Here is a 48,654-nt window from a genome sequence, read left to right on the forward strand (position 1 = left end):
TGCCACTTCAAAAGGCAAAGCACCATTACTGCCATTTTATTTTTTATTCGATGCAGAGAGAGCAAGGTTTGAGAAAAATTATCGTAAGTCGATATTAGATTCTGCTACTGCAGTTGAAGTATGCTTTTCATTTCTAATCAGTCAATTATTACCTTTTAATGAAGACCTGAATAAATACGTTGCATCAAAACATAATTCCCTGCGATTGAAAAGAGATTTATTAAAAGTTTTAAAAGTGTCAATACCAGTAAGAGAAAAAGAATACATAGAGGACCTGGATATAGTTAGAAATAAAGTTATACATGCAGGACATATTCCAACTGTCCATGAAGCATACACTGCTTATAAAATAGCGAAAGAAACATTGTATGCTTTATTACCAAAGAAGTATGAAATATAAGGATCTAAAAAATTACAGAAAGAATGACTGCCTCTAAAACTGTGTTTATTCAATGCTGGCTGAAGAATATGATTTAAACTGAATAATTAAACAAAAGAGCAAAGGCGGAACGGTGGCAACCTAGACGTCTGCCACTTTGTAAAGCCTATAAAATGTTATACACAACTTTAATGAAACTACTTCAACTTCCACCGACTATAAGAACAGCTAGGCCCGATGAGGTTCCAAAGCGACCAGAATTCTTAGATAAAATAACAGCAAGTAAAGCAGCTAATATCGTCGAAGGGTACGTCTTTCACTATAATGAATCCCATGACCTTCCTTTTCGGTTCTTTGCTGAAATAAATGTGGATAATAAAAATTTGTGGACTTTGTTTAAGACTCTGTTTCTTCAACTACCTGAAGAAATTTGTCTTGTTTATAATTATAAAGATGATGAACCCACTTATAGTGGCTATACTAATAAATATGAAGTGCTAAATAAACTGGAACAATTCAATGTTGAAATAACACAGGATGGATTTTTGGAAATCGGAGCTTTGTTCAACGATGAAAACTTTATGGAAGAAGTTTTTATACGCAGCCCTAAATACTTGCAATACTGGGGAGTCGACGAAGAGCGTTTTCGTAAAACAATGACAGAATTTGAGCTATACGAAGTGCCGGCTCTAAATTTTATAGACGAATACCCACTCGTAACAGAGGCTCTACGTCTATATAATTCTGATGTTAGAGAAACAAATGAGGTGCTGGAGCAACTTGGTACAATTATTCTCATGGAAGAATAATGTTGTGTAAAACAACCATATTTGTGAAATGGCTGTTCCTGAGCTAACTTCAACTTTAACCATTAATCAACTGTATAAGTACTATGAAGCTTTAGAAGCACGGACTTCAGCTGCTTCATAAATATCCAAAAACAGTTGCCTGCAATTACCAGAACTTTATGAGACAGACTTTGATAACAATTCTGATAATCCTTTATTCTGTGGTTTCACCACAGTTGTTCGCACAAACTCATTGGAGAACTTTTGATCATAAGAATGGCTATACTATCCAACTGCCATCATATTTTTCAACAGGTTTACTTGTAGCTGGAGGAACACTTCAATGGTATGATAATACCAAGGACAAAGAAATTGAAATAACAGTCGAGACTTTTGGTAACAGCTCACTAGGTAATTTAATGGGTGAATTTGATAGTGAACAATCAACCTTTACAAAGGTATCCTACAGGGTTCTAAAGCCATCATGGTATGTTATTAGTGGTGAAAGCGAACAAGGCATTAGCTACATGAAGACTATTTTAAAGAATGGAGTTTTGTATCACCTGCGCATTACCTATCCGCCTACACAAAAATTACTAATGGACACATGGATACCTAAAATTGCAGCTTCATTCAAATAATGGAATAGCAGCCGAATATCATGTTGTCACCATGCAGACATTTGTCTGTATTGATGACCATGCCTTAATTGAATCACTTTAGGAATAATTGTTGATTGTGCTTTTTTCTAATAATTCAAAAACCGGAGGTTACAATGGTCACCAAAGCATTACTCGTTCGGTTAGAAGTAAAGCATGGTAAAGATGATGACGTAGAATCATTTCTCTCATCCGCACTTCCGCTAGTTCAACAGGAAGTTGGCACCATTGCTTGGTTTGCGATTCGTTTTGGCCGCTCGGAATACGGCATCTTCGATGTGTTTCCGGATGAAGCAAGCCGCGATGCACATCTGAACGGAGCTGTTGCAAAAGCTTTGATTCAAAAAGCTGATGAGTTATTGGCAATGCCTCTGGATATCCAGAAACTGGATGTGCTTGCAAGCAAGCTTCCTGCTCAACCTCTTTCGGAGCCAAATACAAAAGGGATACTGCTCACATTTAAAGCCAAAACAGGTCATGAACAGGAAGCCGTTCAATTTTTAAAAGATGCTCAACCTCTGGCTATGGAAGAAGAACAGACAACGGCCTGGTTTGCTATTGCCCTGCCAGGTGGTGAATACGGCATCTTTGATGTGTTTCCTGATAATGGAGCCCGTTTAAAACACCTGACAGGTCATATCCCCAGGGAACTTACCAAGCATGCGTTTAGTTTATTAGGGAGCTTCCCTGAAATGGATTTGCTGAAGATTACAGCTGAAAATTTTAATACGAACTCCTAAACAAATATTTCCCTTTGGACATTTTTCTGCAACAAGCAATCAACGAAGCCAAAAAAGGCCAGGAAGAAGGTGGCATTCCTATTGGTTCCGTGATTGTATATGATGGTAATGTGTTAGGAACAGGCCATAACAAAAGGGTTCAGAAAGGAAGTGTGGTACTGCACGCCGAAATGGACGCATTGGAAAACGCAGGTAGACAGCCTGCTTTTGTTTATAAGAACTGCATTTTATATACTACATTGTCTCCTTGTCCCATGTGCACAGGCGCAATATTGCTTTATGGCATCCCAAAAGTTGTGATTGGAGAAAACAAAACCTACCTGGGCTCAGAAAAGCTCCTGGTTGAAAATGGGGTGGATGTAATTGTTGTTAACGATAGCGAGTGTATTCAAATGATGGAAGATTTTATTAAAAACAATAGTGAGTTGTGGAATGAAGATATCGGCGTTTAGTAATTTAGTAGCACCGCTTATTCATTCCCTGGCTCAACTGGCATACCTGCTCGCCTTTTTCGCAAATTACCCTTTCAGATATGTCAATTACTTCCTGGTTCCTTTACATACTCACTGGCAATGGGAAAAAGTAGCACCTAATTATAAGTTTGTATTAATTCTCATATGATGCTTACGGAAATGTTTAACTTTATTATAAGTTCATCTATTCGTTCCCTTATGTAATTCCATTCAACTACAAATCAATGCCCTGAAAACGATGTAGATCACCGTTAAATGAACAAATACTTTATATTTTTCATGGCCTTAGTGCTAATCCTGTTAGCCATTCGTCCTGCCTGGTCACAGGAAATATTCTTCAGCCCTGTGCTGCCGCCTGAAGGCAAAGTATTCAGGCATGTAACCGGCATCGTCCAGGATAAAGAGGGATACATGTGGTTTGCAAGTAAAAAAGGACTGTTCCGCTATGACGGGTATGAGATGACAACATACACCAATAATCCCTTTAATAAAAATTCATTGGCATCCGATGCCTTGGAAGCGATATGTGTCGATTCTTCAGGTATCTTATGGATAGCGATTTTCGGTAAGGGACTGGATCGGTTCGATCCGGTTACTGGTATATTTAAACATTATCATCATGATCCTAAGGATCCGGGAAGTATTAGTGGCGAATGGGTGAACGCATTGTATGTAGACCATGAAGGCACACTTTGGGTGGGTACAGGTGATGGTCTGGACCGCTTGGATCCAAAAACAGGAAAGTTTATCCATTACCGAAACCAGCCTGGCGATCCGGTTAGTATCAGCAATAATGAAGTAGTTGCAATTTATGAAGACCGGCAATGTGTGCTTTGGATTGGTACGGGCAGTGTTTATTCAGGTAAGGATAGTGAGGGAGGGTTGAACCGGATGGACAAAAAGACGGGTAAGTTTTCCAGGTACTTCCATGATCCCAAGAATCCACACAGCCTGGTCAATAACAAGGTGAGGGCTATTTATGAAGACCGCAAAGGCAATTTTTGGGTGGGGACTTCAGGCGATGGCCTACACACGATGAATAGGCAAAATGGTAGTTTTCAACGGTATCCCTACGATCCTGAACACCCTGAAAAATTAAGCCGTCCTCCTTTCAAAAAGAAGCCATTCCTTGACTTCATCACTTTTATTACGGAAGATATTACAGGGGGAATTTGGATCGGCACTTCTGAATCGGGACTGAATTATTATAATCCCCTTACAGGGAAAACGAGACACTACGAGCATGAAAAGGATACTGCCGGAGCATTTACGGATGGCAATACCTGGTGGACTTATACATCAAAGGAAGGTGTCCTCTGGATCAGCACTTTGTATGGTAATCTTTACCGGGTCAATCCTTTGCGCCGGGATATACCTTTTTATGAATCATTTACTGGTAGTGTAAATGCGTTTTATGAAGCCCCGGATGGATCATTTTGGACAGGAACAGAAAGGGGGCTGGTGATCAAAAACTATAAAGGCAAAGGGGAAACAAAGATGTTTGTCCACGAGCCTGGAAATCCATATTCTTTGAGCAACAGTTCTGTATTATCAATAACACCTGACAGCTATGGAAAAATTTGGGTAGGCACTTTCGAAGGTTTGAATGTATGGGATGAACATAAAAATGGTTTTATTCATTACCGCCATAATCCTAAAAAATCAAATACACTGACCCATGATTTTATTTTGTCTGTTTTAGAAGACAGGAAATCTGATCTATGGATTGGAACTGTAAAAGGATTGAACCGGATGGATAGAAAGTCAGGCTCGATCACCCGTTATGTTTTTCATCCTGAAGATACAACTACTTTTGGGTCAAATTTTGTCGCCTCTGTTCTGCAAAGCCGGCAGGGAGAAATATGGGTTGCCTGTTGGATGGTTCCAGGAGATGTGCATAAACTAAATTCGGCCAATGGTAAATACGAGACCTACCGGATCGGAGGGATGGTGTCCTGTCTTTTCGAAGATGATCATGGAGTGCTCTGGGCTGGGGGAGAGGAAGGACTCTTTCAATTCAACCGCCGTAAAAATTCGTTTGAACCATTTGTCGACTCAAATGCTTATACAAAATTTATTAATGTACGATCTATAATTGAAGATGATAAAAAAAACCTTTGGATAGTTGCCAAAAATGGAATTTTAAGATTAGATCCGAAGCGGGGAGTAACCCGCATTTATGGAAGAAATGACGGTATCAATGGCAATACTTTAAGTTTTCGCCCCGCTTATAAAGCAAGCAACGGCAAATTATACTTCGGCTCCTACTCAGGTTATTTTGTTCTCTCTCCTGGTCAGTTGATTAAAAGTTCAACACCTCCGCAAATTGTTATATCTAATTTCCAGTTGTCTAATATTAAGCTGCCGGAAGAGGATCGAAATCTAGTATTGACTGCTCCTCTTCATCAATTAAAAGATTTACAATTACGATACAACCAAAATGCATTCACCTTCAGTTTTACTGCTATTGATTATGCTTATCCGGAAGACAATCGTCACTTCTTCATGCTGGAAAATTATAATGACAACTGGATTCAGGCTGGTTCAGATCGAAAGGCTATTTACTTTAATGTTCCTCCTGGAAAGTATGTTTTCCGCGTAAAAGCAGCCAATAGTGAAGGAATATGGGCTGAAAAAAGCATCAATATCGTTATTACGCCTCCATGGTGGGGCACTTGGTGGTTTAGGATAGCTGCAGTGATAGTAATATTGGCCATGTTGTATGGAGCCATGCGTTGGCGCATGCATCAAAAGTTTCGCCTCCAACTGGAACGGTTTGAAAAAGAACGACAATTAGCCCAGTTGCAACGCAAAACCTCAGAACTGGAAATGCAGGCACTTAGGGCCCAGATGAATCCCCATTTCATTTTTAATTCCCTGAATTCCATCAATCGTTTTATACTTCAAAATGATAAATTTCAGGCTTCAGAGTACCTGACCAAGTTTTCAAGGTTAGTGAGAGCGATTCTGCAAAACTCTCAGGCTTCTTTGATCTCTTTGGAAAGTGAACTGGAGTCTTTGAAACTCTATTTGGAGCTGGAGGCTTTACGATTTAATCACCAATTTGAGTATAAGATTGTTGTGGATAATGAACTCGACATTTCTTCATTAAAAGTGCCGCCATTGATCATTCAGCCTTATGCAGAAAATGCCATATGGCATGGGTTAATGCAGAAAGGAGATAAGGGCCACCTGGATATTGAATTGTTTCAGCGGGATACTTCTTTATTCTGTAAAATCACAGATGACGGCGTGGGCAGAAAGAAAGCTGCAGACCTGAAAAGTAAATCAGCAGCAACCCATAAATCAATGGGCATGCGTATCACAGCCGATAGAATAGCCATGCTACAACAAAAAAATGATGTGGACACTTTAATTACAATTACCGACCTTGTACTGCCTGATGGCAGCCCCGGTGGTACTGAGGTATTGATCAAAATCCCAATGATTTATGATTAGAGCAGTGATGATAGACGATGAATTACATTGCCTGGATACATTGAGCATTCTGCTGAAAGAATATTGCCCGGATGTACAGTTATTGGAAAAATGCCAATCTGCTGCAAAAGGGATTGAAGCAATCAATAAATTAAAGCCTGACCTTGTTTTCCTCGATATAGAAATGCCTGTCATGAATGGCTTCGAAATATTAGAGCAGTTTCCTGAAATTTCTTTTGCTATTATTTTCACTACCAGTTACGACCAATATGCAATTAAGGCCATCCGCTTTAGTGCGTTGGATTATTTGTTGAAGCCAATTGATCCTAATGAGCTGGTGAGCGCAGTGAAAAAAGTAAGAGAACAGCGGCAATTACCGGTAGCAGAACAGTTTCAAATGCTGTTGAGCCAAATCCAGGAAAAGAATCATCATTTCAAAAAAGTAGCTGTTCCAACATCAGAAGGTTTCGAATTGGTGCCGGCCGATCAGGTGATACGTTGTGAAGCAGATGATAATTACACACACCTCTTTCTGAAAAATAACTCAAAAATTACAGCCTGCCGCACCTTGAAAGAAATAGAAGAACAGCTGCAGGACTTCAAATCGTTTTTACGTGTACACCACTCTTATATTGTAAACCTCAACGAAGTAAGCAAATATATACGGGGAGAGGGTGGTTACCTGGTCATGAGTGATGGTTCAACCGTAAATGTTTCCAGAAGTCGCAAAGATGCATTAATGCGATTCTTTTAGGAATACAAATCCTCTTTATTACCCCATTTACTTTTCCAATCTGGCAATTACCCGTTAACGCTTACCAACTACTCAATGCTACTAGATATAGGCTGGTTGTGATGATAATTTTGATATTGTCAATGCAACATATTCCATAATCATACAAATTTTTTAATTATGAAACCTAGATTCTTCCTTTCATTGAGTGCCTTATTTTTCTCATCAGTATTTGCAGGCGGCTGCCTTGCTCAGGAAACTAGTTTGGTAAAATTACCCGGCGTTGCTGTTGCAGTAAACAATACAGATATGAATGATGGCATTGCTAGTGCCAGTCCCAATGTAGTGAAAGTATTTGATAGCTATTTCAAAAATGCAAGTGACTTAAGATGGGCTAAAGTGGACAAAAACTATTTTGTAAGCTTTAGGATGAATGGGCAGCAAAATACTGCATTATTTAAGAAAAATGGTTACCTGATCAATCACGTTTGTTACAGCAATGAACAAAATTTGCCTGCAGATATAAGAAAGATGATAAAAACACATCCGGATTATTTGGATTACAAGATTACACACGTATGGAACATCAAACAGGATAAAAGAGATGTTTGGGCAGCATATCTTGAAAGCAACAATGATTTTGTCTTAGTGAGTTTAGAAAGCGGCATGCTCGAAGAAGTAAAACGTATGAATAAACAAAAATAGAAAATTTGCTAAATAATAAAGAAGCCGGTGGAACCACCGGCTTCTTTATTATTTAAATGATCCTGTTTTATTCAAAATCCGTTACGCCACCACTAATTGCAAACTTCATCGCATCTGTAGAATTGATATTGGTAATTGGCTTCACCCGGTTGGCAGGTAATAAGTAAACATTGCCAGCAATAGAGTAGGAGGCTGGAATGTATACGGCCACATATTCAGAAAAACCAAAGTCTGCCATATCACCCTGTGTAATAAAGCCCACCCTCCATACATCATTATCGTCAATATTGGCTAAAACAGGTTTGTCAAACTTCTTTTTCTCCCCGGCAAAGGCTGAAAAGAAGTCTTTCACAGTAGTATAAATAAAGCGTACGCCTGGGGTCTTTTCAAGGAAGCGGTCAAACAAGCTGAACAACTTAAGCTGTAGAAAGAAAGAGCTTAAATATCCAATCAGGCAAATGACTGCGATTACTAACAGAAACCCTAAACCGTAATTCTGCACGTATACTTTCCCGTCAGGGCCCTTTTCAGTGAAAAGCGGCACCAGGTTATCAATTGTGGAAACGACCCAGTAAATAGCATAAGCCGTTACTGTAACCGGCGCAAGTACCAGCAAGCCCTGCAGAAAATATTGAATCAGTTTGCTAAAGCGGAATCCTTCAGGTTTCGTGGACGTCTTTTCGTTCATAACACAAAAGTAAGTAGGAAGAATGAAGTGAAAGGTACTAGTGTAGAGATTCAAATCCGGGTTGAAAAGTCGTATTATTTTAAGATGAGTACCATAGAGTTCACATAAATGGTACACTTATAATTTGTTATGCTCAAGTCTGAAATATATATGTACTAAGGTATCCTTTTTGGTAATTTATTTAGTATGTTTACTAAAATATTTAGCTATTTTATATGGCTAAATGAATTCTTTGACCTCCTGTGTATTGAAATATGTCTGTAATCTATTTTTTTAACCTTTCATAATAATTTAATGTAGGAAACTTTGGTTACAAAAAAAGTTTCCATAGTTTTGCCCTCTTTATGGATGCCAAGGAACGCATACTAATAAAATCTCACGAGCTATTCAACCGCTATGGTTTACGCTCAGTTTCTATGGGTGATATTGCTGCCCAGTTGGGTATATCTAAAAAAACGGTTTACCAATATTATACGGATAAAGATGACCTGGTAAGTGCAGTGTTTACAGCCGTGATGGAAGAGAACCGTACTTGTTGCTGTCAGGACAGGGAAAAGGCAGACAATGCCATTCAGGAAGTGTTCCTTGCTTTCGATAGGATGATCGATATGTTTACCAACATGAACCCTTCAGTGTTGTTCGACATGGAAAAATACCATCCTTCGGTTTTTAAAAAATACCAGGATTTTAAGAACCAGTTCCTCTACGGTATGATCAGGAGCAACTTGGAAAAAGGAATTTCAGAGGGACTTTATCGCACTGATATCGATATCGATATTCTTACCCGCTTCCGTATCCACAGTATTATGCTATCATTCAATAAAGATGTTTTTCCTGGCAATCGCAACCAGGTAATGCAAATAGAAATGCAACTGGTAGAGCATTTCCTATATGGGTTAGCTACTTGCAAAGGCAAGGAGCTCATTGAGGAGTACAAACAGCAGAGAAAAACAAGATTAGAACAGCGTAACGTATAAGTCTTAATTCCGGACTCTATCAACCACAATCAACTACAAAACTATAAGTAATGGAGAACAAGCATTTAAAGCTCTTGTCCGTGCTATGCTTTTTGCTTTTTACAACTTTGGCAAATGCGCAGCAGAAGTATGAGCTTACTGTAGAGGAAGCCATTGAACTGGCTTTCAAGAATGTCATGCAATTGAAAAATGCACAGGCTGACTACCGAATCCAGGAGGCCAAAAATAAAGAGATCTTTGGGCAGGCTCTACCCCAGGTAACTGGCGATGCTACGGCTCAACATTATTTAAAAGTGCCGCAGTTCCTTTTCCCCAATGCCACCGATAACCGCATCTATACTATCCTGAAGGAGGAGGGCGTTAGTGGCAGCGGTGGGCCAATCACCAAAGTGCCCGAGGTGACTTATGCGCAGGTAAGCTTTCAACAGCCATGGAATTTAACTTTAGGCGCTACCGTTACCCAATTACTGTTTCAGCCAGATGTTTTTGTAGGGCTCCAGGCAAGGGAAACTGCCTTGAACTTCTCTGCGGCGCAAATTGAACAGGTAAAGGTAGATATCAAAGACTCCGCTTATAAAAGGTATTATGCCATTATCATCGCTGAAAAGCAACTCCACTTTTTAAACGAAGGCGTAAAACGGCTGGAAAAACTGTACAATGATGATTCTATAATGTACAAAAATGGCTTTGCTGAAAAACTGGACTTGGATAAGGTGCAGGTGCAGCTGACCAATCTGAAAACGCAGCAAAACTGGACGGCAACAGCTATCCGCATGGCATATGCATCTTTAAAGTTTGTCCTGGGGGTAAGCCAGAAGGACACACTGGTATTGAAAAATGACCTGACGTTAGCCAATGTGAAAGAGGGGATTCTGGATGAAAGCTTTAAGTATGAGGATCGTCCCGAGATCCAGACTTTAAACTATGCAAAACGCCTTCAGGAGTTGGATCTGAAACGATACCGCCTGCGATATTTCCCAACAGTAACACTATTGGGTAATTATGGTGTGACAGGCATGGGGCCAAAGTTTTATACCGACCCAAGCACAATCTGGTTAAAAAGTTCTTATGTCGGCCTGAATGTAAATCTTCCCATTTTTGATGGTACACAACGCAGGTATAGGATCCAGCAATCACAGTTAAATGTTGAAAAGGCAGAGAACACGATCAACAGTGTAAAGCAAGCGATCGATTTTGAACAGGTATTCACCAAAGAAAGTATGAAGAATGCTTTGGTCAACCTCGACCTGCAGGAACACAACATGCAACTGGCTGAACGGGTATACAATGCAACGAAAATTAAATTCGAACAGGGCGTCGGCAGCAGCTTCGAAGTACTGCAGGCCGATACTGACTATCAAACAGCGCAGTCTAACTTTTTTACCGCTTTATATAATGCCACCCTTGCTAGAATTAGCTACCTGAAATCACTGGGAAAATTGTAAACGGATAAACCAACAAACCTCTAAAACGTAAAATTCCAAAACATGCAAAAGATATTTTATTTATTGCTGATAGCTACGGTTATGGCTTCCTGTGGCAATACACAAAAAGATGCTAAGGGCGAGCTGAATGATAAAAAAGCGCAGCTTGAAAAATTAAAAGGACAACAGGAAGGCATCGCAAAGGAAATTGCTAAACTCGAAGAGGAAATTGCTAAAGCCGATCCGGAGGCTGCAAAAGTGCAAAAGGCTAAACTGGTGGCAATTGCTACACTGCAGCCAGCTGACTTTTCTCACTTTATTGAATTACAGGGAACGGTTGATGCCGAGAATATTGCTTATGTCGCTCCTCGTGGTGCAGGCGGACAAGTAAAGGCTATCTATGTAAAACAGGGACAGCCAGTACGCAAAGGACAACTGCTGATGAGGCTTGAAAATTCGATTGCCAATACACAGGTAGATCAGATACGCTCACAGCTGGCCTATGCCAAAGACCTTTACCAGCGTCAGCAAAACCTCTGGCAGCAGGGTATTGGTACGGAAGTACAGTTGCTCACAGCTAAGAATAATGTAGTGAATCTGGAGAAACAACTGACTATGGCTCAAGAGCAGCTGGGTTTTTCAAACGTTTATGCTGAAATGAATGGCATTGCCGACCAGGTGAATATCAAAGTGGGAGAGATGTTCTCTCCTCAATCCGCTTCAATGGCAGGCATCCGTATTGTCAACACTAGTGACCTAAAAATTGTTACACAGGTGCCGGAAAGATATTTAGGCCGTGTAAGTGTGGGCAGTACGCTGGAAGTAACATTACCGGAAACAAATCAAACGGTTACTTCTAAAGTAACCGTTGCTGGAAAGGTGATCGATCCATCCAGCCGCACATTCTATATCGAAGCTAAGATGCCTGCCGGCAGCAATATCAAACCGAACCAGATCGCCTTGGTGAAGATAAAAGACTACGCCGATGCCAGTGCTATTACCGTTCCTGTAAACACTTTACAGAATGATCAAAACGGTAAGTATGTAATGGTGGCAACCAAAGAGAACGGAAAGCTTATTGCCCGCAAGCGTCAGGTAACTATTGGTGAATTATACAATGACCAGTTGGAAGTGAAAAGTGGTTTACAGGCCGGAGATACCATCATCACAGATGGCTTCCAGGGTTTGTATGATGGTCAGCTGATTACTACTGCATAAGCAATATTGCCCCTTTATTGAAATGATCAGCCACTGAACTTTTAGGTGGTTAAAAGAATAAACTATGCGCTTTAAAGAATATTTACAGGAAAACTTCAAGCATTTCCGCCCGACTACTTGGAGTATCAAAAACAAAACAACCATCTATTTATTGATGGTCTTTGTCACCTTGGCCGGCGTCTTTCAATTTATGACCCTGCCTAAGGAGCAGTTCCCGGATATTGTGATCCCTACCATTTACGTGCAAACCGTATATGTTGGGAACTCACCCAAGGATATTGAAAACCTGGTGACCCAACCGATCGAAAAACAGATCAAGAGCATTACTGGCGCCAAGATCAATAAGACCACAAGTACTTCGGTTAAGGATTTTTCGGCCATCGTCGTAGAGTTTGGTACTGATGTGGAAACAGATGTGGCCCTGCAAAAAGTAAAAGATGCTGTGGACAAGGCAAAGTCCGACCTACCTACCGACCTCACGCAGGAACCTATTGTTCAGGAAGTTGGCTTCTCTGAATTCCCGATCATGTACGTCAATATCAGCGGTGATATGGACCTGATGCAAATGAAGGAATATGCAGAAGAAGCACAGGATCACCTGGAAGAATTACCTCAGATTACTCGTGTTGATATTGTGGGTGCGCCTGAACGTGAGTTCCAGATCAATGTGGACAATAACCGCATGCAGGCAAGCGGAATTACTTACGATGATATTGAGTCTGCTGTTGCCCGCGAAAACCTGGATATCTCCGGTGGTTTGCTGGATGTGGGCAATATGCAGCGTTCATTGCAGTTAAAAGGTCAGCTGAAAACTACTTTCGACCTGGAAAAAATTGTGGTACGCAATTCTTCCGGCCAGCCCATTTACTTGAAAGACATCGCGCAGATAAAGGATACGGTGAAGGAAACTGAGAGCTATGCCCGCCTGAATGGAAAGAAAGTAATTACCCTCAACATCATCAAACGGGCTGGAGAAAACCTCATCGAAACTTCAGATAAGGTAAAGAAAATAATGGATGAATTGCAGGTGACTACATTCCCAAAAAACCTTGATGTGGTGATCACGGGCGATCTGAGTAAGAACACCCGTACCTCATTCAACGATCTGGTGAATACGATCATCATTGGCTTCATCCTGGTGCTCCTCATCCTAATGTTCTTTATGGGTGTAACCAATGCCTTCTTTGTGGCCTTATCAGTACCACTGAGCATGTTCGTGGCATTTATGTTTCTACCGGCAGCCGATCTCATAGTAGGCTCGCATGTTACGCTCAACTTCATTGTATTGTTTGCGCTCTTATTTGGTTTAGGGATCATCGTGGACGACGCTATTGTTGTGATCGAGAATACGCACCGGATCTTTGCACAGGCAAGAGGGGCCTTGCGTTCTGATAAAGCCGCAATGATTGCAGCTGGCGAAGTATTCGTACCGGTGCTTGCTGGTACACTGACCACCCTGGCGCCTTTCTTCCCGTTGCTGTTCTGGCCTGGTATCGTGGGTAAGTTCATGATCTACCTGCCTACAATGCTCATTTTTACCCTGACAGCTTCGCTGATTGTAGCTTTTATCATGAACCCCGTATTTGCTGTGGACTTCATGACGCACGAAGAGGGAGTAAGAGAACCAAAATCCGCTATATTCCGGAAACCTGGGTTCTGGATCGCCGCAGCTGCGGGCATCCTTTTGGATCTGTCGGGCTTTAGATTCTTTGGTAATTTAATATTGTTCCTCCTGCTGTTGGGTATTCTTCATAGGTATATCCTGGAAGATATTATCCTTGGCTTCCAGCATCGTGTGTTACCATGGATCATGCGGCATTATGAAACGGCTCTGCGCTGGGCCTTGAGGGGTTGGCGGCCTGTGCACCTGCTCATTGCTACATTTGTTCTGCTCATTTTCTCCTTCATGTTTTTCGGAATGCGCAAGGTGCCGGTTGTATTCTTCCCCAGTGGAGATCCTAACCAGATCTATGTTTACCTGAAACTGCCCGTTGGTACTCGTGTTGAATATACCGACTCTATTACAAGGACTTTGGAACAAAAGGTATATAAGGTATTGGATATGGAAGGTGGTAAATCGAACCCTGTTGTGGAGAGTGTGATCAGCAACGTGGCCGTAGGCGCCGGCGACCCAATGAGTGGTGACAGAAGTACTCGTTCTGAGCTAGGTCGCATACAGGTTTCCTTTGTGGAGTTTGAAAAACGCCACGGTGTACCAACTGCTCCTTACCTCGATGCCATCCGGAAGGAACTAAAAGGTATCCCCGGGGCCGAAATTTCGGTTTCACAACAACAGAATGGTCCGCCAACAGAACCTCCTGTGAATATCGAAGTGGCATCCGAAGATTTCGACGAACTGACGAAAACAGCAGTAGCACTGAAAAATTACTTGGATTCTATCCAGGTACCTGGTGTGGAAGAATTGAAGATGGACGTAGACCTTCTCAATCCTGAGATCAGTTTGAGTGTGGATAGGGAAAGGGCCTTGATAGAGGGCGTTTCTTCTGCCCAGATTGGTATGGCTATTCGTACTGGTTTATTTGGTAGAGAGATCTCAAAAATAAAAGAGGGTGAAGATGAATATAAGATCCAGTTGCGCAACGAAGAAATTCAGCGCAGCAACCTCGTAGATCTCCTGAATATGAACATCCGTTATCGCGATATGGCAACAGGTGCCTTGAGAAGCGTTCCGATCAGTTCTTTAGTGAAGGTGGATTATACAAGCACACTGGGTAGCGTAAAGCGTAAAAACCAGAAGAGGGTGATTACAATTCGTTCCAATGTGTTGGTAACCCAGGGTTATACACCTACTGCTGTCAACCAGGAATTGACACGTCATATTGCCAACTTTAAACAAAAGCCCGCCGATGTGACCATCAAACAAACTGGTGAGGGCGAGCAGCAGGCTGAGACCGGAGCTTTCTTATTAAAAGCATTGATGATTGCATTGATGCTGATCCTCTTGATCCTGGTGCTCCAGTTCAACTCGATTAGTAAGCCTGTGATCATCCTGACGGAAATTGTGTTCAGTGTCATTGGTGTGTTGCTTGGCTTTGCCATAACGCGGGATACCATTTCCGTAGTTATGACCGGTATTGGTATTGTCGGCTTAGCGGGTATTGTGGTGAAGAATGGTATCCTTGTGATTGAATTTGCAGACGAGCTAAGGAGCCATGGCATGAAAACTAGAGAGGCGGTGATCCAGGCTGGTAAAACAAGGATCATCCCGGTATTGTTGACAGCCATTGCTGCTATTTTGGGATTGATACCGCTGGCAGTTGGCTTGAATATCAACTTCATTTCAATGTTCGCCGACCTGAATCCACATATCTTCTTCGGAGGAGATAATACGGTGTTCTGGGCGCCACTCTCATGGACCATCATTTATGGTTTGAGCTTCGCCTTCTTTATGACACTGCTGATCGTGCCTTCCATGTACCTGATCGCTGAACGCTTAAGGCGTCCAATGCGCAACATGTATGGTGGTAAGTGGATTTCCATGCTTGGCATTCCGCCTTTAACACTGTTGTTTATTCCATTGATGATCATCACCATGATCCGTCATTATATGGATGTTGCCCGCAGGAAAAGAAAGCTGGCTAATGATGATAACGCAAATGAAGCAAACATAGGAAGCTGGCTGTAACCACAGATTTCAGCATACAGGTCGATAAACTGATCCAACTTCGGCCTAAAGAAAAGACCTGTAAGGCTTTTAAGCCTTACAGGTCTTTTCTTTAAATATGATTTGATACGCTTAAAAGTATACCAAACATTATCCGGGAGCATTTTTAGGCTTCAAATACTTTATTCAATTCTTCTTTGAATGGCTTTTCTATTGAATGACTTTTCTATTTGATATTCTGTTTATCGGTAATATATTTTGCGCTTCAGTCATTTCCTAAATCTTTTCCCTCACTTTTCATTTTCAAATAAAAGACAATAAAGAAGAGAATAAACAAAAACAACGGCACCAATAAAATAACTGGTAGCATACCCTGTAATTTAACCAATATTGTTAAAATCTAGCCTCAAGGTTTTGGTAATTCTTTACTGTTCTCATTCAAATTAAACCTTTCCTTTAAAATCCCCAATACCACTAAGATCCCAAATCCCGCCCCCATGCGATTCCACCTCGTCTATTCTGATCAGAATGACCGCTTTTGACCCTATTTGTCCGCTTTTGTCCACTCAATCCCAATCCATCCTTCGTACCTTAAGTATACCTGAAGCATACCATCAGTATACCTACAGTAGGGCAAGGGTATGCCAACAGTACCCATCCATTCTCTCTACTTACTCCCTACTTACTCCATAGCTAAGCCGTACCATAGGCGTACTTTAGGTATACATCAGCCGTACTTAAGGCTATGCTACTTCGATCATCCTTCGACTATCCTTCGACTATCCTTCGATCTGAATGGAGCAAATGCTCCTAAATTAGGGGAAAACAACCTACAGGCAGAACGCCTTCAATGCCCTGAACGGAGTTAGGTGGAGCTGTGCCTAAAGATACAAAACCAACCCCCACCCTCCAAGTTTTGCCCCCCTCTCTTGCCCTTACTCCCATTCGTCATTCCCACCATCCCCAGGACCGTCCATAACTAGGATCCTGTGCGTGGATGCCCCCTTTCTCACGAAAAATCCTATGAATCCTTCCTGCCCGGACAGTTCCGCGGTCCAAATTCCCTTATTTTTGCCTCCCTAATCAATAACTACGTGGCACTTATAAAGAGCATTTCTGGAATCAGAGGTACCATCGGCGGCAAGCCAGGCGAATCCCTTACACCAATAGATGTCGTAAAATTTACTTCTGCTTTCGGCGCCATCCTTTCCGAAAACAGGGCAGATAAATCAGTAAATACTAAAATAGTCGTTGGTCGCGATGGCCGCATCAGCGGCGAAATGGTCAGTCAATTAGTGATCAATGCGCTCATCGGACTCGGTATTGACGTTGTTGACCTCGGGTATTCTACCACGCCCACAGTTGAAATCGCAACCAAACTGGAAGAAGCTACCGGCGGCATCATCATTACTGCTAGCCATAATCCCAAAGAATGGAATGCATTGAAACTTTTAAACGGCGAAGGAGAGTTCATTGATGCCCAGGTAGGCGCTGAAGTACTCCGTAGGGCAGAAGAAGCTGATCTCAGTTTTGCCCCCGTGGAAAAGCTCGGTACTGTAACCAAGAACGATACTTACTTGCAGAAGCATATCGATATGGTGCTGGGATATCCTTTGATCAACAAGGAGGCTATTGCAGCTAAAAAGTACAAAGTAGTGGTGGATTGTATCAATTCTACTGGTGCTTTGATTGTACCCCAGTTACTGAATGCTCTGGGCGTTGAGGATGTTACTGTGCTCAATGGCGAGGTGACCGGCCGCTTTGCCCACAATCCTGAACCGCTGCCGCACCACCTGAGTGCTTTAAGCAAAGAAGTGGTAAAGCAAAATGCCGACCTGGGGATTGCTGTAGATCCGGACGTTGATCGTCTCTGTTTCGTGTGTGAGGACGGTTCTATGTTTGGTGAGGAATATACGCTGGTAGCAGTTGCTGATTATATATTGTCTAAAGTAAAGGGCAATACGGTAAGCAACATGAGCAGTACAAAGGCTCTAAAGGAGATTACAATAAAAAATGGTGGCGAGTATTTCCCTTCAGCGGTTGGAGAGGTGAATGTGGTAAAAAAGATGAAGGATGCGAATGCTGTCATCGGCGGTGAGGGAAATGGAGGTATTATCGTTCCAGATTTTCACTATGGTCGGGATGCATTGATAGGTATTGCGCTTTTCCTTTCCCACTTTGCTGATCACAAAAAAAGTTTGAAGTCTTTCCGCGGCAAATACCCTGACTATTTTATTTCTAAGAATAAAATAGAACTGGAAGGCAGCCTGGATGTAAACAAGATCTTCGAAAAGATCAAGAAGAAATACAAGAACAATCCGATCAATACGGAAGATGGCTTGAAGATAGAGTTCGATACCGATTGGGTACACCTGCGTACTTCCAACACCGAGCCGATCATCCGCATTTATGCTGAAAGTAACTTTGAAACAACTGCCAATAATATAGCCAACAGGCTGATGCAAGATATCAGGGAGAGCATTTAACTAATGAAGCCCTCAACTTTTCAAAGTTGAGGGCTTCATTTTAATAGATATTTTATAGTCAAGGCCTTTTAGCGCTGACGCTCCCCTTTAGGGGTTGGGGGTGCAGCTAACAAAAATCATCTCCTCCCTAAAAAGATATGGTTGTAGTTTTGCGGTTCGTAAAACGACGAAAATTCAACAAATAGTGGACGCGAACATGCTAATGAAACAACCTATTCAACCTGAAATAGAACAAAATATTTCCAATAACACGCTGCACAAAGCATCTTCTGTTATGGGCGTGATCAGCAATGATAAGCCGGTAGATACCCGTATCTACTTTGACAATGCTGCAACTACATCTTTGGCTCCTGAAGTATTGGAAGCCATGTTGCCTTACTTGTCCACTCATTTTGGTAATCCCTCCTCCATTTACTCTTACGGTCGCGAAACAAGACTGGCCGTTGAAAATGCACGGAAAACCGTAGCTAAAATATTACATGCTAAACCGGGTGAGATCTTTTTCACTTCTTGTGGCACCGAAAGCAATAATACAGCTATAACTGCCTCTATTCGCGATCTTGGCTGTACTCATATTATTACTTCTCCCATTGAGCATCATGCCGTCCTGCATACAGTTGAGTACTACAGCATGCAAAACGCTGTTTCTCTGGGCTTTGTAAAATTGAAGGAAGACGGTCATGTTGACTATAACGACCTGGAAGCGCAATTGCAACAAAAAAGCAGCGAAGGCGTAAAATGCCTGGTAACCTTAATGCATGCAAACAATGAAATTGGTACCCTGCTCAGCATTAAGAAAGTAGGCGAATTGTGTCAAAAGTATGGTGCTATTTTTCATTCTGACTGTGTGCAGACCGTTGGTCACTATCCTATAGATTTGAGCAATTTACACGTTCACTTCATCTCGGCTTCAGGCCATAAATTTCATGGACCCAAAGGCACTGGTATTTTATATGTCAACGAAAATATATCTATAAAGCCTTTTATTCATGGTGGTGGACAGGAGCGCAATATGAGGGCCGGTACTGAAAATGTATACGGAATCGTAGGCTTTGCCAAAGCTTTGGAAATGGCAACGGCTCATTACGAAGAGGACAGTGCCTATATAAAAGACATGAAGTCTTACATGGCCCAACAACTCAAATCTAATATACCTGGAATTGATATCAATGGAGATGAAATCGGTGGTCTTTATACTGTTTTGAGTGTTTGTTTCCCTAAAACGGAAAAGGCAGAATTCCTCCTGATGAATCTGGATATCAACAACATTTGTGTGTCTGGCGGCAGTGCCTGCAGCAGTGGTGCCGATATTGGGTCTCATGTAATGAAAGCCCTCAACAAAACCGATAAATGGATAACAATCCGTTTCTCCTTCAGTAAATACAACACCAAATCTGAAGTAGACAGGGTATTGACAAAGTTGAAGGTACTATTATAAAGGTACTATTATAAATACCTGAGAGGGTTACGCCTGGCTGCAAACACATAACGTTTTATATTCATAAAGAATGCAGCTATCATATATAAGATGATGGGAGATCCCAATGTGAGAAAAGAAATGTAAATGAACCACATTCTTATGCGGGATGTAGCAATTCCTAGTTTTTCGCCTATGGCTGAACATACACCAAATGCCTGCCATTCAATGAAATTTTTGAGATGCTTCATAACGCTAAATTACTTCTTGGATAGCTAATTTTTCTTAAATCAAGCCTAAAATCTTTCTTCCTTTTAATAACGAGCTGATGCATTAAATATTATCTTTATAGCAGAGCTTTAAAGTTGTTTATTGGCTTAAATTCTCGGGATTTCATATAAAGTTTCTGAATAATTATAAATTCATTTAAAAATTATTACGTCAGCTGCAATTCTTTACGTATAAAAAAGATATTCATGTATTAGATTGCTGTCCAAAGTTTTCAATAAACCGTTTTTAAGTACATTTGCACCGCATTTTTTACGATACGGCACTTACATCAGTGTGCTTGTGTCTTTTACTTATTCCTAAAACGGTTTATCATGCTTTTTGACCTGGATCTAATTAAACGAGTTTACGCTGAACTTCCTACAAAGGTTGAGACAGCTAGAAGACTGCTCAACAGGCCATTAACAATGGCTGAAAAGATTTTGTACGCCCATACTTACCGTCCTGCAACTCAGACTTATGAAAGAGGAAAGGATTATGTAGATTTTGCTCCGGACCGCGTGGCTATGCAGGATGCAACTGCACAAATGGCATTGCTCCAGTTCGATACCTGTGGTCGCGACAGAGTTGCCGTTCCTTCTAGCGTACATTGCGATCACCTGATCCAGGCAAAAGTTGGTGCTACTGAGGATTTAAATAACGCCATTGAAACGAACCGTGAGGTTTACGACTTCCTTTCTTCTATTTCTAATAAATATGGTATCGGGTTTTGGAAACCTGGTGCTGGTATCATCCATCAGGTAGTTCTGGAAAACTATGCTTTTCCTGGTGGTATGATGATCGGTACAGACTCCCACACTCCAAATGCCGGTGGCTTGGGTATGATCGCCATTGGTGTAGGTGGTGCTGATGCTGTGGATGTAATGGCTGGTTTACCTTGGGAGCTCAAAATGCCAAAATTGATTGGTGTGAAGCTTACCGGTAAAATGAGCGGATGGACTTCAGCAAAAGATATTATCCTGAAAGTGGCTGGCATCCTGACTGTAAAAGGCGGTACCGGTGCTATTGTGGAATATTTTGGTGAAGGTGCTGATAGCCTGAGCTGTACAGGTAAAGCAACCATTTGTAACATGGGCGCTGAAATTGGTGCTACTTGTTCCTTGTTCGCTTATGACGATAAAATGGCTGGCTACCTGAAAGTAACAGGCCGCGAGGATGTTGCTGAACTGGCTGATGGCGTTCGCGCACACCTGCGTCCTGATGCAGAGGTATATGCTAATCCTGAGAAATATTTTGATCAATTGATCGAAATCAACCTGAGCGAACTGGAACCACATGTAAATGGTCCTTTCACTCCGGACTTAGCTACCCCTATTTCTAAAATGGCCGAAGCTGTTGCTGCCAATGGCTGGCCTGATGCCGTGGAAGTTGCCCTGATTGGTTCGTGCACGAACTCTTCTTATGAAGATATCAGCCGTTCCGCATCTGTTGCTGCACAGGCAAAAACTAAGGGATTGAAGGTAAGAAGTGAATTCACGGTTACTCCTGGTTCTGAATTGGTTCGCTTTACCATTGAAAAAGATGGTTATCTGGGAACTTTTGACCAGATCGGCGGTGTAGTTTTGGCTAACGCCTGCGGTCCCTGTATTGGTCAATGGGCTCGTCATATAGACGATCCTACTCGTAAGAATACCATTGTAACTTCTTTCAATAGAAACTTTGCGAAACGTAATGATGGACTTGCTTCAACGCACGCTTTCGTGGCTTCTCCTGAAATCGTAACAGCTTACGCCATTGCCGGAAGATTGTCTTTCAATCCTTTGCGTGACAAACTGATTAATGAAGCTGGTGAAGAAGTAATGCTGGATGAACCCCAGGGTTATGAATTGCCTCCAAAAGGTTTCTCGGTTGACGATCCTGGCTATCAGGCTCCTGCAGAGAGTGGTAGTGAGGTTGATGTAGTAGTGAATCCGGATTCTCAGCGTCTGCAATTGTTACAGCCGTTCCCAGCCTGGGAAGGCATGGACCTCCGTGGTTTGCGCCTGTTGATCAAGGCTAAAGGTAAATGTACTACCGACCACATTTCTATGGCTGGTCCCTGGTTGAAATACCGTGGGCACCTGGATAATATTTCCAACAACATGCTGATTGGTGCTGTTAACTACTTTAACAACCAAACAGACAGTGTAAAGAATCAGTTAACTGGAGAGTATGGTCCTGTTCCTGCAACTCAACGTGCATACAAAGCAAGCAGCATTGGAACAGTAGTTGTTGGTGATGAAAACTATGGTGAAGGATCTTCTCGCGAACATGCAGCAATGGAACCACGCCACCTGGGTGTAAGAGCTATCGTGGTGAAGAGCTTTGCTCGTATCCATGAGACCAACCTGAAAAAACAGGGTATGCTGGCTCTGACTTTTGCAAATAAGGAAGATTATGAAAAAGTTCAGGAGGATGATACCTTTGAAATCAAAGGTTTGACCGAGTTTGCCCCTGGCCATCAGTTAACAATGGTGCTGCAACATGCCGATGGTACAAAGGATGAAATCAAGTTGAATCACACTTACAACCAGCAGCAGATCGAATGGTTTAAAGCCGGAAGCGCATTGAACCTGATCCGCAAGCAGTTTGGAAAGGTATAAATGAAACACATCAGGTTTTAATAAAAGCGAGGCAGCAATGTCTCGCTTTTTATTTCTAATTACCGCTATCAAATTATTTACCCTTATTTCAAAAAATCTTACTTTCCTAACCTGATCCCACATTCCCGTGGCTTGATTCCATGAAACGAATATTTACCAATTTAACCTTTTGGGTGTTAACCGCCATAACCGCCGGTGCTTTGTTAGGCCATTTTGCACCTGAAATAGCAGTAAAGATGCAGGTTTTGGGTAAGGGTTTTATAGAAGTGGTTAAAGTCTTTATTTACCCGATTATCTTTCTGACCATAACACTTGGCATTAGTGGTATGAGTCAATTAAAAACAGTGGGCAAAGTAGGTGGTAAAGCAATTTTATACTTTGAAGTGGTTACGACTATTGCCCTGGTGATTGGTGTTATAGTAGCAAATATCATCCGGCCGGGAAGTGGTGTTCATGCAACACAAGTGGATAGTGCCGACATTTCAAAATATGCAGGTCAGGCATCTGAATTTACATGGTGGCAGTTTTTCAAAGGCAACCATACGATCCTGGTTTTGTTAGTGGCTATTATTTGCGGTATTGTATTAAGTAAATGGAAGAATAGGGAAGTGGTGATTCAACCCCTAACGCTCTTATCAAAATATGTTTTTAAGGCCCTGCGTTGGGTAATGCTTTTTGCACCTTTGGGTGCTTTTGGTGGAATGGCATATACTATAGGCAAATATGGGTTGCATACATTATTGCCATTGGGAAAACTGATGCTTACTGTTTATACTACCATGGCGTTGTTCATCTTCATTGTGCTTAAATTATTGTTGCAATACTATCGAGTCAGACTTTGGGATTTTCTAAAATATATCCGTGAAGAACTTCTGATCGTACTAGGCACTTCTTCATCAGAAGCCGCGCTGCCTTCCCTTATGGAAAAGCTGGAGCGGATGGGTTGCTCCAAACCTGTAGTAGGTTTGGTTGTACCGGCTGGTTATTCTTTCAACCTTGACGGCACTACTATTTACCTTTCAATGACTACTATTTTCTTAGCCCAGGTTTATCATGTGCATTTGAGTCTTGAACAAATATTGACTGTAATTGCGGTGTTGATGGTTACTTCTAAAGGGGCTGCAGGCGTAACCGGTAGCGGTTTTGTTGTTTTGGCTTCAACTCTTAGCGCCATCAAAGTAATTCCACTGGAAGGCCTGGCCCTTTTGCTGGGTGTTGACAGGTTCATGTCCGAGGCTAGGGCTTTAACCAATTTTATTGGTAATGGAGTGGCTACTATATTCTTAGCCAATAATGAGAAAGAGTTCGACCGTAAGAAAATGGCTTATGCTTTTAAACACTTGGAAGAAACTGAAAACGTAGGAACAGACAATGTGCAATATAAATCACAGGAAAAAGTGTAAGGTGAAATAACCTTATCCCATAAAGTCAATAAATGCAGCACGGAAAAAGTCCACGCTGCATTTATTGATTGTAGTATCAGGTGATGTTATTTGATCTTAAACCTCACGCCTCCATAGAACATTCTTCCACTTACCGGCCCCCATACTAAGGATGCATCAAAATAAGGGCTGAAAGGTTGATCAGCAGCTATGATGGCATCCTTTTGGAAAAAGTTGGTCAGGTTTTCTCCGCCCACATAAAGGTCCACTGGAAACTTTTTTCCAACAGTTTTGCTGATCTGTGCATTCATGACTGTGTAATCAGGTGAGTAGCTGTCTCTCTGGTAAGCAATAGGATTTTGTTGGGTAGAAGGTATTCTTTTTTTGCTATTATAGCTTACGGTATAATCAAATTTCCATCCTTTTACTTCATAACCTAAATTAGCAAAGGCACGGTGTTGCGCTGTTAAAGGCTTTTGTAATAACTGGTTACCGAAGGTCGATTTAACATCGAAGAAGCGGTATGCCAGCTTTGCGGTTAATGCTTTAAAAGGCTCGGCAGAAACCTCGGTTTGAAAGCTATTTGAGAAGGATTTTCCTTCAAGATTGTAAAACTTGACTTCCCTTGGATTTTCTAAATCAACTACAACCTGGTTTTGGAAGTCGTTACGGAAAAAGTCAAAGCTCAGATTTGCATTACGGTTAAACAGGTGTAGTTTCTGGTCAATGCTAATGCCTTTGTTCCATGCAACTTCAGGGTCCAAACCATATGCCTTTGCACTGGAAGCTGGCAATACAATATTTCGTGAGCTTACCAGCACACTGTTGTTTTCTGCAAAGATGTTGGCTGTTCTTTGACCTCTGCCTGCACTGGCCCGGATCGTAGTTCCGCTTACCGGCTCATAACGTACATTTAGCCTTGGAGTTACGAATGCACCGTACAAACTATTATGGTCGCCTCGAACGCCCGCTACAATGTCCAGTTTTTCAGAAGGGGAGTAGGTATATTCAAAGAATGCACCCGGTACTACTTCCTTGCGCCGGAAGTTTTGTGTGTTGAAATCTTCATTGTAATCGTCCATTACAAAGCTTAATCCGGTTTTGAACTTATGATCTGAGTTGCCTATGATTGATTGATATATAAGGTTAGAGTAAAAATTCTTTTGGCGTCCATTATAAGTAGTCAGTCCAAAATATGAATCCTGTTGATGGTCGAAAGCAGAAAGCTGCAAACCTATACTTTGGAACTTTTTCTGAGGGAAAACATAGCCGATCTTGGCAAAAGCTTCTTTGCGGTCAATGTTATATTGAAGTCCATAGTTGTTCATGGTCAGTTTGTCTTTCGCAGGGTTAAAGTCCACTTCCCCGCCAGTCTTCTCATCATTCAACACCTTAACTCCAAACTGCATCATGAAGCCTTTTTCGTTGTCGTAGTTCCATCGATTGATCCCGCTGAATAAGTTGCCGGTAGGCAGATCCCGAAAACCATCCTTGTTAAAATCCATTTTTTTATTGCCAAAGGCATCGTGTAGCAGTAGCGCAGTGCTCCATTGTTTACCTATCTTTTTTGCAAGGTTCAGGTTCAGGTCTGTTTTGCCAAAATCATTTGTATACACATTAGCATACAATTGTTCCATTGTCGCAGGCTTTTTCAATTCTACGTTGATCTGCCCTGAAATACTTTCGAAACCATTGATCACGGATCCTGTGCCTTTAATCAACTGAATGGATTCCACCCAGGTTCCTGGTATAGAATTCAAACCCATAGGAGTTGCTAACCCTCTTGGGCCGGGCAGATTTTCAACCGTAAGCTGGCTATAGTTACCTGACAGGCCTAAAAGCTGTATTTGCTTTGAACCAGTTACTGCATCATTAAAAGATACATCCACTGAAGGATTGGTTTCAAAGCTTTCGCTCAGGTTGCAGCAGGCTGCTTTCAGCAATTCTTTTTGTGTCATTACAGCTTTGCGAAAAGGATCATAGGCATTGATGTAAGTAGACATTTTGGTAGAAGTCACCCTAACCTCATTCAATTGCTTATTGCTTGCCAATACAATTCTCATCCGTTGCGGACTGGTAATGATAATTGTATCCGGCTTATATCCGGTATAACTCACTACTAGTTTGGTCGAGTTCTGATCTAGTGCAATTGCAAAAAAACCCGATGAGTCGGTTGTTGTTCCTGTATTAGTACCGAGCCAAATGATGCTGGCGCCAATTAAGGGTTTAAAAGAACCCTTTCTGTCATCTTCCACCACCAATCCATTTACTTTATGAGCGCCGTAACTGTTTGTATGTTGTGGAGATGACACAATTGAATTGCTTTTAACTTCTGCTTTTTCAGCGTTTGTGTCTTTGGAAGGAACTTCTGTTGGTTCGTCTTCCTCCAACCCACGGTAACGGCAGCAGGAGTGCAGAGTCTTATATACAGCATCATCTGCCTTTTTTAAATAGTTATCATGACCCGCTTCTGCTATGCGATCGGCAACCTTTTCTATTGTGGTGAGGGTAGGATCGAAGGTAAGGGTAAGCATTTGGGATTTTGCGCTCCAGTCTGCATTGCTCACACCTTTGCCTTTTGCGGCTTTTTTAATACGATCCCTGCATAAGCCGCATACTCCTGAAACTTTAAATGAAACGGTGGTATCCTGTTTTTCTTGAGCTGATGAATGAGTATAGGTTATCAGTAGTAAACTGCTAAATAGTAGAGTAATTATATAAGATTTCATTTTCAGAATTATGATTGTTGTAATATTCCCAAAGAGTCATTATTGCGTTTCCCCTATTGCAGGGAGGCAAATAGCAGTATAATGCCGAGTGATTACAGTATTATGTACTGTATATCTATTGACATTACATCAATAAAATCAAATTCTGAAAACGCGATTCTTAATAAAAAGTGGGAGTGAGGATGTTATTAGTGGCGGACCTGTAGCCAATTCATTCACCGGTTGGTGTTGTGGCTGCCAAAAGCAAGCAGTAACTGTTGCTAAGGACGGTGTAGCCAATTGCTTATAAGCTTGAACCCATTTGGCAGATGGTTCTTGGTCAGCTTTTAGTTTAAACTCCAGGTGCTTATCATCACAGCAGCGCTTTTTGGAAAGTGAAACTTGGTCCTTGGCGCAGCTTTTTTCGTTTGGTGTTGAAAAAGAAATACCATCCAGTTTGCCACAGCAAAAGTGGAGGTTAATAGACGTTCCAGTGGAGGAAAGCCCATAAACCAACATGAGTAAGATGATGAATAACTTTTTCATTCTGTTACAAAGATAAATAGAGCAGGTAATCTTAAGTGTTCAAAAATGCATATTGTCCAATTTGAGTGGTATTTTGAAATCTTTTAACAATTGAAATAGAAGCCAGAAGCATAATCATTAAATAGAATGAAATCATAGAGTTGATTTTATGTTGTGGAAGAGGTGATATTAATCAACAGAAAAGGTGTGATTCCTTATATCCTGAATTCAGCAATTATTTCTGGTTCTATTGAAAAATTCTAATCTCTGTAAGGGTTATCCTGATTCATGATTGCTGGTATCGTTATCGGCAACGATTGCATAAAAAAATATACTAAATCCACTTGAAGGTACGGTGGAACTTGTTAGACTTGTATGCCAAATTAGGCGAAAGAACTAATTTCTGCCTCTAGTTGGGTGGCAAATTAAGGCATCGCCTCATATTTAAATTACTATTGATGTTAGGTCTATGAAAAAAATTTTGTTTTGCTTGTCTGTGGTTATTGCAGGTGTTACTCTTCATGCGCAGATCAAAAAATTACCTGTAGTAACGGCTCCTACATTCAGAAAAGATACAGTTAACATTGTAAAATTTGGTGCGAAAGGCGATGGCGTAACTCTGAACACGAAAAGTATCAATGACGCAATCACAGCCATTAATAATAAGGGTGGTGGAGTTGTTGTTATACCTACTGGCATGTGGGTTACCGGGCCTGTAGAGCTCAAAAGCAACGTAAACCTGCACCTTCAGAAAAATGCAGTACTCCAGTTTACTGAAGATAAAAGTCAGTATGACTTGGTAGCTGGCAATTGGGAAGGCATACCTCAAATGCGTAATCAATCACCTATTTGGGCTACTAAGGCTATTAATATTGCTATAACTGGCAATGGCATTATAGATGGTGCCGGTGATGTATGGCGCATGTTGAAAAAAGATAAGCAAACTGAGACTCAATGGAAAAAGCTAATAGCGTCAGGCGGTGTGCTGAGTGAGGATCAAAAAAGCTGGTATCCTTCAGAAGTATTCAGAAAAGCTTCTCAAATGAAGAATCCTGGAGCGATCACTCCAGATAAGACCCCTGAATTTTATAAAGGGATCAAAGATTTCCTGCGTCCTAATCTGGTGGTGCTTACGCAGTGTAAAAACATTTTGTTGGAAGGAGTAACTTTCCAGAACTCTCCGGCTTGGTGTCTGCATCCATTGATGAGCGAAAACATTACCATCCGTAATGTATATGCAAAAAATCCATGGTATGCACAGAACGGTGATGGTATTGACCTGGAAAGTTGTAAAAATGTTTTGATTGAAAGCAGCACATTCGATGTGGGTGATGATGGTATTTGTATTAAATCCGGTCGTGATGAAGCCGGTCGTCAAAGAGGCATGCCTACAGAAAATGTAATTGTACGCAACTGCATTGTGTATCATGCACATGGTGGATTTGTGATTGGCTCAGAGATGAGTGGTGGTGCGAAGAACATTTGGGTAGATGATTGTACCTTTATTGGTACAGACATTGGCCTTCGCTTTAAAACAACCCGTGGCCGGGGTGGTGTGGTTGAGAATATCTATATCAATAATATAACAATGAAAGATATTCCTGGTGAAGCTATCCTCTTTGATATGTATTATGCTGCTCAGGATCCTATTGTTCTGGCAGGCGAAAGAAGAGAACCTCCAAAAGTTGAAACCTTGCCCGTTACAGAAGGTACACCTCAATTCAGAAATATTTATGTGAATAATGTTGTGGCTAATGGAGCCGCTAAAGCCATCTTTGTAAGAGGCCTGCCTGAAATGAATGTGAAGAACATCGTTATGGAAAACATGATTTTACAGGCTGAAGAGGGGCTAGATATGACTGAAGGCTCTGGTATTTCCTTGCGAAATGTGAAATTGATCACAAAACAAACAAATCCTGTATTGAATATACATAACAGTAAAGACATTACCCTTGATAAAATTACATATAACGAAGGGGCTGAGTTGTTGCTGAATGTAAGTGGCGAGAAAAGTGGCGGAATTGTATTGAATGGTACAGATGTAAACAAAGCAAAAAAAGGGACAGAGTTTACATTTGGTGCAAAAGAAAATGCACTAAAAATGAAATAAAACTGATCGATTTCTAATTAGTCAATCCTCTACCCACAAAATGAAGAATAATAAACTAACAATGATGAAAAAAATAGGATTTCTGCTTTTAACGATTGCTGCGGGTTCTATGGCTATGGCTCAGACAATGGCCAAATCAATTAATGTGAAGCCAAAGTCTTATGCAGCTGAAATGGCAAAGACTGTAATGACGATCTGGAAGGACTCTATGTCTATGGCACCAGGCAGACCAGTGCGCTGGTCTTATGATCAGGGTGTTGTGTTGAAAGGCATTGAGGGCCTTTGGAAGAATACAGGTGATGTGACTTATTTTAATTACATCCAAAAAAGCATGGATCACTTTGTTCAGGAAGATGGAACGATTAGAACGTATAAGCCTGATGAATATAATATAGACCACGTGCTGTGCGGTCGTAATGTTTTGACACTGTATAAAGTAACCGGCAAGCAAAAATATCTGAAAGCAGTAAACCTGTTGCGTAGCCAGTTACGTTCTCATCCGCGCACAAATGAAGGTGGCTTCTGGCATAAAGAAGTTTATCCATACCAAATGTGGCTGGACGGTTTGTATATGGGTCAGCCATTTTATGCTGAATATGCTGCGACTTTCCATGAGGATACCGCTTTCAATGATATTACTAAGCAATTTGTTTTGATGGAGCGCAACAGCCGCGATCCTAAAACTGGTTTGTTGTATCATGGCTACGATGAGTCTAGACAGCAGCAATGGGCTGATAAAACAACAGGACGTTCTCCACATGTATGGGCACGTGCTTTAGGTTGGTATGGGATGGCAATGGTAGATGCACTTGAATGGTTCCCGGTCAATCATCCTGGTAGGGATTCAATTATTGCAATTTTGAACCGTTTTGCTGCAGCTATTACAAAGGTTCAGGATAAGAATGGCTTATGGTGGGATATTGTTGATCTTCCTGGAAAAGAAAAGAATTATTATGAAGCTTCTGCTTCCAGTATGTTGGTGTATACTTTAGCTAAAGGAGTACGCAATGGTTGGTTGCCACAGAAATATGCCGCAAATGCTCAAAAAGGATATGATGGCATCATCCGCCAGTTTATCAAAGTTGAAAATGGCCAGATGAACCTACATGGAACAGTAAGTGTATCCGGTTTAGGTGGCAAGCCATACCGTGACGGCAGCTTTGAATATTACATGAGTGAAAAAGTGATTGTAAACGATCCTAAAGGTGTTGGGGCTTTCTTAAAAGCAAGCAATGAGATTGAAATGATGCCAACAATGAAACTGGGGGCTGGTAAGACTGTATTGCTGGATCATTATTTCAATGGAGAAACTCAGAAAGATGCTTTTGGTAACAATGTTCCCTTCCATTACATATGGGAGGAAATGGACAACAATGGATATTCATTGTTCGGGCATGTATTTAATAAGTTTGGAGCAAAGACGAAGACACTTTATGAAGCTCCGACTGCTCAAAATCTGAAAGGTGCGGATCTTTTCATTATCGTTGATCCTGATACTAAAAAAGAAAAACCTGATCCAAAATTCATCCAGGAAAAAGATGCAGATGCTTTATACAACTGGGTGAAAGCCGGAGGCGTGTTGGCTTTGTTTGCAAATGATTCAAGTAATACAGAATTGGATCATTTCAACATCTTGGCTAAGAAGTTTGGCTTCCAGTTTAATAAAGATTTTCGTAATAAGGTGATCAATAACGATTATCCGATGGGAACATTTGATGTGCCTGCAGGACATTCCATTTTCAAAACTGCTAAGAATGTACACTTGAAAGAGATTTGCACCATTAATGCAAAAGCTCCTGTACAAGCCGTATTTACTGATAAGGGTGATGTGATCATGGCTGTTTCCAAAGTGGGTAAGGGAACCGTATTTGCGGTTGGTGATCCTTGGTTGTATAATGAATACACAGACGGTAGGAAACTTCCTGCTAAATATGAAAACTATAAAGCCATGGAAGATTTAGTACAATGGCTGTTGAAGCAATCTAAAAAATAAGAATCAGGAAGTGAGCTTGACAAACAACATGAAGTTTATACTTGCTGCAGGAATGACACTTTTCATTTCTGCAGCACTTTTTGCGCAAGATCCAATTGCCGACAATATGCTTGTATACCAACGTGTTATAGGTGGTTGGCCAAAACACATCAACGAAGTAAAGGTTGATTATACAAAGCAGTTGTCTGACCAGGAAAGGACTGCCATTACAGCGGATTCTCTAAGAAAGGATGCGACTTTAGATAATGGGGCAACAACAAAAGAAATACGTTATCTGTTGAAAGCCTTTAGTGAAACTGGTAATCAACTATACCTGGTTGCTGCCGAAAAGGGCATCTGTTATTTGCTGTCGATGCAACACAAGAATGGCGGATGGCCACAGTTTTATCCTGATTCCAGTTTATACAGAAGCCAGATCACATACAATGATAACGCCATGATCAATGCTATGAATGTTTTGTGGGATGTGGTGAACCGCACTAAAAATTTTGAGGCTGTTAGTTCTTCATTAATAGAACCTTCAGAAAAAGCTATTGCAAATGGTATTGACTGTATATTAAAAACGCAAATCAGGGTAGGTGGTAAACTAACAGCATGGTGTACACAATATGATAAGACAACCATGCAACCAGCTAAAGCAAGAGCCTTCGAACTGCCGTCTATCAGCAGTATGGAAAGCGGAATGATCCTTTCCTTTTTAATGAAGGTAAAAAATCCATCTCCGGAAATTAGGAATGCTATTACTAGTGCAATTCAATGGCTGGATGGTTCTAAGATAGAAGGCTACAATTCTGTCATTATTGAAGATACCAATCAGCCAAAAGGAAAAGACAGGATTTTAGTTTCGGAAACCGGGTCAATAGTTTGGGCCCGTTTTTATGATATTGATACCAACAAACCTATGTTCGTAGGAAGGGATGGGATCAAGAGATGGAACCTGGCTGAAATTGAAAATGAACGTCGTGTTGGCTATGGTTGGTATGGCACATGGCCAAAGGACTTATTGAAAAATGAATATCCTAAATGGCGTGCAGCTAATATGAATTAAAGCTTTTAAAAGCTTAGATACAATTGGCTTGACTTAAAGAGAAATTATTATGACATTGTCTTCATACAATATTAAAAATATTATACCTGGTACTATTACAGTGCCTGATGAAGATATTTTTGAACTGCCGGAAAAAGTTTTACAATTCGGCACTGGTGTGTTTATGCGCGGAATGCCTGATTACATCATAGATAAGGCAAATCGGCAAGGTGTGTTTAATGGACGAATTGTAGTTGTAAAATCTACAAAGCAGGGCACTACCACAGATTTTAATAAACAAGATGGATTATATACGGTTTGTGTTCGTGGCATGTTAAATGGAGAGCTGATTGAAGAAAATGTTGTCAATTCATCTATCAGCCGTGTGTTGACTGCTTCCAAAGAATGGCCACAAATATTGGAATGTGCACACAATCAGGCTTTGCAGGTAGTTATATCCAATACAACGGAAGTCGGTATCCAATTGGTGCAGGAAGATATCCGTCAGCAGCCGCCGGTTTCATTTCCTGGAAAGTTGCTGGCATTTTTATATGAAAGATACCATGCCTTTAATGGAAGCGAGCGTAGTGGATTAGTAATCGTTCCTACGGAATTGATTTCCGATAATGGTAAAAAGTTAGAGTCGATTGTGCTGGAGCTTGCACATCTGAATGGTCTTGAAGATGATTTTATTGAGTGGTTAGAAACTTCTAATCGCTTTTGTAATTCACTGGTTGATTGTATGGTTCCTGGTAAACCTGATGCGGCTACACAAACAGCTATTGAAGAGGAGCTTGGATGTAAAGACCAGTTGATGGTTTTAGCTGAGGCATACAGATTATGGGCAATAGAAGGGGATGATTATGTACGTTCTGTACTTTCCTTTGCGAAAGCTGATGAAGGCGTGATTATTGAACCTGATATTGAGCTATATCGTGAGTTAAAATTGCGCCTGTTGAATGGTGCTCATACTCTTGGATGTGCCCCTGCTTTGCTGGCGGGTTACGAAACTGTAAATGAAGCAATGGCAGATGAAACATTTTCAGCTTTGATTTCTAATCTGTTACATACAGAACTGGTGCCAGCAATTCAGGATAATGTTAATAATGAAACAGCAAAAGCATTTGCAGCAAGCGTATTAGACCGCTTTCGTAATCCGTATATTCACTTCAATTGGAGTAAAGTAGCTTTGCAGTTTAGTACTAAGATGAAAGTTCGCTGTATGCCTGTACTACTACAACATTATAAGGTTCAAGAAGCTGTTCCAGAAGCTTTTTCACTTTGCTTAGCTGCCTATATCCAGTTTTTGAGAGGGATCAGGAAGAGTGATCATAAATATTATGCTAAATGGAATGGAAATGAATTTCTTTTTGAAGATGATATGGCTGCGGGGATTTATAAAAAATGCCAGGAGTTGAAACCGACAGAATTGGTGGAAAGTATTTTAGGTAACAATGGATTTTGGAGTGAGGACCTGAATTTATTACCAGGTTTCTATGCTTCAGTTTTAAATCATCTAAACTCTATTGAGCAATACGGTGTTAAAGAAGTCGTAAGGGCCTTGGTGGCTAAAAGAGAACTTGTGTAAATAAACTTAACCATAAAATATTAAACCCTTTAACATGAGTCACAAAATAGCTAAAGTTCATCCTGATGATAATGTACTTGTTGCATTAACTAACCTTGAAGAAGGAGAAACTGTAAGTTTTAATGGCAGCTCTTATACTCTTCCTGGTCGTGTTCCCGCAAAGCACAAGTTTGTAATTGATGAACTTCAACCAGGCGACAAGATTACCATGTATGGTGTTTTAGTAGGTAAAGCACAAACCGTGATTCCAAAAGGAGGGGTTATTACCACTTCGAATGTCAAGCATGCTGCTAACAGTTTTGAAGTCGGTGAAAGACATCTTTCCTGGAATATTCCAGATGTTTCCCGTTTCCAGGATAAGACTTTCCTGGGCTTTCACCGCGCTGATGGGAAGGTGGGCACTGCTAACTATTGGCTGGTTGTTCCAATGGTTTTTTGCGAGAATCATAACCTTGATGTATTGAAAGATGCATTGATGGAAGAACTTGGATACGCTAAACCACAGCAATACAAGGAATTTGCTAAGCAAGTTATACAAGCTTATAAAGAAGGAAAGGATATCGAGACCATTGAGTTTGCGCAACTGCAATCTGCACAGCATAAATCTAATGGAAAACCTTTTCCTAATGTGGATGGCATTAAGTTCTTATTACATGCTGGCGGCTGTGGAGGTACTCGCCAGGATGCTCAGGCATTATGTGGACTATTGGCTGGATATATCACGCATTCCAATGTAGCAGGCGCTACTGTTTTGAGCTTAGGTTGCCAGAATGCGCAGGTGCAGATGTTACAAGAAGAAATTCAGAAAAGAGACGGCAATTTCAGCAAACCACTTTATATTTTAGAACAACAAAAGATAGGAACAGAAGCCGAGATGATGTCATTGGCCATCAAACAAACAGTTGCTGGTTTGGCATATGCTAATACCTTTGAACGCAAACCTGCTCCTTTAAGCAAACTGACTATTGGTCTCGAATGCGGTGGATCTGATGGTTTTTCCGGAATTTCTGCAAATCCTGCTATTGGTTATTCTTCAGACTTGCTGGTATCTCTAGGTGGCACTGTTATCCTTTCTGAGTTTCCAGAGTTGTGTGGAGTAGAGCAAAACCTGAGCGACAGGTGTGTGAGTGTTGAAGTGGCCAATCGTTTTGGTCATTTGATGAGAGTATACAGCCAAAGAGCTGTTGAAGCGGGTTCTGGTTTTGATATGAATCCCTCTCCTGGCAATATCAAAGATGGCTTGATCACTGATGCCATCAAGTCAGCGGGCGCTGCTAAAAAAGGCGGCACTTCTCCGGTTATTGATGTATTGGATTATCCTGAATTGGTTACAAAACCTGGGTTGAATCTATTGTGTACTCCTGGTAATGATGTGGAAAGTACAACTGCAGAAGTAGGTTCAGGTGCCAATATTGTTTTGTTCACTACAGGTTTGGGAACACCGACCGGCAATCCAATTGCTCCTGTGTTGAAACTATCCAGTAATACTAATTTATTCAATAAGATGAACGATATCATCGATATCAATACTGGAACTATTATAGAAGGCAAAGAGACGATCGAAGAGGCCGGCGCACGCATTCTGGAACATGTAATTAAAGTGGCTAGTGGCGAAATCCAGGCAAAATCAGTAGCCAATGGCCAGGATGATTTTATTCCATGGAAGCGTGGTGTCTCATTATAGAATTGATAAATAAACGAAGTTCTTAAACAGTTGATTTAACAACAGCTTCGTCCCACGAAAAAGAATATTTCTTTGGGTACGAAGAAAAATAAAATCCTGCTCATCCGGGTTAACAGCGTTGTTTCCGCTCCTTAGGTGTCAGGTGTCTAAATTGCATTTTATGAAAAAATTTCTTGACGAAAATTTCCTGCTGCAAACAGCAACTGCTCAAAGACTCTATCATGAGTATGCTAAGCAAATGCCAATTATCGATTATCACTGTCATCTTCCTCCTGATCAAATTGCAGAAGATAAGACCTTCGAAAACCTGACACAGATCTGGTTGTATGGAGATCACTATAAATGGCGTGCAATGCGTACCAATGGTGTTGATGAAAGCTATTGCACCGGTAACAAGCCTGATTTTGAAAAATTCCAAAAATGGGCAGCTACCGTTCCTTATACTTTGCGTAATCCTTTATACCACTGGACACACTTAGAGTTACAGCGTTATTTTGATGTACACGATATCCTGAATGCAGATTCTGCAAAAAAGATTTACGATGAGTGTACTGCTAAATTGAAAACACCTGAATATTCTGTACGTGGTCTGCTGCGTAAAATGAATGTGAAAGTTGTTTGTACAACTGATGATCCAATTGATTCATTAGAGTACCACCAGAAAATAAAAGAGGATGGTTTTGAAACAAAGATACTTCCTGCATACCGTCCTGATAAAGCGATGAATGTTGATGATGCTGCTGGCTTTAACAGTTATGTTGCTAAGCTGGAAGCTGTAAGCAATACAAATATTGCATCTTTCAGTGATTACCTGGATGCATTGAAGCAACGTCATGATTTCTTTGCTTCTATGGGATGCTCGGTATCTGACCATGGGTTAGAGCAGATCTACGCAGAAGATTATACTGATGCAGAAATTGAAGCTGCTTTCAATAAGATCCGTTCTGGCAAAGAACTGACAAGAGAAGAGAATCTGAAGTTCAAATCTGCCATGTTGCAAATTTTTGCTGTATGGGATTGGGAAAAAGGCTGGGTACAACAATATCACTTGGGTGCATTACGCAACAATAACTCCCGTATGACGAGGCAACTGGGCCCTGATACAGGTTGGGATTCCATTGGCGATTTCTCTCAGGGTAGAGCAATTGCTAAATTCCTGGATAAGCTGGATACTAATAACCAATTGGCTAAAACAATATTGTATAACCTGAACCCAGCTGATAATGAATTGATGGCTACCATGATAGGTAACTTCAACGATGGTTCAGCTCCTGGCAAAATCCAGTATGGTTCCGGTTGGTGGTTCCTGGATCAGAAAGATGGTATGATCAAACAAATGAACGCTCTTTCTAACATGGGACTTTTAAGCCGGTTTGTAGGTATGCTTACTGATAGCCGCAGCTTCCTTTCTTATCCACGTCATGAGTATTTCCGTCGCATTTTGTGCAATCTTTTGGGAAGTGAAGTTGAAAATGGCGAATTGCCAAACGATATTGAGTGGATTGGTCAGGTGGTCAAGGATATCTGCTACAATAACGCCAGCAATTACTTCAACTGGAAGGATGTAGCTCAGCCAGCTAAGCTGCAGACGGTATAAGATAATGTTCTAAGGTTGGTAGTTTGTGGTTTGCCGGACAGCAAACCACAAACTTCAAACTAGAAGTTATCTTTGCCGCTATTTAATTTTTTATCTATTATGAAATTTATTAATGAACTGGCGGAGATCTTCGTAACAGAAGATGTGATACCAGAAAAGTACAGACTAGACGAAGTACACCAACGAGAGTACCTGTCTAATGGAGAAATGGTGGAGTGGACTGGCAAAGTTCACGAAGTTTATTCCCCTGTTTGCATCCGCACTGAAAACGGGCTGCAAAGAAAGTTGATTGGTACTTACCCGGTTTGTACAGAAAAGGAAGCATTGGCTGCACTGGATGCTGCCGTCGCAGCATATGATAATGGTCGCGGACAGTGGCCCACTATGTCTGTTGCTGATAGGATCAAGTGTGTAGAAGAGTTCACGCATAAAATGATCCAGCAAAAAGACATTGTAGTGAAACTGCTGATGTGGGAGATTGGAAAGTCGTATGCTGATTCAGTGAAGGAATTCGATCGCACAGTGGAATACATTTATGATACCATTGATGCGTTAAAAGATATAGACCGTCAATCTTCAGGATTTGAACAGGAGGGCGGAATTATAGCCCAAATTAGACGTTCACCTTTGGGTGTAGTGCTTTGTATGGGACCGTTCAACTACCCGTTGAATGAAACCTTTACTACGCTGATCCCTGCGATCATTATGGGCAATACCCTGCTCTTCAAACCTCCTAAGCATGGTACTTTATTACACTACCCATTGCTCAGAGCCTTCCAGGAATCTTTTCCTAAGGGAGTAGTAAACACTATCTATGGAAGGGGACACTCTATTGTGCCTGCGCTGATGCAATCAGGAAAGATTAATGTACTGACGCTAATTGGTTCCTCTAAAGTGGCAAATGAACTAAAAAAGCTGCATCCTAAAGTAAACCGTTTGCGTGCCATTTTAGGATTGGATGCTAAAAATGCAGCTATTATTACTCCTAGTGCAGATTTGAAGCTGGCGGTGCAGGAAACTGTTCTGGGGTCACTTTCTTTCAATGGGCAACGTTGTACCGCGCTTAAGATCATTTTTGTTCATAAAAGCATCGCAGAACAATTTATAGGGCAGCTTTCGGAAGCAATTTCTAAATTGAAGTATGGTATGCCATGGAATGAAGGCGTCATGCTGACTCCATTGCCGGAACCGCACAAGCCTGATTATTTGAAGGAGATCATTGAGGATGCCAAAGCACATGGTGCAAAAGTGATGAATGAGAATGGAGGTACTACTGTAGCTTCTTTTGTTTTTCCGGCTGTCATGTACCCGGTAAATAACAAGATGAAGCTATATCGTGAGGAGCAGTTCGGACCTGTGATTCCGGTAGTTCCTTATGAATCTTTAGAAGAACCGATTGAATATATTATCGATTCTACACACGGTCAGCAGGTTAGCATTTTTAGCAACGATGTGGAAGAGCTTTCTTCTTCAATCGATCCACTGGTAAACCAGGTAAGTCGTGTGAATATTAATAGTCAGTGTCAACGGGGACCCGATATTTTCCCTTTTACCGGTAGAAAAGATAGTGCAGAAGGAACGCTGTCGGTAGTGGATGCATTACGTGCTTTTTCTATCCGCTCACTGGTTGCAACTAAATTGAATGAAACGAACAAACAACTGATAAACGAAATTGTACATGGACATCATTCCAATTTTTTAAGCACCAAGTATATCTTCTAAACGTGGCGTACAAAGGATTTTAGAGTAATGAGTGATCAATAATGAGTATTACTATTCCTCACTCATTACTCATTTACTGCCAGTTTTCAGACGGATACTGCAAATAGCTCTAAGTGAAAAAAGTATTTTGTTTCGGAGAATTATTGTTTCGTATATCGCCTGCTGCAAATGAAGACATCGCAGACAACCCAATGATGTTGTATGTTGGTGGGGCAGAGGCAAATGTGGCAACAGCCTTGGCAGGGTGGAGTGTGCCAGTGAAGTATTGTACGGTTTTGCCAGACAACTTTATGTCAAGGCATATTCTGCACTATCTGGAATACAAGGGCATTTACACTTCTTCAATTCTATTCGCGGGTGATCGTGTTGGCGTTTATTACCTGGAACGTGGGGCTGATTTGAAAGGCAAGATGGCATATGATCGCGAGGGCTCCTCTTTCTCTCAAATAAAGAGAGGAATGATTGACTGGGATAAAGTACTGCAGGATGTTTGCTGGTTTGACTTTTCCGCTATCAGTCCTGCATTAAATGAAAATGTTGCAGATGTTTGTTTAGAAGCAGTGGAAGCTGCTGCCAAAAAAGGCATCACTATTTCCGTTGACCTGAATTATCGTTCACGTCTATGGAAATATGGAAAACAGCCAACAGACATTATGCCCCAGTTGGTGCAGCATTGCGATGTGGTGATGGGAAACATTTGGGCCGCTAATACCATGCTGGGGACTTCAATAGATGAGGATATCCACATCAATAAGGACAAGGAAAGATTCCTGGAACATGCAAAGAAAACATCCCTGGAAATCATTGACCATTTTCCAAAATGTAAAGTAGTTGCAAATACATTCCGCTTCGATAGTAATGCAAACGACATCTTGTACTATACCAGCTTGTTCATGAATGGACAACAATACAACTCAAAAGAGTTTAGTTGTCATGGTGTGATTGATCGATCAGGTAGTGGTGATTGCTTTATGGCCGGTTTAATCTATGGTTTGTATAATAATAAAGAGCCGCAGGAAATCATTGACTATGCTACTACTGCAGCATTTGGTAAACTGCAGGAGCAAGGCGATGCTACCGTTCAGGATGTGTTTACAATTTCCAGGAAAAGTAAAGCAAATAGTTAATCCTTTCAATCCAATAAACATAGCCCATTGGGCAGTAAAAAGAGAAATATGCAATTAAGTAAAAAAACGTATTCAGGATATCAGGAATATCCGGAAAAGGTACTTCAGTTTGGAGAGGGAAACTTCCTTCGCTGCTTTGTCGACTGGATGTTTCATGAATTGAACAAGAAAAATGGTTTTAATGGTTCTGTTGTTGTCGTTCAGCCAATCGATAAAGGCATGGTCAACATGTTGAATGAGCAGGATGGATTATATACTCTTTACCTGCGTGGTTTGAAAAACGGAAAAGCAGAAAGCTCACACGAAACCATTGATGTGATTAGCCGGGGTATTAATCCTTATGAAGATTTTCAGGCTTACCTGAAAACGTCTGAAAATCCTGAAATGCGTTATGTCATTTCTAATACAACTGAAGCAGGTATTAGTTATAATGAAAATGACAAACCTACTGATGCTCCGCCTGTTTCTTTCCCTGCTAAATTGGCTGTTTGGTTGCACAACAGGTATACAACTTTCAATGGAGATGCCTCTAAAGGTGTTCACATTATTCCGTGTGAGTTGATTGAAAAGAATGCCGACAATCTGAAAAAAGTTATTCTTCAATTAGCTGAGAAATGGGGTTATGAAGCAGGCTTTGTAAATTGGTTGAATTCTGCCTGTACTTTCAGTAATACTTTAGTTGACCGTATTGTTCCTGGCTATCCCAGAGAGCGTATTGCAGAGATCACTCAGGAATTAGGTTACGAGGACAAACAAGTGGTAGAAGGTGAACCTTTCCACCTGTGGGTAATAGAAGCTCCTGAACAATTGCAAAAAGAACTTCCTTTCCCATCAATCGGGCTGGATGTTTTATATGTGAAAGATGTAACACCTTACCGTACACGTAAAGTCCGCATTCTGAATGGAGCGCATACAACATTAGTTCCCGTTGCATATCTGTATGGTATCGATACAGTAAGAGAGTCAGTTGAACATCCTGTAGTAGGTAAATATCTCAAAGATGCTATTTTCGAAGAGATCATTCCTACACTGGACCTTCCAAAAGAAGAACTGGAGCAATTTGCCAATGAGGTTATCGATCGTTTCCGGAATCCATATATCAAGCATTTGCTGATGAGCATTTCGCTAAACTCCTGGTCTAAGTTTGAGACCCGCGTATTGCCTTCAATCCTGGAATACAAAAAGAGAAAAGGTTCAATACCCCAACATTTGGCATTCTCTCTGGCAGCTACTATTGCCTTCTATAAAGGAAAACGTGGTGAAGAAGCTATTGCTCTGAACGATGATGCAGCTGCTATGGAATTATTAAAGAGCGCATGGGCATCATCTGATGGCAGCGAGAAAGCTTTGAATGAGGTTGTGACGAAGGTTTTAGGTTATGAAAAAAATTGGAAAATGAACCTGAACGAAGTAGAAGGATTGAACGAAGCTGTAACCAAACACCTCGTGAATATTGAGGAATATGGCATGAAGAAGGCCATAGAAATGATTTAAGAAAATTTTGCATAAAGAAAAGGCTGTCTTAACGATTGTTTTATAATTGTCTGTAAAACATTTAATATCTTTCCGATAAGAAATTCACGCATACGTTTACAGGTTAAGACAGCCTTTTAAAATCAAATACAAACAGATTTCATGAAAGAATTGATAAAGATCCACTCCCGAGATAACGTGGTTATTGCTTTAAAACCTTTCAGTAAAGGAGATGTGATTGAAGTGGATGGAGCCAGCATTGAGTTGTTGGATGATATTGAGCGTGGTCATAAAATTGCGCTGACAGATATCCAGGAGGGAGCTGATATTCTAAAGTATGGCTATCCAATCGGGAAAGCTATTGCTTCTATTAAAACTGGCCAGCATGTTCACGTGCATAACGTAAAAACAAAGCTGGGTGAGGTTTTCGATTATAATTACAATCCTTCTTTTACAGAATTAACCCATCCAAAGCGTAATCTCACATTCCAGGGTTATCGTCGTAAGGATGGTCAGGTGGGTATTCGTAATGAAATCTGGATTGTACCAACAGTAGGTTGTGTGAATGGTATTGCCGAGCAAATCATTCGTGAATTCAAAGCTGAGGTTAATCCAACAGATATTGAAGGCATGGAAGTATTTAAGCACAATTATGGTTGTTCTCAATTGGGTGATGACCATGAGAATACCCGTAAAATGCTTTCTAACATCGCAAGCCATCCAAACGCAGGTGGAGTGTTAGTTTTAGGCTTAGGTTGTGAGAACAATAAGATTGATGAGTTTGAAGCAGGTTTAGGTGATTATGATAAGAGCAGGATCAAATTTCTGGCCAGTCAAAAGGCTAAGAATGAAGTTGAAGAAGCTGTTGCATTGTTGAAAGATATTTATGAAGAAGTTCGTAAAGACAAACGTGAGCCTGTACCCCTTTCTGAACTTAAAGTAGGTTTGAAATGTGGCGGCTCGGATGGTTTGTCAGGAATTACAGCCAACCCGTTGGTAGGTTATTTCTCTGACTTCTTAATAAGCCAGGGCGGGACAACTACATTGACAGAAGTTCCTGAAATGTTTGGTGCCGAAACTATCCTGATGGATCGTTGCATTTCTGAAGATGTTTTCCATAAAACAGTTAGCCTGATAAATGATTTCAAACAATACTTCATTGATCTGAAACAGCCAATTTATGAGAATCCTTCTCCGGGTAATAAGGCTGGTGGTATCACTACCCTGGAAGATAAATCACTGGGCTGCACTCAGAAGGGTGGAAATGCTGCGGTGATGGACGTATTGAAATACGGTGATCGTCTGAAAGTAAAGGGTTTGAATTTGTTGAGTGCTCCTGGTAATGACCTGGTATCTACAACAGCTTTGGGTGCCGCCGGTAGCCACATCGTATTGTTTACTACCGGGCGTGGTACTCCATTTGGTAGCTTTATCCCTACACTGAAGATATCTACCAATTCTGAGCTGGCTAAAAACAAGCCACACTGGATTGACTACAATGCAGGTCCTCTTGCTGAAGATAAAACATTTGATGAAGCTCTGGAAGAAATGATCGATAAGATCATTCGTGTTGCCAGCGGTGAAAAAGCAGGCCATGAAAAAGCTGGCTTCCGTGAGATCGCCATCTTCAAGAGTGGTGTGACGTTATAAGAATGAGCAATTATTAATAAGTATAAAAAAACCGAAGGCATCAACCTTCGGTTTTTTTATTGTGGTGAGATCTCATTAAGTGATCACTCATCACTCATATCTTCACTTTCACAACCAGCTTTTTGATCACACCTTCACCGATCATTGGCGCATGCACATCTTCGGGATAGAAAATTACAAATTGCCCGTCAGTCAATTGGAAGTACATGTCTGGCTGATCGTTGTAGAAAATCACATCTTTCTCTGTATTGAATTCGCCTTTGGGATCAACACATTTAGCACGAGGTTTCCAACCCATACCTTCTTTACCGCTGATGCAAACCTGGATGTCGATGTAGCTGTTGTGTGCTTCGAATTTAGCGTCTTCAGACTTTACGCCTTCTTTGGCAGATACCGAAGCATGAAGGTCTTTACCATCAATTTCATATTTACCAGACTCAATCGTGTTCAGGTCAATGCTTTTCAGATATTCAAACGCTTTGGCGAAGCGTGGATGCAGGCTTGTGTATTTGCCAGCATTTTCTAAAGTATCAATGATCATTTTATAAGTGTTTAATTTTTGAAGTAAGACTTTAGTTAAAAAGAAATCCGTCACAGCCAGTAGCCGGACGGATTTAATATTGCTTTCCCTTACTCCCCAAAGGGGATTGGGGTGTTATCTCTGAACACGTCCGGAAGCATCGCCTTTCATCAGGTCTTTAACCTCTGATAAAGTAGCGTGGTTCAAGTCGCCAGGAATGGTATGCTTTAATGCAGAAGCAGCTACGCCAAATTCTGCAGCATCGCCCATGCTCATATCTGTAGCAAGACCGAAGATGAAGCCGCTAGCGAAAGAGTCGCCGCTACCTACGCGGTCAACGATACGAACTTCATATTTTTTAGTTTGGTAGAACTCTTTGCCATCGTATACCAATGCACTCCAGCCATTATCAGATGCACTGTGGCTTTCGCGTAAAGTGGAAGCGATGTATTTGAAACCGAACTTCTCTTTCATTTGTTTGAAGACGCTTTTGTAACCATCAAGGTTCAATTCGCCTTTAGTGATGTCGGTGCCTTCTGATTTGAAGCCTAAGGTCGTTTCAGCATCTTCTTCATTACCGATACATACGTCAACGTATTGGCAAAGTTTAGTCATTACTTCTCTTGCTTTTTCCTTGCTCCACAATTTTTTGCGGTAGTTCAGATCAATTGAAGTAGTAATGCCTTTTGCTTTAGCGGCTTTCAATGCAGCTTCAGTAAGAGCAGCAGCTTTGTCGCTTAATGCAGGAGTGATACCTGTGGTATGGAACCATGAAGCACCTTCGAAGATTTTATCCCAATCAAATTCAGCAGCATCAACATCTGCAATAGAAGCACCAGCACGGTCATAGACAACCTGAGATGCACGCATAGAAGCTCCGGTTTCGAGGAAGTAAATACCGAGCCTGTCACCGCCACGAGCAACAAACTGAGTGTCTACACCATAACGGCGGAGGTGGTTGATAGCTGCCTGACCAATTGCATTGGTAGGAACCTTAGAAACGAATACACCGTTCAATCCGTAATTGGTAACGGCTACGGCAACGTTGGCTTCACCGCCACCGTAAGTAACATCAAAGCTGTCGCTTTGTACGAAACGTTCAAAACCTGGAGTAGATAAGCGTAACATAATCTCTCCAAGTGTAACAACTTTCTTAGACATAGTGCAGTACTGAAATTTGATTAATAATGATAACGTTCCGAAGGAACTTTATCAGCTGTTAAGTAATAATGTGGGCAAATATCAATAATAAATGATTAGCGGACACTGATTATAAGCTATTTTACATAAAAAAGTTACGGTAACGATTGCGTAATAAATCATTGCTGGGTCTGGAGTTGCCTGGTTTTAAATTGAGAGTTGGGTACAGTAGTGGCTGTGTAAAGCTGCCGATAACGTCTGATGTAAATAAAGACGAAATGCTACTGAATTACTGGTTCGAATTGACCATAAGGAAGGGGCAAATGGTTTCGTATAGCAAAAAAATAAGACTAGTAGGTGTTATTGTACTGGAAACACATTGGCTGAAGTTCGCATCCGGTAACGATTGCGTAAAAAAAATGTGAATGTAGGTTTTATGTCAATGTTCAACATTAGTAAGGTTTGTATCTTCATCGGCCTAAAACCTTAAAACTTTTTATATTTCATTATTAAACATTTAAACTGATATGAGTTTGACAACTACAAATGTGACAGATAAGAAGTCGGAAATTTTACAGTTAACGATCCAACAAGGTGTTCTTCCTTTATATTTTAATAAGGATGAAGAAGTAAGTATTAGTGTTTTGAGAGCTCTGTATGAAGCTGGAATCAGAACTGTAGAATACACCAACCGTGGTGAAGCAGCTTTGAATAACTTTAAGGCTATGCGTAAGGTTTGTGACACTGAATTGAAAGGCATGTACTTGGGTATTGGTACTATTAAAAACCGTGAACAAGCACAGGCATTTGTTGATGCAGGAGCGGATTACCTGATTAGCCCGGGCCTTGTTGAAGATGCTGCAGAAGTAGCTGATAAAAACAATTTGCTGTGGGTACCGGGTTGTATGACTCCCACAGAAATTATCAAAGCTGAAAATATGGGTGCAAAGCTGATTAAAATCTTCCCTGGAAATATTGTTGGCCCTGGCTTTGTAAGTGCTATTAAAGAATTATTCAGTGGATTGAAGTTCATTATCACTGGTGGAGTGGAACCTGAAGAAACTAATTTGAGAGGTTGGTTCAATGCAGGTGCAGCAGCCGTAGGTATGGGTAGCAAGTTGATTACGAAACAGATTTTAGAAAATAAAGAGTATTCTAAGATTACTGCTCTTACACAAGAGTCTTTGAAGCTTATTGACCAGGTAAGAAAATAATTGCTTGCCCCTATTGCAGGCCATAAATTAAAATTCAATGCAAACACAATTAAAAGAGCCGAAGGTTGCCTCTTTCGGATCATCTACGGAAAAAATCAGTAAATTCAGATGGTCTATCTGTGGCTTACTGTTTTTTGCTACTACTATCAACTATCTGGACAGGCAGGTGCTTTCTCTAACCTGGAAGGATTTCCTTGTGCCGGAGTTCCATTGGACAGATAGTGATTATGGAACAATCACTGCTTTGTTTTCTATTTTTTATGCTATATCCATGTTATTCGCTGGTCGTTTTGTTGACTGGATGGATACAAAAAAAGGATTTCTGTGGGCAATTGGCGTATGGAGTATAGGTGCCATTATACATGCATTCTGTGGAATTGCAACATCAGGCATTCTTACCGGGAACTGGTTTGTAGGTTTTGCGGGAGCCAAAGAATCAATCCATGCAATAGATAATACAACCCTTGTTATTTCAACAAGTGTAAGTCTTTTTATTTTTGCCCGCTTTGTATTGGCACTTGGTGAAGCCGGAAACTTTCCTGCGGCCATTAAAGCTACTGCTGAATACTTTCCCAAAAAGGACAGGGCGCTTTCTACGAGTATTTTTAATGCAGGTGCAACTGTTGGAGCACTAGCGGCTCCTGTAACCATTCCATTCATTGCTGCAGCGTGGGGGTGGGAAATGGCATTTATCCTTATTGGCGCACTTGGTTTTATTTGGATGGCCTTTTGGGTCTTTATGTATCGCAAACCAGAAACTCATCCAAGAGTTAATAAGGCCGAACTGGAGTATATTCAACAAGATATTGTGACACATGAACAGGTATCTGAGCCTGTAATAGCAACGTCTGCCAAGAAAATTTCTTTCGGTCAGTGCTTCAAATACAAGCAAACCTGGGCTTTTGCATTTGGCAAGTTCATGACTGATGGCGTATGGTGGTTCTATCTTTTCTGGACACCTGCTTATCTGAAGGATATATACAAGATGGATGCAACACAAAGTGCATTGCCTTTATTTGTACTGTATATGATCACTTTATTATCGATCATTGGGGGATGGCTTCCATCTTACTTTGTAGATAAGAAAGGCATGAATCCATATGAAGGAAGAATGAAAGCAATGTTGATCTTTGCGTTCTTCCCGCTATTAGCCTTACTTGCACAGCCTTTAGGCCAATTTAGTTATTGGATGCCAGTATTGATCATCGGTATTGCTGGTGCTGCTCACCAGGCATGGTCAGCAAATATTTTCTCTACTATTGGAGATATGTTTCCGAAAAGTGCAATTGCAACAGTTACTGGTATTGGAGGAATGGCAGGTGGTGTAGGTTCCTTTTTGATCAATAAAGGATCGGGTGTATTGTTTACTCATGCCGGTGAAACACAGATGCAGTTTATGGGTTTCCAAGGTAAAGAAGCCGGATATTTCATAATCTTTTCTATTTGTGCGGTGGGTTATTTGATTGGATGGGTTGTAATGAAATCACTTGTACCGAAATATAAGCCAATTACTGACCTCTAAGCACAAGCAAAAGCTATTCACTTTTTAAAATAAAAAGCCGGAACTAAGCACTTTGCTTTATATCCGGCTTTTTTGTGATTACAAACTTTCAATGATGAATAAGTTTATATGGATAACTCTTTGCATAATCGCCATTGAATTTATTCATCATTTGTAATTACATTCGCAACTTGCAAATTAAAAACCTACTCTAATTATTCATCAAACAACTACAACTGCTATATGAATTCTCTGAACATAGCTGACTACCTTGTCTTTATTGTTTATTTTGTTATTGTAGCTTCTTATGGCTACTGGGTGTACAACAAAAAGAAAAAAGCCGTTACCGACACCCACGACTTCTTTTTGGCCGAGGGTTCGCTGACCTGGTGGGCCATCGGGGCCTCCATGATCGCCTCCAACATCTCGGCCGAACAGTTCATCGGCATGAGTGGCGATGGCTTCTTTGTGGGTACCGCCGTGGCGGCCTATGAGTGGATCGCTGCCCTGGCCCTGATCATCATCGCCATCTGGTTCATGCCCATCTACCTCAAGAACAAGATCATGACCATGCCCCAGTTCCTCACCAACCGCTACAACTCTGCGGTGGCACTGATCATGGCCATCTTTTGGTTGTTCCTCTATGTCTTTGTCAACCTCACCTCCATTTTGTACCTGGGGGCGGTGGCCATCAACGGACTGCTGGGGGGTGAGTACCTGCACACCATCATGATCTTTTTGTCCATTGTGGCCCTCATCATCACCCTGGGGGGCATGAAGGTGATCGGCTATACGGATGTGATCCAGGTCGCCGTGCTCATCATCGGGGGGCTGGCCACCACCTATATGGCCCTTTCCATTGTGGGGGAAAAGTTAGGGATGGGCGCCTCGGCCCTGGCCGGTTTCCAGGCCCTGATGAAGGACTCCCCCGAGCACTTCAAGATGATTTTGGAAAAGCCCCATGCCGGTTCTTCGAACCTGGACATCCAAAAATATGTGGTGCTGCCCGGCATTGCCATGTACTTTGCCGGCCAGTGGATTGTGAATCTGAACTACTGGGGCTGTAACCAGTA

The 48,654-nt window shown here is 41.2% G+C and carries 35 protein-coding genes (1 of these 35 cut by a window edge); 29 read left to right on the top strand and 6 right to left on the bottom strand.

Annotation, left to right across the window (positions count from 1 at the left end; all coding sequences use genetic code 11):
- From OCK74_RS06435 to OCK74_RS06470, 8 genes are all read left to right on the top strand, one after another.
- Positions 1-400, top strand: the end of a protein-coding gene (locus OCK74_RS06435; RefSeq protein WP_279296189.1) for a hypothetical protein. The gene continues 560 nt to the left of window position 1, outside the view; only the last 400 of its 960 coding nucleotides appear in the window; the start codon falls outside the window, past its left edge; its stop codon occupies positions 398-400.
- Positions 401-552: 152 nt separating this feature from the next.
- Positions 553-1,188 (top strand): hypothetical protein, encoded by a 636-nt coding sequence (locus OCK74_RS06440; protein ID WP_279296190.1) that lies wholly within the window; start codon positions 553-555, stop codon positions 1,186-1,188.
- A gap of 158 nt (positions 1,189-1,346) precedes the next feature.
- Positions 1,347-1,808: a hypothetical protein gene (locus OCK74_RS06445; RefSeq protein WP_279296191.1), complete on the top strand. Its 462-nt coding sequence runs from the start codon at positions 1,347-1,349 to the stop codon at positions 1,806-1,808.
- Between the two features lie 134 nt (positions 1,809-1,942).
- A complete protein-coding gene (locus OCK74_RS28080) occupies positions 1,943-2,566 on the top strand; it encodes a putative quinol monooxygenase (protein WP_279296192.1) in 624 nt (207 codons plus the stop codon).
- 14 nt (positions 2,567-2,580) lie between these two features.
- The gene (locus OCK74_RS06455) at positions 2,581-3,018 is read left to right on the top strand and encodes a nucleoside deaminase (protein WP_279296193.1); all 438 of its coding nucleotides are present in this window, start codon (positions 2,581-2,583) and stop codon (positions 3,016-3,018) included.
- A 300-nt stretch (positions 3,019-3,318) separates the two neighbouring features.
- Positions 3,319-6,498 (top strand): two-component regulator propeller domain-containing protein, encoded by a 3,180-nt coding sequence (locus OCK74_RS06460; RefSeq protein ID WP_279296194.1) that lies wholly within the window; start codon positions 3,319-3,321, stop codon positions 6,496-6,498.
- Positions 6,491-7,231: a LytR/AlgR family response regulator transcription factor gene (locus OCK74_RS06465; protein ID WP_279296195.1), complete on the top strand. Its 741-nt coding sequence runs from the start codon at positions 6,491-6,493 to the stop codon at positions 7,229-7,231. Before OCK74_RS06460 ends, OCK74_RS06465 begins: the two co-directional genes overlap by 8 nt.
- Positions 7,232-7,390: 159 nt before the next feature.
- Positions 7,391-7,915 (top strand): hypothetical protein, encoded by a 525-nt coding sequence (locus OCK74_RS06470; protein ID WP_279296196.1) that lies wholly within the window; start codon positions 7,391-7,393, stop codon positions 7,913-7,915.
- Between the two features lie 67 nt (positions 7,916-7,982).
- Here OCK74_RS06470 and OCK74_RS06475 read toward each other — a convergent pair whose 3' ends face one another.
- The gene (locus OCK74_RS06475) at positions 7,983-8,603 is read right to left on the bottom strand and encodes a DUF502 domain-containing protein (protein WP_279296197.1); all 621 of its coding nucleotides are present in this window, start codon (positions 8,601-8,603) and stop codon (positions 7,983-7,985) included.
- A 344-nt stretch (positions 8,604-8,947) separates the two neighbouring features.
- On the opposite strand from OCK74_RS06475, the gene OCK74_RS06480 reads away from it, so the two are divergent.
- The 6 genes from OCK74_RS06480 to OCK74_RS06505 all read left to right on the top strand — a co-directional run bounded on the left by OCK74_RS06480 (position 8,948) and on the right by OCK74_RS06505 (position 19,771).
- The gene (locus tag OCK74_RS06480) at positions 8,948-9,580 is read left to right on the top strand and encodes a TetR/AcrR family transcriptional regulator (RefSeq protein ID WP_279296198.1); all 633 of its coding nucleotides are present in this window, start codon (positions 8,948-8,950) and stop codon (positions 9,578-9,580) included.
- A gap of 50 nt (positions 9,581-9,630) precedes the next feature.
- The gene (locus tag OCK74_RS06485; RefSeq protein ID WP_279296199.1) at positions 9,631-11,025 is read left to right on the top strand and encodes a TolC family protein; all 1,395 of its coding nucleotides are present in this window, start codon (positions 9,631-9,633) and stop codon (positions 11,023-11,025) included.
- Between the two features lie 42 nt (positions 11,026-11,067).
- Positions 11,068-12,222 carry an efflux RND transporter periplasmic adaptor subunit gene (locus OCK74_RS06490; RefSeq protein ID WP_279296200.1) on the top strand — a complete coding sequence of 385 codons (1,155 nt, stop codon included), beginning with the start codon at positions 11,068-11,070 and terminating at the stop codon, positions 12,220-12,222.
- Between the two features lie 64 nt (positions 12,223-12,286).
- The gene (locus OCK74_RS06495) at positions 12,287-15,868 is read left to right on the top strand and encodes an efflux RND transporter permease subunit (RefSeq protein ID WP_279296201.1); all 3,582 of its coding nucleotides are present in this window, start codon (positions 12,287-12,289) and stop codon (positions 15,866-15,868) included.
- Positions 15,869-16,941: 1,073 nt separating this feature from the next.
- Positions 16,942-18,333 carry a phosphoglucosamine mutase gene (gene glmM / locus OCK74_RS06500; protein WP_279296202.1) on the top strand — a complete coding sequence of 464 codons (1,392 nt, stop codon included), beginning with the start codon at positions 16,942-16,944 and terminating at the stop codon, positions 18,331-18,333.
- A gap of 202 nt (positions 18,334-18,535) precedes the next feature.
- A complete protein-coding gene (locus OCK74_RS06505) occupies positions 18,536-19,771 on the top strand; it encodes a cysteine desulfurase family protein (RefSeq protein WP_341483177.1) in 1,236 nt (411 codons plus the stop codon).
- A gap of 8 nt (positions 19,772-19,779) precedes the next feature.
- Here OCK74_RS06505 and OCK74_RS06510 read toward each other — a convergent pair whose 3' ends face one another.
- On the bottom strand, positions 19,780-20,001 hold the full coding sequence (locus OCK74_RS06510) for a PspC domain-containing protein (protein WP_279296203.1): 222 nt from the start codon (positions 19,999-20,001) through the stop codon (positions 19,780-19,782).
- Positions 20,002-20,352: 351 nt separating this feature from the next.
- Between OCK74_RS06510 and OCK74_RS06515 the strand changes: the two genes are divergently transcribed.
- Positions 20,353-22,620 (top strand): aconitate hydratase, encoded by a 2,268-nt coding sequence (locus tag OCK74_RS06515; RefSeq protein WP_279296204.1) that lies wholly within the window; start codon positions 20,353-20,355, stop codon positions 22,618-22,620.
- Between the two features lie 140 nt (positions 22,621-22,760).
- Positions 22,761-24,023 carry a cation:dicarboxylate symporter family transporter gene (locus tag OCK74_RS06520; RefSeq protein WP_279296205.1) on the top strand — a complete coding sequence of 421 codons (1,263 nt, stop codon included), beginning with the start codon at positions 22,761-22,763 and terminating at the stop codon, positions 24,021-24,023.
- A gap of 86 nt (positions 24,024-24,109) precedes the next feature.
- Here OCK74_RS06520 and OCK74_RS06525 read toward each other — a convergent pair whose 3' ends face one another.
- Both OCK74_RS06525 and OCK74_RS06530 read right to left on the bottom strand, forming a co-directional pair.
- The gene (locus OCK74_RS06525; RefSeq protein WP_279296206.1) at positions 24,110-26,731 is read right to left on the bottom strand and encodes a TonB-dependent receptor domain-containing protein; all 2,622 of its coding nucleotides are present in this window, start codon (positions 26,729-26,731) and stop codon (positions 24,110-24,112) included.
- A 138-nt stretch (positions 26,732-26,869) separates the two neighbouring features.
- The gene (locus OCK74_RS06530; protein WP_279296207.1) at positions 26,870-27,256 is read right to left on the bottom strand and encodes an HYC_CC_PP family protein; all 387 of its coding nucleotides are present in this window, start codon (positions 27,254-27,256) and stop codon (positions 26,870-26,872) included.
- Positions 27,257-27,704: 448 nt separating this feature from the next.
- Between OCK74_RS06530 and OCK74_RS06535 the strand changes: the two genes are divergently transcribed.
- From OCK74_RS06535 to OCK74_RS06580, 10 genes are all read left to right on the top strand, one after another.
- Positions 27,705-29,345, top strand: coding sequence for a glycoside hydrolase family 28 protein (locus OCK74_RS06535; RefSeq protein WP_279296208.1), 1,641 nt, complete (start codon positions 27,705-27,707; stop codon positions 29,343-29,345).
- A gap of 61 nt (positions 29,346-29,406) precedes the next feature.
- Positions 29,407-31,338, top strand: coding sequence for a glycoside hydrolase family 88/105 protein (locus OCK74_RS06540; RefSeq protein ID WP_279296209.1), 1,932 nt, complete (start codon positions 29,407-29,409; stop codon positions 31,336-31,338).
- Positions 31,339-31,366: 28 nt separating this feature from the next.
- Positions 31,367-32,386, top strand: a complete 1,020-nt coding sequence (gene pelA / locus OCK74_RS06545) for a pectate lyase (protein ID WP_279296210.1) — start codon at positions 31,367-31,369, stop codon at positions 32,384-32,386.
- Between the two features lie 49 nt (positions 32,387-32,435).
- A complete protein-coding gene (locus OCK74_RS06550) occupies positions 32,436-33,953 on the top strand; it encodes a tagaturonate reductase (protein ID WP_279296211.1) in 1,518 nt (505 codons plus the stop codon).
- A gap of 34 nt (positions 33,954-33,987) precedes the next feature.
- Positions 33,988-35,637 (top strand): UxaA family hydrolase, encoded by a 1,650-nt coding sequence (locus tag OCK74_RS06555; protein WP_279296212.1) that lies wholly within the window; start codon positions 33,988-33,990, stop codon positions 35,635-35,637.
- Positions 35,638-35,797: 160 nt separating this feature from the next.
- Positions 35,798-37,234 carry a glucuronate isomerase gene (gene uxaC / locus OCK74_RS06560; protein WP_279296213.1) on the top strand — a complete coding sequence of 479 codons (1,437 nt, stop codon included), beginning with the start codon at positions 35,798-35,800 and terminating at the stop codon, positions 37,232-37,234.
- A gap of 99 nt (positions 37,235-37,333) precedes the next feature.
- The gene (locus OCK74_RS06565) at positions 37,334-38,956 is read left to right on the top strand and encodes an NADP-dependent glyceraldehyde-3-phosphate dehydrogenase (RefSeq protein WP_279296214.1); all 1,623 of its coding nucleotides are present in this window, start codon (positions 37,334-37,336) and stop codon (positions 38,954-38,956) included.
- A gap of 113 nt (positions 38,957-39,069) precedes the next feature.
- The gene (locus OCK74_RS06570) at positions 39,070-40,083 is read left to right on the top strand and encodes a sugar kinase (protein WP_279296215.1); all 1,014 of its coding nucleotides are present in this window, start codon (positions 39,070-39,072) and stop codon (positions 40,081-40,083) included.
- A gap of 48 nt (positions 40,084-40,131) precedes the next feature.
- On the top strand, positions 40,132-41,577 hold the full coding sequence (locus tag OCK74_RS06575) for a tagaturonate reductase (protein ID WP_279296216.1): 1,446 nt from the start codon (positions 40,132-40,134) through the stop codon (positions 41,575-41,577).
- 141 nt (positions 41,578-41,718) lie between these two features.
- Complete coding sequence (locus OCK74_RS06580) at positions 41,719-43,206, top strand: UxaA family hydrolase (RefSeq protein ID WP_279296217.1); 1,488 nt, start codon at positions 41,719-41,721, stop codon at positions 43,204-43,206.
- A gap of 94 nt (positions 43,207-43,300) precedes the next feature.
- On the opposite strand, the gene OCK74_RS06585 is transcribed toward OCK74_RS06580, so the two are convergent.
- Complete coding sequence (locus OCK74_RS06585; protein ID WP_279296218.1) at positions 43,301-43,747, bottom strand: NanQ anomerase/TabA/YiaL family protein; 447 nt, start codon at positions 43,745-43,747, stop codon at positions 43,301-43,303.
- A 114-nt stretch (positions 43,748-43,861) separates the two neighbouring features.
- Positions 43,862-44,887 carry a PfkB family carbohydrate kinase gene (locus tag OCK74_RS06590; RefSeq protein ID WP_279296219.1) on the bottom strand — a complete coding sequence of 342 codons (1,026 nt, stop codon included), beginning with the start codon at positions 44,885-44,887 and terminating at the stop codon, positions 43,862-43,864.
- A gap of 506 nt (positions 44,888-45,393) precedes the next feature.
- Between OCK74_RS06590 and OCK74_RS06595 the strand changes: the two genes are divergently transcribed.
- The 3 genes from OCK74_RS06595 to OCK74_RS06605 form a co-directional block, all read left to right on the top strand.
- On the top strand, positions 45,394-46,080 hold the full coding sequence (locus OCK74_RS06595; RefSeq protein ID WP_279296220.1) for a bifunctional 4-hydroxy-2-oxoglutarate aldolase/2-dehydro-3-deoxy-phosphogluconate aldolase: 687 nt from the start codon (positions 45,394-45,396) through the stop codon (positions 46,078-46,080).
- Between the two features lie 37 nt (positions 46,081-46,117).
- A complete protein-coding gene (locus tag OCK74_RS06600; protein WP_279296221.1) occupies positions 46,118-47,602 on the top strand; it encodes an MFS transporter in 1,485 nt (494 codons plus the stop codon).
- Positions 47,603-47,824: 222 nt separating this feature from the next.
- The coding region (locus tag OCK74_RS06605; RefSeq protein ID WP_423803136.1) for a sodium:solute symporter family transporter at positions 47,825-48,654 on the top strand (830 nt) is incomplete at its 3' end.

This window comes from Paraflavisolibacter caeni, assembly GCF_025628885.1.
Taxonomy (GTDB): Bacteria; Bacteroidota; Bacteroidia; order Chitinophagales; family Chitinophagaceae; genus Flavisolibacter; species Flavisolibacter caeni.

What these genes read in the sequence shown, in the direction of transcription:
- OCK74_RS06440 (WP_279296190.1), top strand. Translation starts at nt 553, where the DNA reads ATGTTATACACAACTTTAATGAAACTACTTCAACTTCCACCGACTATA.
- OCK74_RS06445 (WP_279296191.1), top strand. Translation starts at nt 1,347, where the DNA reads ATGAGACAGACTTTGATAACAATTCTGATAATCCTTTATTCTGTGGTT.
- OCK74_RS28080 (WP_279296192.1), top strand. Translation starts at nt 1,943, where the DNA reads ATGGTCACCAAAGCATTACTCGTTCGGTTAGAAGTAAAGCATGGTAAA.
- OCK74_RS06460 (WP_279296194.1), top strand. Translation starts at nt 3,319, where the DNA reads ATGGCCTTAGTGCTAATCCTGTTAGCCATTCGTCCTGCCTGGTCACAG.
- OCK74_RS06465 (WP_279296195.1), top strand. Translation starts at nt 6,491, where the DNA reads ATGATTAGAGCAGTGATGATAGACGATGAATTACATTGCCTGGATACA.
- OCK74_RS06470 (WP_279296196.1), top strand. Translation starts at nt 7,391, where the DNA reads ATGAAACCTAGATTCTTCCTTTCATTGAGTGCCTTATTTTTCTCATCA.
- OCK74_RS06475 (WP_279296197.1), bottom strand. Translation starts at nt 8,603, where the DNA reads ATGAACGAAAAGACGTCCACGAAACCTGAAGGATTCCGCTTTAGCAAA.
- OCK74_RS06480 (WP_279296198.1), top strand. Translation starts at nt 8,948, where the DNA reads ATGGATGCCAAGGAACGCATACTAATAAAATCTCACGAGCTATTCAAC.
- OCK74_RS06485 (WP_279296199.1), top strand. Translation starts at nt 9,631, where the DNA reads ATGGAGAACAAGCATTTAAAGCTCTTGTCCGTGCTATGCTTTTTGCTT.
- OCK74_RS06490 (WP_279296200.1), top strand. Translation starts at nt 11,068, where the DNA reads ATGCAAAAGATATTTTATTTATTGCTGATAGCTACGGTTATGGCTTCC.
- OCK74_RS06495 (WP_279296201.1), top strand. Translation starts at nt 12,287, where the DNA reads ATGCGCTTTAAAGAATATTTACAGGAAAACTTCAAGCATTTCCGCCCG.
- OCK74_RS06505 (WP_341483177.1), top strand. Translation starts at nt 18,536, where the DNA reads ATGAAACAACCTATTCAACCTGAAATAGAACAAAATATTTCCAATAAC.
- OCK74_RS06510 (WP_279296203.1), bottom strand. Translation starts at nt 20,001, where the DNA reads ATGAAGCATCTCAAAAATTTCATTGAATGGCAGGCATTTGGTGTATGT.
- OCK74_RS06515 (WP_279296204.1), top strand. Translation starts at nt 20,353, where the DNA reads ATGCTTTTTGACCTGGATCTAATTAAACGAGTTTACGCTGAACTTCCT.
- OCK74_RS06520 (WP_279296205.1), top strand. Translation starts at nt 22,761, where the DNA reads ATGAAACGAATATTTACCAATTTAACCTTTTGGGTGTTAACCGCCATA.
- OCK74_RS06525 (WP_279296206.1), bottom strand. Translation starts at nt 26,731, where the DNA reads ATGAAATCTTATATAATTACTCTACTATTTAGCAGTTTACTACTGATA.
- OCK74_RS06530 (WP_279296207.1), bottom strand. Translation starts at nt 27,256, where the DNA reads ATGAAAAAGTTATTCATCATCTTACTCATGTTGGTTTATGGGCTTTCC.
- OCK74_RS06535 (WP_279296208.1), top strand. Translation starts at nt 27,705, where the DNA reads ATGAAAAAAATTTTGTTTTGCTTGTCTGTGGTTATTGCAGGTGTTACT.
- OCK74_RS06540 (WP_279296209.1), top strand. Translation starts at nt 29,407, where the DNA reads ATGATGAAAAAAATAGGATTTCTGCTTTTAACGATTGCTGCGGGTTCT.
- pelA (WP_279296210.1), top strand. Translation starts at nt 31,367, where the DNA reads ATGAAGTTTATACTTGCTGCAGGAATGACACTTTTCATTTCTGCAGCA.
- OCK74_RS06550 (WP_279296211.1), top strand. Translation starts at nt 32,436, where the DNA reads ATGACATTGTCTTCATACAATATTAAAAATATTATACCTGGTACTATT.
- OCK74_RS06555 (WP_279296212.1), top strand. Translation starts at nt 33,988, where the DNA reads ATGAGTCACAAAATAGCTAAAGTTCATCCTGATGATAATGTACTTGTT.
- uxaC (WP_279296213.1), top strand. Translation starts at nt 35,798, where the DNA reads ATGAAAAAATTTCTTGACGAAAATTTCCTGCTGCAAACAGCAACTGCT.
- OCK74_RS06565 (WP_279296214.1), top strand. Translation starts at nt 37,334, where the DNA reads ATGAAATTTATTAATGAACTGGCGGAGATCTTCGTAACAGAAGATGTG.
- OCK74_RS06575 (WP_279296216.1), top strand. Translation starts at nt 40,132, where the DNA reads ATGCAATTAAGTAAAAAAACGTATTCAGGATATCAGGAATATCCGGAA.
- OCK74_RS06580 (WP_279296217.1), top strand. Translation starts at nt 41,719, where the DNA reads ATGAAAGAATTGATAAAGATCCACTCCCGAGATAACGTGGTTATTGCT.
- OCK74_RS06585 (WP_279296218.1), bottom strand. Translation starts at nt 43,747, where the DNA reads ATGATCATTGATACTTTAGAAAATGCTGGCAAATACACAAGCCTGCAT.
- OCK74_RS06590 (WP_279296219.1), bottom strand. Translation starts at nt 44,887, where the DNA reads ATGTCTAAGAAAGTTGTTACACTTGGAGAGATTATGTTACGCTTATCT.
- OCK74_RS06595 (WP_279296220.1), top strand. Translation starts at nt 45,394, where the DNA reads ATGAGTTTGACAACTACAAATGTGACAGATAAGAAGTCGGAAATTTTA.
- OCK74_RS06600 (WP_279296221.1), top strand. Translation starts at nt 46,118, where the DNA reads ATGCAAACACAATTAAAAGAGCCGAAGGTTGCCTCTTTCGGATCATCT.